Genomic DNA, 55,606 nt, shown 5'->3' on the forward strand with positions numbered 1-55,606 from the left:
TGCGCGCCCCGGTGCTGCGCGTCACCGGCCCGGACGCCCCGGCGCCCGCCAGCCCGCCGCTGGAACAGGCTTACGTGCCGCAACCCGCGGCAGTGGCCGCCGCCGCACAGCGCCTGATGGCCGGCGCGGAGACGGCCGCCTGCGTGTAGCCCTTACGCCTTGTAGGAGCGGCCTTGGCCGCGATCCGACCGCCGGGAGCACCACCGCCGCAATCGCGGGCAAGCCCGCTCCTACCGGGCACGGAGCGCGTGTAGGAGCGGGCTTGCCCGCGATGCTGCGTATATTTTGCGGCGGATCGCATCGCGGCCAAGGCCGCTCCTGCAGCGCTGCGCTTGACCGCTGGCGGTATCGCTTCGATGATCGGCACCAGGAGGTAGCCCATGACGGAAGCGATTTTTCAGCGCGACGCCTACGCGGCGGAGTGCGAGGCCACGGTGGTGGCGGTGGACGACGGCAAGGTGGTGCTGGACCGCACGGTGTTCTACCCGGCCGGTGGTGGCCAGCCCGGTGATCGCGGCGAACTGGAACTGGACGACGGCCGCCGCCTGGCGGTGGCCGATACCGCGAAAGGCGAGGGCGGCGCCGTGCTGCATCTGCTGGCCGAAGGCGAGGCGCCGCCTGCGACGGGTGCCCGGGTGCGCGCGCGCATCGACTGGGCGCGGCGCCATCGCCTGATGCGTCACCACACCTGTCTGCACCTGTTGTGCGCGGTGGTCGGTGCGCCGGTCACCGGCGGGCGCATGGCCGAGGACAAGGCGCATCTGGACTTCGACATCGAGATGGACAAGCTGGTGGCCGAGGACATCGAGACCCGCCTCAACGCCCTGGTTGCCGCCGATACCCCGGTGGTGGTGGGCGAGATCGACGACGCGGCGCTGGACGCCAACCCCGGGCTGGTCAAGACCATGTCGGTGCAGCCGCCGCGCGGCCAGGGCACGGTACGCACCATCGAGATTCCCGGCGTGGACCTGCAGCCCTGCGGCGGCACCCACCTGCGCCGCACCGGCGAGATCGGCCAGGTGCGGGTGGCGAAGATCCGCTCCGAGGGCAAGCGCAACAAGCGCGTGACCGTGGTGCTGGACTGAAGACGTCGCCCCGTAGGAGCGGCCTGGGCCGCGATTTCAGCGTACTTGCTATGCAGGCTGTGATCGCGGCCAAGGCCGCTCCTGCAGTTAACGGGGCAGGGTGAACTTGGCGGCTTCGACCGGCTTGCTGAAGTGGAAGCCTTGCGCCAGGTCGCAGCCGTGCTCGGCCAGGATGGCGAGCTGCTCGGCGGACTCCACGCCTTCGGCCACCACGCGCAGGCCGAGGCTGTGGGCGAGCTTGATGATGGCTTCGGCGATGGCTGCGTCGTCCGGGTTGCGGTCGATGTCGCGGATGAACAGGCGGTCGATCTTGAGTTCGTCGATCGGGAAGCGCTTGAGGTAGGCGAGCGAGGAATAGCCGGTGCCGAAGTCGTCCAGCGCCAGGCGCACGCCCAGCGCGCGCAGGCCCTCGAGCACGCCGATGATGCGCTCGCTGCCGTCCATCAGCATGGTCTCGGTGAGTTCCAGGGTGAGCTGGGCGGCGGGCATGCCGGTTTCGGCGATGACCCGGGCGACCATCGCGGTGAAGCCCTCGTCGCGGAACTGGCGCGCGGAGATGTTCACCAGCATGCGCAGTTCGCCGTGTCCGGCCTCGCGCCAGCGGGCGTGCTGCAGGCAGGCGGTGCGCAGCACCCATTCGCCTATGGGTACGATCAGGCCGGTTTCCTCGGCCAGCGGGATGAAGTCGGCCGGCGGCACCAGGCCGAGGTCGGGATGCATCCAGCGCAGCAGCGCTTCGGCCGCCACGGTGCGCCCGGCATCGACATGGACCAGCGGCTGGAAGTGCAGCACCAGCTCCTCGCGCGCCAGGGCGCGGTGCAGGGCGCTTTCCAGCGCCAGGTGTTCCAGCGAGCGGGCGTTCATCGCCGGCTGGTAGAGCTGGAAGGCGTTGCGCCCTTCGTCCTTGGCGCGGTACATGGCGGTGTCGGCGTTCTTGATCAGCGCCACCGGGTCGCGGCTGTCGTCGGGGAAGATGCTGATGCCGATGCTGGTGGTGACGGTGAGGTCGTGCCCGTCCACCTGCACCGGGCGGCGCAGCGATTCGATGATGCGGGTGGCGGTGTGCGCGGCGTCGTCCGGGTCGGTGAGGTCGCTGAGCACCGCGATGAACTCGTCGCCGCCCATGCGCGCGACGGTGTCGTCCTCGCGCAGGCAGGCGCACAGGCGGCGGGCGATCTCCATCAGCAGCTGGTCGCCGACCTCGTGGCCGAGGCTGTCGTTGATGCGCTTGAAGCGGTCGAGGTCGATGAACAGCACCGCGGCGCGGTTGCGGTTGCGGTGCGCGTGGGCCAGCGCGACCTGCAGGCGGTCTTCCAGCAGGCGGCGGTTGGGCAGGCCGGTGAGCGGGTCGAAGTAGGCGAGGTGGCGGATGTGCGCCTCGTTCTCCTTCAACTGGCTGATGTCGCTGAACACCGCGGCGTAGTTGGTCAGCTTGCCGTCGCGGTCCTTGATGGCGGTGATGGTGAGCAGCTCGGGGTAGAGCTCGCCGCTCTTGCGGCGGTTCCAGATCTCGCCCTGCCACTGGCCTTCGGCGGACAGCTGGGCCCACATCTCGCGGTAGAACTCGGGGCTCTGGCGGCCGGAGTTGAGCAGCGAGGGATTGCGTCCGATCACCTCTTCCGGGCGATAGCCGGTGAGCCGGGTGAAGGCCGGATTGACCGAGATGATGCGCGCCTTCTCGTCGGTGATCAGGATGCCTTCCAGCGAGCTTTCGATGACCTTCTCGGCCAGGTGCAGGTTGCGCTGCGAGGCGTTGAGCGCCATGTCGCGCTCGCGCAGCGCGTGCTGCAGTTCATGCACGTACACCAGCTCCATGCCGGAGAGGATGTCGGCGAAGCTGACCAGGTCGGCCAGGCTGCCGTCGCGGCGCAGCACGCCCACGTGGCGCACCCGGCGGTCGCTGAGCATGCAGCGCACGTGGTAGAGGCTGGCGTCCTCGCTCACCGTGATCAGCGGGCGGCTGGCCAGCTCGCCCACCGAACGGTTGCCGGCGCGCTCGGCGACCAGGCGGGTCAGGTCGCGCTCGGTGAGGATGCCGTAGCTGCCGTCGTCGTAGGCCACCACCACCGCGTCCTGCGCGGCGTTGCGCATCTGCCGCACCGCTTCGCCGAGCAGGGCGGATGCGGGCAAGGGCTGCAGGCTGCCCTTGACGATGGAGTCGAGCTTGCGCAGCTTCAGGTAATGCTCGATGCCCTGGTTGAGCACCACGTCGGTCTGGGTGACGATGCCGCAGCGGCGCCCGTGCTCATCGACCACCAGGTAGTGGCGCATGTGCTCGTCGCGGAAACGGACCGCCAGTTCCTGCAGGCTGAGGTCGCGGGTGACGGCGCGCACCGGGGCGCTCATGGCGTCGCTGATCGGGCGGTTGAAGCTGTCGGGGTGGTCGAAATCGATTGCCAGGGCGTCGCGTTCGGTCCAGATGCCGACCGGGACGTCGTCCTCCACCACCAGGATGGAGCTGACCCGCGCGATGCTCATGCGCCGGGCCGCTTCGTGCAGGGCCAGGTCCGGTGCGCACTCGAGGATGCTGCCGCGGACGATCTGGCCCACCGTCACCTCGGAAGAGATCAGAGCGCCGAGCACGGCGTCCTCGGCTGGTTCGGTGTAAGCGACTTTGTCATCCATCTCTGGGGTTCGCGATCGTTGCGGATACCTGCCGCGGCATCGCCTGCCTGCGGCGGAAGACTCCGGCGAATGGCCGGATTGGCCAGGTTCGGAGTGCGTGACACCATAGCATCGCCAGGAAAGTCCCGCCACCGGCCAGATCAAGCGGAGATTGCGTCACGCGGCGGGAGTGTTTCGGGGCATGCAAACCGCCATGCGGCTGGGGTAAGCTCTGCAGCATCGACTGCAGGAGGACCCACACGATGAAGCGCAACCCTTTGTCCGAGGACGGCCGCGAGTTCCTCGATCCGCTGATGATGCCGTACGACATGCTGACCGATGCCTGGATGAACGCCTGGATGCAGCCGTTGGCGACCTGGCAGCGCTTTGTCGGCGGCCAGTGGCAGCAGTGGCTGGATGCCATGGCCCATTTGCCCAGTCCCTGGCTGCCCGCGCTGGCCGCCGGGCGCGAGGGGCAGCCGCCGGCGATCGATTTCTTCCTGCCCTGGTTGCCGGTCGTTGCAGACACCGCACCGGCTGCCGTTGAGCCGCCGGTCGAGGCGGTCGAAGCCGCCGCGCCCAAGGAGGTCCAGCCCGCGAAGACGCCCGCTTCCGCCCGGGCACCGCGCAAGCCCGCTGCGCTGGAGAAGGCCGAAACCGCTCCGGCACGCAAGCCGGCTGCGGCGAAGAAGACGGAAGCCGCGCCGACACGCAAATCGGCAGCGGCGAAGAAGGCTGAAACCGCTCCGGCGGGCAAGCCCGCCAGCGCCAAGCGACCCGCGGCGGCCAACAAGGCGTCCGCCGCGCCGGCGCCGAAGCCGGCAGCAGGCGACGCGCCCGCGGACAAGCCGGCACCAGCCCGGCGCCGGGCCGCTGCCGGCAAGACAACCGCGCCGGCCAAACCCGCCCCGCGGGCGAAGAAGGAGGTGTAGGAGCGGCCTTGGCCGCGATTGCCGCGCCCTCACCTCGTCGGCGGAATCGCCTCTACGAGGGATGTGCGCCCCGGAGCGTGACGCGTTCTACGCGCCCCCGTGCGCCTCAGGCGCGCGCGTCACGCCGGCCAATGTGACATCGGAGCCGCGGCACCGCCTCAGGCAGCGAAGAAGCGCTGTGTGGCTTCGGCCGACAGCGCCATGCCGGTGAGGCGCGCGCGCTGCAGCAGTTCCCAGTAATAGCGGTAGGAGGCGCGGTCGTGCAGGCGGCCGCGATGCTGGATGGGACCCCAGTCGGCGTCCTGCGCGGCGGCGAGGATGTCCGTCGCGTCCTCGACTTCGGAGAAGTCGGGGCGCATGGCTTCGACGATGGGCTGGATCTGGTTGGGGTGGATGCTCCACATGCGCAGGTAGCCGAACTCACGCCGCGCACGCTCGGCGTCGCCGCGGATGACGGCGATGTCCTTCAGCTCGGTGGTGACATTGTGCGAGGGCACCACTCCGCAGCCCAGCGCGGCGGCGGCGATCTCCACCTTGGCGCGCACCACCAGCGGGTGTTCGAACTGTCCCGGGCTCTTCATCGCCGCGCCGGGAATCGCGCCATGGTGGGCGGAGACGAAATCCATGAGGCCGAAGTCGAGCGACTCCACGCCTTCCAGCGCGGCGATCTCCCACACTTCGCGCAAGGCCCCGTGCGTTTCGATGAGCACATGAACCGGCAGGTGGGTGCCGAGCCCGGCCGCGGCTTCGGCACGGCGCAGTTCGACGATCTGTGCCGCGGCGTCGGCGGCCGAACGGACCTTGGGCAGGGTGACGAAGGCCAGGCGCCGGCCCGCGCCGTGGATGAGAATGTCCAGGTCCGCCTGCCAGTGCGGGTGGGTGATGTCGTGAATGCGCACGCCGACCCGGCCGTGCCGGTTGTCGGCGCCGTTGACCACCTCGACCACCATCTGCGCGTGCTCGGCCTCGGCGCCGGTGCGGGCGCCGTCCTCGCAATCGCAGGTGATGTCGAAGACCGGGCCCATCTCGTTCTGCAGCGCAAGCGCCTTGCGCATCAGTTTCTCGGAGCCGGCGTAGTGGTCGACCGCGGGCAGAGCGGGGAAAGGCTTCTCGCCGGAGAAGAGCACGTTGCGGGGGTGTTGTCTGGCGTTCATGGCGGGGTCAGCGGTTGTTGGCTTGGCGGCGGGCAAGGATAGCAGCGGGCCGGTGAACGAAAAAGGCGCACGGCCTGGGCCGTGCGCCTTGCGATGCTGCGTTGCTGGCGAGGATCAGCCCAGCAGATCCTTCACGCCTTCGCGCTCTTCCAGCAGTTCGTTCAGGGTGACGGTCATGCGCTCACGCGAGAACTCGTCGATCTCCAGGCCCTGGACGATCTTGTACTCGCCGTTCTCGGTGGTCACCGGGAAGCCGTAGATGATGCCTTCCGGGATGCCGTAGGAGCCGTCGGACGGGATGCCCATGGTGACCCACTCGCCCTTGGAACCCAGCACCCAGTCGCGGATGTGGTCGATGGCGGCGTTGGCGGCGGAAGCGGCGGACGACAGGCCACGCGCTTCGATGATCGCGGCGCCGCGCTTGCCGACGGTGGGCAGGAAGACGTCCTTGTTCCAGGCAGCGTCGTTGATCAGGTCCTTGACGCCGTCGCCGTTGGAGGTGACGAAACGGTAGTCGGCGTACATGGTGGGGGAGTGGTTGCCCCACACCACCAGGTTCTTCAGGCTGGAGACTTCACGGCCGGCCTTGGTGGCCAACTGCGACAGCGCGCGGTTGTGGTCCAGGCGCAGCATGCCGGTGAAGTTCTTGGCCGGGACGCGGCCGAACTTCTGGGCCACTTCCTTGGCGATGTAGGCGTTGGTGTTGCAGGGGTTGCCGACCACCAGCACCTTGCAGTCCGGATCGGCGTACTGGCCGATGGCAGCGCCCTGCACGGTGAAGATCTTGGCGTTTTCGGTCAGCAGGTCCTTGCGCTCCATGCCGGGGCCGCGCGGACGGGCGCCGACCAGCAGGGCAACCTTGGCGTCCTTGAAGGCCACGTTGGGGTCGTCGGTGGCGATCATGCCGGCCAGCAGCGGGAAGGCGCAGTCTTCCAGTTCCATCATCACGCCCTTGACCGCCTTCTGGGCCTGGGGCAGATCGAGCAGTTGCAGGATGACGGGCTGGTCCTTGCCCAGCATTTCACCGGAGGCGATGCGGAACAGCAGGCTGTAGCCGATCTGGCCGGCGGCACCGGTCACGGCAACGCGGACGGGGGCTTTGCTCATGTGATTACTCCCTCAAATCAAGACGGTCTGGATGGTTTGATCGTGCGCCCGTTTGCTGCGTGCCTTGAACGGGAATCCGGCGGGGCGACGGTCAGAAGTCGGGGCGGAAGGATGGTAGAAGCAAGTGCCGGCGCTGTCAATTCATGTCATTTGTCTTATATAAGACATAAGAGTAACCATAGACGATTATTTTTTTTTGTGCTGAAATACGCGGATGACTCAGGAATCCCCCACCTTCAGCCCGCTGTACCGCCAGATCAAGACCCTGATCCTTCAGGCGCTTGAGGCGGGTGAATGGCTTCCTGGGCAAGTGATCCCCAGCGAACAGGAACTTGCTGCGCGTTTCAATGTTTCGCAGGGTACCGTGCGCAAGGCCATCGATGAAATGGCCGCCGACAACCTGCTGGTGCGCAAGCAGGGCAAGGGTACCTACGTCGCGTCGCACAACGACCCGCGCGCGCTGTTCCGCTTCCTGCGCCTGGTGCCGATGGACGGCGATCTGTCGCACCCGCAGAGTTTGCCTCTTGATTGCTGGCGTGCCAAGGCCGGTCAGGAGGCTTCGCGCATGCTCGGTATCGAACTGGGCGCGCCCATCATCATCCTGCGCCGTCTGCTCAAGTTCGGTGCGAAGCCGGTGGTGATCGACGAGATCTACCTGCCGGGCGAGATTTTCCAGGGTCTGTCGATGGAGGTGCTGCAGGGCTGGAGCGGTTCGCTCTACAGCCTCTTCGAGACCCGTTTCGGCCTGCGCATGATCCGTGCGCAGGAGCGTATCCGCGCGGTCGGGGCGGACCGTTCCACCAGCGATGCGCTGAAGGTGCCCGAGGGTACGCCGCTGCTGTCGGTGGAGCGGGTCACCTATACCTACGGGGATAAACCGGTGGAGTGGCGCCGAGGGCTGTATTCGACCGCGGAGCACTATTACCTGAACGAACTGAATTGAGTCGGATACCTTGCAGGCAGGGAGTCTCGACGGGTTAACCCGGATATAATCCGGTCCTTTTTGGGAGTAGCGGCGGAGTCCTCCGTCGCGCATGTAAGAGGGGAAACTTCATGTCAGAAGTGAGTGTGCGCAAACCGAGGCCGAAGCACTTGGCCCTGAACGAGATCCGGCTGCCGTTGCCGGGTTTCGTGTCGATCCTTCACCGGATCAGTGGAGCGGGCCTGTTCCTGCTCCTGCCGTTCCTGCTGTACCTGTTCGATCTGAGTCTTGCTCAGGACAGCTTCGCCACCTTCAGCGCGGTGGTGGGCAATCCGCTGGTGAAGCTGATTCTGTTCGGTCTGCTGTGGGCCTACCTGCACCACTTCTGTGCCGGCATCCGCTTCCTGCTGCTCGACATGCACAAGGGCGTCGACCTGCAGCCGGCGCGCAGCTCCGCGCGTCTCGTTCTGATCGTGAGCCTCGCGCTCACCGCTGTCATCGGGGTGGCACTATGGTGAAGCATCGTATCGTCGTCGGGGCGCACTACGGTCTGAAGGACTGGATCGCCCAACGCGCCACGGCCGTGTTCATGGCCGTCTATACCCTCATCTTCGCGGTCTGTGCGCTGACCCTGCCGGAGCTGAGCTTCGAAGCCTGGTCCGGCCTGTTCTCCGGCGGCCTCTTCAAGTTCCTCACCTTCCTGTTCTTCCTGGCGCTGTTCTTCCACGCCTGGATCGGGGTGCGTGACATCTGGATGGACTACGTGAAGCCGGTCGGCGTGCGCCTGACCCTGCACGTGGTAACGATCTTCCTGCTCGTCGGCTACGCCGGCTGGGCTGCCCAGATTCTGTGGAGGCTGTAAGCGTGAACGTCGCCAAGCGTACTTTTGATGCGGTCATCGTCGGTGCCGGTGGCGCCGGCCTGCGCGCCGCGCTGCAACTGTCCGAAGCCGGCCTGAAGACCGCCGTGCTCACCAAGGTCTTCCCGACCCGCTCGCACACCGTGGCGGCGCAGGGCGGGGTGGCCGCTTCCCTGGGCAACTCCACCGAGGACAACTGGCACTGGCACATGTACGACACCGTGAAGGGGTCGGACTGGCTGGGCGACCAGGATGCCATCGAGTTCATGTGCAAGAAGGCCAACGAAGTGGTCGTCGAGCTCGAACACTACGGCATGCCTTTCGACCGTACCGACAACGGCAAGATCTACCAGCGTCCGTTCGGCGGTCACTCGATGAACTACGGCCAGGCCCCGGTGATGCGCTCCTGCGCCGCTGCCGACCGTACCGGCCACGCCATGCTGCACGCGCTGTACCAGCGCAACGTGCGCGCCAACACCCAGTTCTTCGTCGAATGGATGGCGCTGGACCTGATCCGCGACGCCGACGGCGACGTGCTCGGCGTGACCGCGCTGGAAATGGAAACCGGTGAAGTCTCCATCTTCCACGCCAAGGCGACCATCTTCGCCACCGGCGGTTCGGGCCGCATCTACTACAGCTCCACCAACGCCTTCATCAACACCGGCGACGGCGTGGGCATGGCGGCGCGTGCCGGCATTCCGCTGGAAGACATGGAGTTCTGGCAGTTCCACCCGACCGGCGTGGCCGGCGCGGGCGTGCTGATCACCGAAGGGGTGCGCGGCGAAGGCGGCATCCTGCGCAACGCCTCCGGCGAGCGCTTCATGGAGCGCTATGCGCCGAACCTGAAGGATCTGGCCTCGCGCGACGTCGTTTCGCGCGCGATGACCACCGAGATCAACGAAGGTCGCGGCTGTGGTCCGGACAAGGATCACGTGCTGCTCGACATCACCCACCTGTCGCCCGAGAACATCATGAAGCGCCTGCCCGGCATTCGTGAGATCTCCATCCAGTTCGCCGGTGTGGACCCGATCAAGGCGCCGATCCCGGTGGTGCCGACCTGCCACTACCAGATGGGCGGTATTCCGACCAACTACAAGGGCCAGGTCGTGGTGCCGAAGGACGGCAACCCGAACGCTCCGGTGTCCGGCTTCTACGCCGCCGGCGAGTGTGCCTGCGCCTCGGTGCACGGTGCCAACCGCCTGGGCACCAACTCGCTGCTCGACCTGCTGGTGTTCGGCAAGTCCGCCGGCGAGACCGTGGTCGAGGACTTCCAGTCCGGCCAGCTCAAGCTCAAGCCGCTGCCGGCCGATGCTGCCGACGTGTCGCTGGCGCGCATCGCCCGCCTCGAAGGCCAGACCAATGGCGAGAGCGTGCATGAAGTCGGCCTGGAAATGCGCCGCACCATGCAGAAGCATGCCGGTGTGTTCCGCTTCGACAACCTGCTCAAGGAAGGCGTGCAGAAGATCGCCGAGGTGGCCGAGCGTGCCAAGAGCACCGAGATCAAGGACAAGTCAAAGGTGTGGAACACCGCGCGCATCGAGGCGCTGGAGCTGGACAACCTGATCGAAGTCGCGCGCGCCACCATGGTGTCCGCCGAAGCCCGCAAGGAGTCCCGTGGCGCCCACGTGCGCGACGACGCGCCGGATACCGCGGAGAACCCCAACGGCCGCGACGACGCCAACTGGCTCAAGCACACCCTGTGGTACAGCGAAGGCAACCGCCTGGACTACAAGCCGGTGAACCTGAAGCCGCTGTCCGACGACGTGGAACCCATCGCGCTCGCCAAGCGCACCTACTGAGCGCGGGAGTACAAGAGATATGAGCAAGCGTACCGTTCAATTCAAGATCTACCGCTACGATCCGGATCGCGACGAGAAGCCGTACATGCAGGACATCAGCGTTGAGCTGGAAGCTTCCGACAAGAAGCTGCTCGACGCCCTGGTGCGCCTCAAGTCGGTGGACGATTCCATGTCCTTCCGCCGCTCCTGCCGCGAAGGCGTGTGCGGTTCGGATGCGATGAACATCAACGGCAAGAACGGCCTGGCCTGCCTGACCGACATCGACAGCCTGCCGCAGCCCATCGTGCTGCGCCCGCTGCCGGGTCTGCCGGTGATCCGCGACCTGATCGTGGACATGACCCAGTTCTTCAAGCAGTACCACTCGATCAAGCCCTACCTGATCAACGAGGAACCGGCGCCGGAGCGTGAGCGTCTGCAATCGCCCGAAGACCGCGAGGAGCTCAACGGCCTGTACGAGTGCATCCTGTGCGCGTGCTGCTCGACCTCCTGCCCGTCGTTCTGGTGGAACCCGGACAAGTTCGTCGGCCCGGCCGGCCTGCTGGCGGCCTACCGCTTCATCGCCGACACCCGCGACCAGGCGACCAACGAGCGCCTCGACAACCTCGAGGACCCGTACCGCCTGTTCCGCTGCCACAGCATCATGAACTGCGTCGACGTCTGTCCGAAGGGTCTGAACCCGACCCGCGCCATCGGCAAGATCAAGGACGCCATGGTACGGCGGGCGGTATGACCATCAACCGGGGGCGCGTGCGCTGGCAGTGCAGGCGGGCTCTTCTGGAGCTCGACCTGGTGTTCACGCGCTTTCTGGAGCGGCATTTCGATCGTCTGACCGACGATCAACTTGCGGACCTCGACGACCTGCTGCGCTGCGACGACTACGACATCTGGGCGATGGTCAATGGCAGCAAGCCGTGCGAAGAGGACCGCTGGAAGGAAATGATCGCCCTGCTGCGCGAAACCTGAGGCAGCAGCGGCGATCATCGACAGGGAGTCAGGGCTTGCGGGCGGTCGTGCCGCAAGCGCTCAGAGTTAATCGGGCAAGGAAGAGAGACCATACCTATGAGTACTGAACGCACCGCAACCCTAAACGTCGATGGAAAGACCGTCGAGTTTCCGGTCATGTCCGGCACCCACGGCCAGGATGTCATCGACATCCGCACCCTGGGCGGCAAGACCGGCCTGTTTACCTACGACTCCGGTTTCCTGTCGACCGCGAGCTGCAAGTCGAAGATCACCTTCATCGACGGCGACAAGGGCGAGCTGCTGTACCGCGGCTACCCGATCGAGCAGCTGGCCGAGAAGTGCAACTTCCTGGAAGTGGCCTACCTGCTGAAGAACGGCGAGCTGCCCAACGCGGCGCAGAAGCTCGACTTCGAAAGCACGATCAAGAACCACACCATGGTTCATGATCAGCTGACCCGCTTCTACAACGGCTTCCGCCGCGATGCCCACCCGATGGCCATCATGGTCGGCGTGGTCGGTGCGCTGTCCGCCTTCTACCACGATGCGATGGACTTCTCCGACCAGGAGCATCGCAACATCTCCATGCACCGGCTGATCGCCAAGCTGCCCACCATCGTGGCCATGGCGTACAAGTACAACACCGGGCAGCCGTTCATGTACCCGCGCAACGACCTCGACTACACCGCCAACTTCATGCACATGATGTTCGGCACCCCGTGCGAGGAGTACAAGCCGAACCCGGTGCTGGTGCGCGCGCTCGACGTGATCTTCACGCTGCACGCCGACCATGAGCAGAACGCCTCCACCTCCACGGTGCGTCTGGCCGGTTCCTCCGGCGCCAACCCGTTTGCCTGCATCTCGGCCGGTATCGCCTGCCTGTGGGGCCCGGCGCACGGCGGCGCGAACGAAGCCTGCCTGAACATGCTGGAAGAGATCGGCGACGTGTCGCGCGTCGGCGAGTACATCAAGCGCGCCAAGGACAAGAGCGACAGCTTCAAGCTGATGGGCTTCGGCCACCGCGTGTACAAGAACTTCGACCCGCGCGCCAAGCTCATGGGCAAGGTCTGCGCCGAGGTGCTGGGCGAGCTGGGCCTGGAGAACGACCGCCTGTTCAAGCTGGCCAAGGAACTCGAGAAGATCGCGCTGGAAGACGAGTACTTCGTCGAGAAGAAGCTCTACCCCAACGTCGACTTCTACTCCGGCATCGTGCAGAAGGCCCTGGGCATCCCGACCTCCATGTTCACCTGCATCTTCGCGCTGGCGCGCACGGTGGGCTGGATCACCCAGTGGGAAGAGATGATCACCGATCCGGAATACAAGATCGGCCGCCCGCGCCAGCTGTACATCGGCGCCGCGCGACGCGACGTTCCGGAACTCGCGCAGCGTCCGTAAGAGACGAGAGACGATGGAGAGGGAAGGGGGGAACCCCCGGCGATAGTCGCCGATTCCGCGGGGTGGCCGTGCGTGCGCGGCCATCCCGTTTTCACATCGGCAGCAGCGGCCGGGCCCGCCTTGGCGACCTCAGGCAGGGAAACAAAACATAACGGGTGGCTTTCATCATGATGAAGCAACATTTTTCCACTTCGCATCTGTTCGGTGCCAACGCACCGTTCATCGAAGAGCTGTACGAGAATTACCTGGCCGATCCGGCCTCCGTGCCTGAGAACTGGCGCGCCTATTTCGACCAGCTGCAGGCGCAGGCCGGTGCGGCCGTGCGCGACGTGGCCCATGGCCCGGTGATCGCCGCCTTCGAGCAGATGGCCAAGCGCGGTCCGGTGCGCACCGTCGTCGCCGAGGGCGGTGACGACAAGCGCCAGGTCAGCACCCTGCAACTGATCAACGCCTACCGCTTCCTCGGCAACCGCTGGGCCAACCTCGATCCGCTCAAGCGCACCGAGCGCCCGCAGATCGCCGAGCTGGAGCCGAGCTACTACGGCTTTACCGAAGCCGACCTGAACAAGCAGTTCAACGTCGGCTCCTTCCACGGTTTCTCCACCGAGCACGCCACGCTGCGCGAGATCCTCGAAGCGCTGCGCCAGACCTATTGCGGTTCGATCGGCTCGGAGTACATGTACATCTCCGACATCCAGCAGAAGCGCTGGATCCAGAGCCGGCTGGAAAGCGTGCGCGGCACGCCCAGGTTCTCCCTGGAGATGAAGAAGCGCATCCTCGAGCGCGCCACCGCCGCCGAGACCCTGGAGCGCTACCTGCACACCAAGTACGTCGGCCAGAAGCGCTTCTCGCTCGAGGGCGGCGAATCGGCCATCGTGGCGATGGACGAGATCATCCGCGTCGGCGGCAGCCTGGGCGTGGCCGAGACCGTGATCGGCATGGCCCACCGCGGCCGCCTCAACGTGCTGGTCAACACCCTGGGCAAGTCGCCCTCGATGCTGTTCTCCGAGTTCGAGGGCAAGGCCGCTGCCGACCTGACCGCCGGCGACGTGAAGTACCACATGGGCTTCTCGTCCGATGTCATGACCCCGGGCGGCCCGATGCACCTGACGCTCGCCTTCAACCCCTCTCACCTGGAGATCATCAACCCGGTGGTCGAAGGTTCGGTGTATGCGCGCCAGGTGCGTCGCGGCGACACCGCCAAGAGCCAGGTGCTGCCGGTGCTCATCCACGGCGACTCGGCGGTGGCCGGCCAGGGCGTGAACCAGGAGATGCTCAACTTCTCCCAGACCCGCGGCTACGGCACCGGCGGCACGGTGCACATCGTCATCAACAACCAGATCGGCTTCACCACCTCCGATCCGCGCGACTACCGCTCCTCGCTCTACTGCACCGACATCTTCAAGATGGTCGAGGCGCCGATCTTCCACGTCAATGGCGACGACCCGGAGGCGGTGGCCTTCGTGACCGCGCTGGCCGTGGAATTCCGCCAGCAGTTCAAGAAGGACGTGGTGGTCGACATCATCTGCTTCCGCAAGCTCGGCCACAACGAGCAGGACGAGCCGATGGTGACCCAGCCGCTGATGTACCGCACCATCCAGAAGCACCCGGGTACCCGCAAGCTCTACGCCGACCGTCTGGTGGCCGAAGGCACGCTGTCCAGCGACGAGCCGGACAAGATGATCGCCGAGTACCGCGAGCACCTCGACAAGGGCGAGCTGCTCTACAACCCGGTGCTGTCCGGCCACAACCGCCAGTTCGCGGTGGACTGGACCCCCTTCCTGAACCAGCCCTACACCGACGAGGCGGACACCGCCATCCCGGTGCAGGAGATCAAGCGTCTGGCCGAGCGCCTGACCACGCTGCCGGAAGGCTTCACCCTGCATTCGCGGGTCAAGAAGATCATCGACGACCGTTCCGCGATGGGCAAGGGCGAGCTGCCGCTGGACTGGGGCATGGGCGAGAACCTGGCCTACGCCAGCCTGCTGGCCCAGGGCTACGCGGTGCGCATCTCCGGTGAGGACGTCGGTCGCGGCACCTTCTTCCACCGCCACGCGGTACTGCACGACCAGAAGCGCGAGCGCTGGGACGAAGGCAGCTTCAAGCCGCTGGAGCACATCCAGGACGGCCAGGCCCGCTTCCAGTGCTTCGACTCGGTGCTGTCCGAAGAGGGTGTGCTGGCCTTCGAATACGGCTATGCGACCACCGAGCCGAACGAGCTGGTGGTGTGGGAAGCCCAGTTCGGCGACTTCGTGAACGGTGCCCAGGTGGTGCTCGACCAGTTCATCTGCTCGGGCGAGGCCAAGTGGGGCCGTCTGACCGGCCTCACCATCATGCTGCCGCACGGCTACGAAGGGCAGGGGCCGGAGCACTCCTCGGCACGTCTGGAGCGCTTCATGAACAACGCCGCGGAGAACAACTGGCAGGTCTGCGTGCCCACCACGCCCAGCCAGATCTTCCACCTGCTGCGCCGTCAGATGCTGCGCAAGCTGCGCAAGCCGCTGATCATCATCACGCCCAAGTCGCTGCTGCGCCATAAGGAAGCCATCTCCTCGATGGACGAACTGGCGCACGGCCGCTTCCGCACGGTGATCGGCGAGACCGAGAAGCTGGACCCGAAGAAGGTCAAGCGCGTGGTGCTGTGCCAGGGCAAGATCTACTACGAACTGCTGGCGCACCGCCGCGAGCAGGGCATCAAGGACACTGCGCTGGTCCGCATCGAGCAGCTCTATCCCTTCCCGTCGGACGAGTTCGCCAAGGCGATCAACGAGTTCCCGAACGCCAAGGAAATCGTCTGGTGCCAGGAAGAGCCGCGCAACCAGGGTGCCTGGTACTGGCTGGCTTCGCGCCAGCACCTGGTCAACGTGCTGGGCCCCAAGCGCAAGCTGCTGCTGGTCAGCCGGCCGGCCGCCGCGTCGCCCGCGGTGGGCTACTACGCCAAGCACAACGCGCAGCAGAAGGCGGTCATCGAGCACGCCTTCGGTCCCATCCAGGATGCAACGCCGCAGAACCCCAATCAATAACGACACACACCGGGAGAGAATTCCATGCTGATCGAAGTCAAGGTGCCGCAGCTGTCCGAATCCGTGTCCGAAGCCACGCTGGTTTCCTGGCACAAGAAGGAAGGCGAGGCCGTCTCGCGCGACGAGAACCTGATCGACATCGAGACCGACAAGGTCGTGCTCGAGACCCCCGCGCCGGCAGACGGCGTGCTGGTGAAGATCATCAAGGCCGACGGCGACACCGTCACCTCGGGCGAGCTGATTGCCCAGATCGACACCGAAGCCAAGGCTGCAGCCGGTGCCGCCAAGGCCGCCGAGCCGGTCCAGGCAGTCACCCCGCCGCCGGCCGCTGCTGCCGCGCCGGCCGCCGCCGCGGGCACCGCCAGCCCGGCCGCGCGCAAGATCCTCGACGAGAAGGGTATTGCCGCTGCCGACGTGGCCGGCTCCGGCCGCGGTGGCCGCGTCACCAAGGAAGACGCGGTGGCCGCACAGCCCAAGGCTGCCGCAGCTGCTGCCGCGCCGGCCGTGGTGCTGGCCGGCGAGCGTCCGGAAGAGCGCGTGCCGATGACCCGCCTGCGCGCGCGCATCGCCGAGCGCCTGATCCAGTCGAAGAACGAAAACGCCATCCTGACCACGTTCAACGAAGTGAACATGGCGCCGATCATGGCCCTGCGCAAGCAGTACGGCGACAAGTTCGAGAAAGCGCATGGCGTGCGCCTGGGCTTCATGGGCTTCTTCGTCAAGGCCGCCGTGGCCGCGCTGAAGAAGTTCCCGATCCTGAACGCTTCGGTCGACGGTAACGACATCGTCTACCACGGCTACATCGACATCGGCATCGCCGTTGGCAGCCCGCGCGGCCTGGTCGTGCCCATCATCCGTGACGCCGATCAGATGTCGATCGCCGACATCGAGAAGAAGATCGCCGAGTTCGGCCAGAAGGCCAAGGACGGCAAGCTGTCGCTGGAAGAGCTCTCCGGCGGTACCTTCTCGATCTCCAACGGCGGCGTGTTCGGCTCCATGCTGTCCACCCCGATCATCAACCCGCCGCAGTCGGCGATCCTCGGCATCCATGCCACCAAGGATCGTCCGGTGGTCGAGAACGGCCAGATCGTCATCCGCCCGATCAACTACCTGGCGATGTCCTACGATCACCGCATCATCGACGGCCGCGAGGCGGTGCTCGGCCTGGTGACCATGAAGGAAGCGCTGGAAGATCCGGCTCGCCTGATCCTCGACGTCTGATCACGATCGACCGGGGCGCGCGTCGCGCGGAAGCTCCTGCTTCCGCCGCGGGTGCGCCCCGTGTGCCAAGAAAGGGAGAATTCAATGTCCAAGCAATTCGACGTCCTCGTCATCGGCGGCGGTCCCGGCGGCTATGTTGCGGCCATCCGAGCCGCTCAGCTCGGCTTCAAGACCGCCTGCTGCGAATCCAATCCGTATGCCGACCCCAAGGGCGAACCGCGCCTGGGCGGCACCTGCCTGAACGTGGGCTGCATTCCGTCCAAGGCCCTGCTGCACACCTCGCACGTGTTCGAGGAAGCCGCGCACGGCTTCGAAGCCCAGGGCATCAGCGTGGGTACGCCGAAGATCGACGTGGCCAAGATGATGACCCGCAAGAACGGCATCGTCGACCAGCTCACCGGCGGCATCAAGGGTCTGTTCAAGAAGAACAAGGTCACCCTGATCAACGGCCACGGTTCCTTCGTCAAGCAGGTCGCGGACGGCTGGGAGCTCAAGGTCGGCGAGGAGACCGTGGTCGCCAAGCAGGTCATCGTCGCCACCGGCTCCAAGGCCCGCCACCTGCCGAACATCCCGGTCGATAACAAGATCGTCTGCGACAACGTCGGCGCGCTGGACATCAACGCGGTGCCCAAGAAGCTGGCGATCATCGGTGCCGGCGTCATCGGCCTGGAAATGGGTTCGGTGTGGCGCCGCCTGGGTTCGGAAGTCACCGTGCTCGAAGCCATGCCCGACTTCCTCGCCGCCGCCGACCAGGACATCGCCAAGGAAGCGCTCAAGCTCCTCACCAAGCAGGGTCTGAAGATCAACCTCGGCGTCAAGATCGGCGACGTCAAGGTCACCAAGAAGGGCGTGTCGCTGGCCTATACCGACAAGGACGGCGCCGAGCAGAAGCTGGATGCCGACCGCCTGATCGTCTCGGTGGGCCGCGTGCCCAACACCGATGGCCTGAACGCCGAAGCCGTGGGCCTGAAGCTCAACGAACGCGGCATGATCGAGGTGGATGAACACTGCCGCAGCAACCTGCCCGGCGTGTGGGCGGTGGGCGACGTGGTGCGTGGCCCGATGCTGGCGCACAAGGCCATGGAAGAGGCGGTGATGGTCGCCGAGGTGATGGCGGGCCAGGCCGGCCACTGCAACTTCGACACCGTGCCCTGGATCATCTACACCGCGCCGGAAATCGCCTGGGTCGGCAAGACCGAGCAGCAGCTCAAGGCCGAAGGCGTGGCCTACAAGGCCGGCAAGATCCCGTTCGCCTTCAACGGCCGCGCCATGGGCATGGCCGCGCCGGAAGGCTTCGTCAAGATGCTGGCCTGCGCCAAGACTGACCGTATCCTGGGCGTACACATCATCGGCGCGTCGGCCTCCGAACTGATCGCCGAGGCGGTTGTGACGATGGAGTTCGGCGGTGCGTCCGAAGACCTCGCGCGCATCTGCCACGGCCATCCGACCATGTCGGAAGCGGTGCACGAAGCCGCGCTGGCCTGCGACAAGCGCCCGCTGCACGCCTGACGCAGGGCGCAACGCAACAGGGGAGGGAGAAGGCCGGGGTGCCGCGAGGTACCCGGGGTCTTCTCCCTTTTTCGTCCGGCTGAGTTCATCGACCCGCAACCATGCCTCATCGCATTCTCAACGTCGCCGAAAACGGCATGCTCGACGCCTACGAGGCGCAACTCAAGGCGCGCGGCTACAAGTCCGACCCCGCCCAACGTGCGGCCGCACAGCGCCTGCAGCAGCTGTATACCGAGCTGGTCACCTTCAAGGCCGCGCGCCGCACCGCGCTGCGCAAGGTCTTCGCCCGCCCGCGCATGCCGCGCAGCGTCTATTTCTGGGGCGGGGTGGGGCGCGGCAAGAGCTTCCTGATGGACTGCTTCTTCGACGCGGTGCCCTACCAGCGCAAGCGCCGGGTGCACTTCCACGCCTTCATGCAGGAAGTGCAGAACGACCTCAAGGACCACAACAACGAAGCCGATCCGCTGCAGAAGGTGGCCGACCGCATCGCCCGCCAGACCCGCCTGCTGTGCTTCGACGAGTTCCACGTCTCGGACATCGCCGACGCGATGATCCTCGGCCGCCTGCTGGACGCGCTGTTCGCCCGCGGGGTCATCTTCGTGATGACCTCCAACTATCCGCCGGACGGTCTTTACCCCAACGGCCTGATGCGGGTGAACTTCCTGCCCACCATCGAGATGATCAAGCGCCGCTTCGACGTCTTCGAGGTCGACCACGGCACCGACTACCGCCTGCGCACGCTGGAGCGGATCGAGATCTACCTCGTGCCGCACGACGATGCCGCCGAAGCCAAGATGCGCGACGACTTTCGCAGGCTGGCCGGCAACGACGGCGAGGGCGGCGAACTGGAAGTGCTGGAGCGCAGCCTGCCGGTGCTGCGCAAGGCCCCGGGGGTGATCTGGTTCGACTTCGCGACGCTATGCGGCGGGCCGCGGTCGCAGAACGACTACCTGGAGATCGCGCGCGAGCATCACACGCTGCTGCTGTCGGACGTGCCGAAGATGGGGGTGGGGCAGGCTTCCGAGGCGCGCCGCTTCACCTGGCTGATCGACGTGCTGTACGACCACCGGGTCAAGCTGATCATGAGCGCCGAAGTCGAGGCGCCGGAACTCTATACTGAGGGGCACAATGCGCACGAATTCGTGCGCACGGTGAGCCGGCTGATCGAGATGCGCACCCGGGACTATCTCGCCGAGGCGCACCGGGTGGAGTAAGGCGGCCTCAGGCGCGGACGTCGATGTTCTGGCCGAGGTGCGCGGGATTGGACGGGGCGGCCTGAGGCAGTGCGGCGACCAGCTGGGCGGCATTCTGCGCCTGCAGGTCGATGGCCTTCTTCAGCACCAGCGTGCTGACCGCGTCGCCCACTCGCGCCTGGCTCAGGCTTGAGGCAATGCTGGCTGCGGAGCTGACATCCATGGCGGTTCTCCAACTTTACTCGACTGGCCACCGCCCGAGCGGCGACGGTTGCTGCCATTCTAACCCCGGAACGTCCGCGCTGCCTGCATGGATGTGCGGCGGGTGGCTGCGCTTGCTTCGCGCACTCCTGCTGCTCTGCCTGCTGGCGCCGTTGCCGTCGCCGGCCGTGGAGCTTCCGCTGGAGATCATAGAGTTGCGCCACCGCCAGGCCGAGGACGTGCTGCCGGTGCTGCGCCCCTTGGTCGCACCGGGCGGGAGCGTTTCCGGTTTGAGGCACAAGTTGTTCATCCGCAGTACCGCGGAGAATCTCGCCCAGTTGCGCGCCGTCCTGTCGGAACTGGATCAGCCCGCGGCGCGCCTGCTGATCTCGGTGCGCCAGTCCTCGGAGAGTCTGGACGATCGTTTCCGCGCGGACGTCCATGGGCGCATCGGCAACGAGCGCGTGCGCATCGAACGTCCGCCACCCGTGGGGGTGCCGCGCAGTCCGGGGGCCACGGTGAGCATCGGCGACGGGCGCCGCGAGGAGGCTAGGCAGGCGGTGCAGCAGGTGCAGACCATCGACGGCGGACAGGCCTACATCCATGCGGGGGTATCCCTGCCGGTGCCCTTGCGCCGGCTCTGGTTGACGGCCGATGGCGTGGTGCTCTCCGACACCGTGATCTGGCGCGACCTGGGTACGGGCTTCAACGCCGTGCCGCGGATCGCGGGCGACCGGGTCAGCATCGAGATCAGTCCGTACGACGAGCGGCCGCTGTCCGCGGACGGCACGGCCGAGACCCGCCGCCTGAGCACGACCGTGGAGGGTCGCCTGGGTGAATGGATCGCGCTCGGCGCCAGTGCGCAGGATGCCGCCGACGCACGGCAGGGCATCCTGTCTCGCGAATCGCGCGAAACGAGCCGGCGGAACGAGGTCTGGCTGAAGGTCGAACGCCTGGACTGATCGTCGCGCGGGAGCGTTCAGCGCGCCAGCTGGAAACGCGCGAGGCTGTTTTCCAGCGCATCCGCCAGTTGCTGCAGCTCGTCGGCGCGCCCGAGCGAATCGCGGGTCGCGGCGTGGTTCTGTTCGCTCATCTGCGCGATCTGTTCGATGCTGCGGGCGATGTCGGTGCTGGCCGAGCGCTGCTCGCGCAGCGCGGCGTTGATCGACGCGACCGCTTCGCGCACCTGGCCGGAGCCTTCTTCCAGCGCGGCCACCGCCTCGCGGGCCTGATCGGCGCTCCGGGCGCCGTGGTCGGCGAGCTGGCGGCCGTCTTCCATGCTGCGCACCGCCTGATGGGTGTTGGCCTGCACGCGCTGGATCATGCCGGTGATCTCGTGGGTCGACTGCGCGGTACGTTCGGCCAACTTGCGCACTTCGTCGGCCACCACCGCAAATCCGCGGCCCTGTTCGCCGGCGCGGGCGGCCTCGATGGCGGCGTTGAGCGCCAGCAGATTGGTCTGCTCGGCCACTTCCTGGATGACCTTCACCACGCCGGAGATGCCGTCGGCGCTGGCGCCCAGATCGGCCATCACCTCGGCGGAGGCGGACATGCGTTCCGCGATCCGGGCGATGGTCGCGGTGGCCTCGTTGATGACCGTCACGCTGGTCTGCATCTGGCCGGCGGCGTCCTCGGTAAGGCGGTCGGCGTCGTCGGCATGCTCGGACACCTGGGAGATGCTCACGGTCATTTCCTCGACTGCCGCGGCGATCGAGCTGCCGGCTTCGCTCTGTTGCAGCGAGGCGTCGGCGATCTTCGCCTCGTTGTTGCGCAGCACGCCGATGGAAGCGGCCACCTGGTCGGCGAGGCGGCGGATGTCGGCGATCGTGCCGGTCAGGCCGGCCTGCATGTCGCGCATCGCCGCGAGCAGGCTGTCGCGGTCTTCGCGGCCGACGGACACCGGTTCGTCGAGACGGCCGGCAGCGATGCGCCGGGCGACTTCCGCCGCGTAGGCGGGTTCACCGCCCAGTTGGCGGAACAGGTCGCGGACGACGTAGAGCGACACGCCGATACAGGCGATCAGTGCGGCGAGCGCGAGCACCACGGCAATGGTGTTGGCGCGCTCGATACCCTCGACCATTTCGCCCTTGACCGCGCCGGACAAGCCTTCGAGATAGGCGATCTGATCCATCAGCAGGGCCCGCATCTCGCGCCAGGCCGGTGTTTCGCTGCTCACCAGCAGCTCGCGCGCGCCGAAGGTGTCGCCCGCCCGCACGCGCTCGATCACGGTGCGCTGCAGGGGCGGCCAGCGGCGGTGGATGTCGGCAATGGCCGCAGTGCTCGCGGCGCCGCCCTTTAGAATGTCGGGGCGTGCGAGCACCCGCTCGATCACGCCGTCGAACTCGGCACGGGCCTTGTCGAAGTTCTCGTAGGCCTTCGGGTTGTCGGGGTCGAGCAGGATGTTGCGCAAGGCCTGTCCCATCTGCAGCCCCTGCGCATAGGCCTTGGTGACGTCGCGCTCGGTGGCGAGCTCCTCGTCGATGAAGCTCATCAGCTTCTCTTCATTGCTCATGGTCTGCCACAGCGAACCGGCAATCGCCGCGATGAACAGCCCGCAGGTGAGGGCAACGAGAACGAACAACTGCGTGCGGACGGAGGGGCGCTTCCTGGACATGTGTCGTCTCCGGGACGTATCTGTAGTGATGGTCGATCGGGTGAGTCGCGCTGCGTCTGCGACAGACCCCAATGATATATCGGCATATTCAGGAGTACTTGAGCGTAATTTTTTCGATTGCGCTGGCAGACCCGGCCCGGGCGTGCCGGCGCGCTTCCGGCAGCGGTGGTGGTAGCATTGCGGCTCCGCGTTAATCCTGTGCATGCCAGATGAGTGCTGTCGACCAGGCCTTCTCGCCGGATGGCCCGCTGGCAAAGGCCATCCCGGCCTTTCGCGCGCGCCCGCAACAGATCGAGATGGCCGGGCTGATCGCACAGGCCTTGCACGAGCACCGCGTGCTGGTGGCCGAAGCCGGTACCGGCACCGGCAAGACCTTCGCCTACCTGGTGCCGGCGCTGCTCTCAGGTGGCAAGGTGATCATCTCCACTGGCACCAAGACCCTGCAGGATCAGCTCTTCAACCGCGACCTGCCGGTGGTGCGCGCCGCACTCAAGGTGCCGGTGAGCATCGCGCTGCTCAAGGGGCGGGCCAACTACGTCTGCCCCTATCACCTGGCGCGCAACGCCGCCGACGGGCGCTTCAACAGCCCCCAGGACGCGGCCGATCTGCGCGCCATCGCGCGTTTCGCGCAGACCACGCACACCGGCGACAAGGCCGAATGCACCGCGGTGCGCGAGGACTCGCCGGCCTGGTTCGCCGCTACCTCGACGCGCGACAACTGCCTCGGGCAGGAGTGTCCGGACGTCAAGGAGTGCTTCGTGCTCGCCGCCCGCCGTGCGGCGATGGAAGCCGACGTGGTGGTGGTAAACCATCATCTGTTCTTCGCCGACGTGATGCTGCGCGACGAGGGCATGGGCGAGCTGCTGCCGGCCTGCAATGCGGTGATCTTCGACGAGGCCCACCAGCTGCCGGAGACCGCCAGCCTGTTCTTCGGCGAGAGTGTGTCCACCGGTCAGGTGCTGGACCTGGCGCGCGACACGCGCTCGGAGACCATCGCCGCGGCGCCCGATTGCCGCGACCTGATCGACGCCACGCGCGCGCTGGAGAAGGCCGCGCGCGACCTGCGTCTGGCCTTCGGCAACGACCCTGCGCGCCTCTCTGCCGCCCAGGCCGAGGCCCTGCCGGAGTTCGGGGCAAAGGTGCAGGCGCTGGCCGACGAACTCGCTCGCATCGAGGCCGTGCTCGAAACCCAGGCCGAACGCTCCGAAGGTCTGGCCAACTGCCTGCGGCGCACCCAGGAGATGGGCGAACGCCTCACCCACTGGCGCCAGCCCGAGGATGCCGAGCTGATCCGCTGGGTCGAGGTGTTCTCGCAGTCGGTGGCGCTCAACGCCACGCCGCTGCACGTCTCGACCGTCTTCCGTCGCCAGCTCGAAGGCCATCTGCGTGCCTGGATCTTCACCTCGGCCACGCTCGCGGTGGGCCAGGACTTCGGCCATTACTGCCGCGAGCTGGGGCTGGCCTGGCTGGAACCGCCGCCGCTCACCGCGGTTTGGGGCAGCCCCTTCGACTACGGCGAACAGGCCCTGCTGTATGCCCCGCAGGGCATGCCGGACCCGAACGCGCCGGACTACATCGAAGCCGTCGCGCGCAAGGCCTTGCCGCTGATCCGCGCCGCGCGCGGGCGTGCCTTCGTGCTGTGCACCTCGCTGCGCGCGATGCGCCGGGTGCACGAGCTGATCGCCGACGGCCTCGCCGCTGCGGGCGACGAACTGCCGCTGCTGCTGCAGGGCGAAGGCTCGCGTACCGAATTGCTGGAGCGCTTCCGCCGCCTGGGCAACGCGGTGCTGGTGGCCAGCCAGAGCTTCTGGGAAGGCGTGGACGTGCCGGGTGACGCGCTCTCGCTGGTGGTCATCGACAAGCTGCCCTTTGCGCCGCCGGACGACCCGGTACTCGCCGCGCGCGTCGAACACCTGCAGAAGAGCGGGCGCAATCCCTTCATGCACTACCAGCTGCCGCGCACCGTGATCAACATGAAGCAGGGCGCCGGGCGGCTCATCCGCAGCGAGCGCGACCGCGGCGTGCTGTGCATCTGCGATCCGCGCATGATCGACAAGCCCTACGGCAAGGTGGTATGGCGCAGCCTGCCGCCGATGCGCCGCAGCCGGGTGGAGGCCGAGGCGGTAGCGTTCCTGGAGCAATTGCCACCACCGGCCGCCCGCTGACCTTGTGGCGCTGGCGAACCTCGCGGTTTGCGGGCACTCTCAGCTGAAACCGACAACAAGGATTTCAGCCCCGATGGATCACCTCGTCTTCGACAACCGCTTCGTCCGCGAACTGCCGGCCGACCCCAACGACGCCCCCCATGTGCGCCAGGTGCAGGGTGCGTGCTACTCGCGTGTGCAGCCCACCCCGGTGAGGGCCCCGGAACTCGTCGCCTGGTCGCGCGAAGTGGCGGCGATGCTGGACCTGGAGGAGGGCGACGTGCGTTCTCCGCGCTTTGCCCAAGTGTTTGCCGGCAATGCCGTGCTGCCCGGCATGGCGCCTTACGCCGCGTGTTACGGCGGCCACCAGTTCGGCAACTGGGCAGGCCAGCTTGGCGACGGGCGGGCGATCAACCTGGGCGAGGTTGTCAGCACGCGCGGTGAGCGCCTGGAACTGCAGCTCAAGGGTGCCGGACCCACGCCCTACGCGCGCCGCGCCGACGGGCGCGCGGTGCTGCGTTCGTCGGTGCGCGAGTTCCTGTGCAGCGAGGCCATGCACCACCTGGGCGTGCCCACCACGCGCGCGCTGTCGTTGATCGCCACCGGCGAGGAGGTGGTGCGCGACATGTTCTACGACGGCTATCCGGAGCCCGAGCCCGGCGCGGTGGTGTGCCGCGTGGCGCCGTCCTTCATCCGCTTCGGCAACTTCGAGATCTTCGCCGCGCGTGGCGAGCTGGACGTGCTGGAGAAGCTGGCCGAGTTCACCATCGCGCGCGACTTCCCATGGATAGAAGGGAGTCCGGCGGAGCGCCGCGCCGCGTGGTTCCGCGAAGTGTGCGAGCGCACCGCGCGGCTGATGGCGCACTGGATGCGGGTGGGCTTCGTGCATGGGGTGATGAACACCGACAACATGTCCATCCTCGGGCTGACCATCGATTACGGCCCCTACGGCTGGATCGACAACTTCGACCGCGACTGGACGCCCAACACCACCGACGAAGGCACGCGGCGCTACCGCTTCGGCTACCAGCCGCGCATCGCGCACTGGAACCTGCTGCAGCTCGCCAACGCGCTCTATCCGCTGTTCGGCGCCACCGAGCCGCTGCAGGCCGGGCTGGACCGCTACGTCGCGGTGTACGACACGGAGAGCCGGCGCATGCAGGCGGACAAGCTGGGGCTGGCGAGCTTCTCCGATGATGACCAGCAGCGGGTCGATGCGCTGCACAAGCTGATGACCAAGGCCGAGGTCGACATGACGATCTTCTTCCGCGAGCTGGCGCGCATCGACGTGGATGCGCCGACCCTGGCGCCGCTGGACGAGGCCTTCTACTCGCCCGACAAGCGCGCGGTGCATGGTGCCGAACTGCAGGCCTGGCTGGACGACTACGCCGCACGCCTGCGCGCCGAAGGGCGCCCGGCCGCGGAGCGGCGCGCGCAGATGGACGCCGCCAACCCGTGCTACGTGCTGCGCAACTGGCTGGCGCAAGAGGCGATCGACGCGGCGGAGAAGGGCGACTACAGCCTGGTGACGGAGACCCTGGAAGTGATGCGTCGGCCCTACGCGGAGCAGCCGGGGCGGGAGCACTTCGCCGGGCGCCGCCCGGAGTGGGCGCGCAACCGCCCGGGTTGCTCGATGTTGTCCTGCAGTTCCTGAAACTGCCGGGAGCCGGTATTTCTGTAGGAGCGGCCTTGGCCGCGATCGCGGCGGTGGTTTCTTCGACGGCCGTATCGCGGGCAAGCCCGCTCCTACGCCACCCCAGACCGGTTTCCGCCCGATGGGAGCGGGTGATGCGCTTTCAGCCGAACGGGGTCACTCCGAACAGCGGCGCATGCAGGTAGCGCGCGAAGGCGAACCAGGCGAGCAGGCCGATCGCCACGGCCGCCGCGTCGTTGCGCAGCGCGGCGGGCGGGCGGCGACGATGCGCCGCGCGGTCACGGCGTCGGCAGGCGACGAAGTCCGCGATTGCCCAGGCGAGAAAACCACCGAACAGCAGCAAATCGGCCAGGGTGCCGTTGGCGATCAGGTGCGCGAAGGCCCACAGCTTGACCCCGGCCAGCATCGGATGGCCGATGCGCGCCTTGATGTGGGTGCCGGGCAGGTAGGTGGCCACCAGCAGGACGAAGGCGGGCAGGGTCAGCAGCGCGGCGAGGTGGCGGGTCCATACCGGCGCCTGCCACAGCCAGACGGGGTCCAGGCGTGCCTGGCCATAGCCGAGCACGATCATGAGCAGTCCGACGGCGGACAGCGCCGAGTAGCCGATCTTCCAGGTGAGTTCGCCCCGCAGGGCGATCTGCCGGCTGCGCCAACCGTCGGCGAACATACGCAGCGAGTGGGTGCCGAGGAACAGCAGCAGGCCGAGAATCAACAGCAACATGCGGCATTCTCCTTGCAGTGCGCGCCGAACACCGGCGCCTTGGGTCAGACCTTCACGCGCATCATGCGTTGCTTCTCGCGCTCCCAGTCGCGCTTCTTCTCGTCCTCGCGCTTGTCGTACTGCTTCTTGCCCTTGGCCAGGCCGATGGTCGCCTTGATGCGTCCCTTGCTGTAGTGCAGGTCCAACGGCACCAGCGCGTAACCGGCGCGCTCGACCTTGCCGATCAGCTTGTCGATCTCGTGGGCGTGCAGCAGCAGCTTGCGGGTGCGGGTGGGGTCGGCGTGAACATGCGTGGACGCGCTGGTCAGCGGCGTGATGTGCATGCCGAAGAGGAAGATCTCGCCGTCGCGGATGACGACGTAGGACTCCTTGATGTTGGCACGTCCGGCGCGGATGGCCTTGACCTCCCAGCCTTCGAGGACCATGCCGGCCTCGTGCTTTTCCTCGATGAAGTAGTCGTGGAAGGCCTTGCGGTTGTCGATGATGCTCATAGGGTCTGGGTCGGTCCGGGCGTGCGGGCGAAGCGCGGCGGCTTTGCGGTAGAATCGCGCATTCTAGCAGTTCGCCCACGCCCCGAAGCTCTCGCACAATGGCCGAAGTCAACAAGCTTGTCCTGATCGAATTCACTCCGGCACAGATGTTCGAGCTGGTCGACCGTTGCGAAGACTATCCGGGCTTCCTGCCCTGGTGCGGTGGCGCCGAGGTTCATGCACGTACCGATACGCTGACTGCGGCGACCATCCATATCAATTACCACGGCATCAAGGCGCACTTCAGCACCGAGAACGACAAGCAGCCGCCGCGCGAGATGCTCATCCGTCTGAAGGAAGGTCCGTTCCGTCACCTGAACGGCCACTGGCGCTTCACCCCGCTGGGCGATACCGCGTGCAAGATCGAGTTCGGCCTGCATTACGAGTTCTCCAGCAAGCTGCTGGAAAAGGCGCTGGGGCCGGTGTTCAGCCATATCGCCAATACCTTCGTCGATTCCTTCGTCAAGCGTGCGGCGCAGGTTTATCCAAAGGACTGAGAAAGTGGCCGACAGCATCAACGTGGAAGTGAGCTACGCATTGCCGCATCGCCAGGAGCTGGTGCGCGTGAGGCTGCCGTCCGGGGCGACCGTGCGTGAGGCGGTGGAGGCCTCGGGTCTGCTGCAGAAATACCCCGAGATCGAGCTCGACGGCAAGAACAAGCTGGGGGTCTATGCCAAGCTGGCAAAGGCCGACGCGGTCTTGCGCGACCGTGACCGTGTGGAGATCTATCGTCCGCTGATCGCCGACCCCAAGGCGGTGCGCAAGAAGCGCGCAGATGAGGGCAAGGTGATGAAGAAGGGGGGCGGCTCGGGCGAGGAGGGCTGAGCCCGGCTTACCCGCGGAGCGGTTCGGTTCGCCGGGCCAGCGGCCAGCACAGTCGAGTCCGGGTTTCAGCCTGTACTGACGACCGTCTGGCGCCGGCCCTGCATTCGGTGCCCCGGGCCGGCAGCCCGGTCCCGTTCACTGGCCTACTGGCATTCCCGATCAAGAAAGGCCTGAATCTGTGCAGCCTGTTGTTCGCGGGCTGCGTCATCGAGGAACTCCCTGCTGCCGTCCTCGTTGAAGCGGGCGACCCGCTGTCCACCCTGTAGTGCGGCGAGCTGCGCACGTGCCTGGCTGCAGGCACGCTGTCGCTCCTCCTCGCGTTTGGCGTCCGCCTCGGCTTTTGCCTGGGCCTCGGCCTCTTCCGCGCGGCGCTTGCGGAACTCCAGCTCGCGTTCGGCAAGGGTGGGCGGACTCTGCGGCTGAGCGGCACCCTGGGCGGCCTCCGTCGCGGCTCCGCCTTCTTCCGGTTCTGCCTGTGGAGGCGGAGGCGGGCGGCGCGCCGGACCAATGACCTTGACGTCCCCGGTCTTTGGCGGGGTGTCCGCGTAATGCGTGCGGCCATCCTTGTCGGTCCAGGTGTAGATCTGCGCCGCGGCGGAGAATGCGGCGAACAGCGCGCCCAGCAGGACGGCGGCGCGGGCGGAGGTGGCAAACGGGGCTCTGTGGATGGCCATGGCTGCGGATTTCCCTGATGTTGCACTGCTTACATGACGCGGGGGCGGTCTGTATAATACGGATTTGGTCGAAAGGATAGAAGCCATGCGAGTGATCCAGAAGGCGCTGACGTTCGATGACGTCCTTCTCATCCCCGCCCATTCCAGCGTCCTGCCCAGGGACGTCAGTCTCCAGACCCGCCTGACCCGCCGCATCACCATCAACCTGCCGCTCGTCTCCGCGGCCATGGATACCGTGACCGAAGCCCGTCTGGCCATTGCACTGGCGCAGGAAGGCGGGATCGGTATCGTGCACAAGAACCTCACCGCCAAGGAACAGGCGGCCGAGGTGCTCAAGGTCAAGCGTTTCGAGTCGGGTGTGCTGAAGGACCCGATGACCATTCCGCCGACGATGAGCGTGCGCGAGGTGATGGCGCTGACCCGGCAGAACAAGTTCTCCGGCCTGCCGGTGGTCGAAGGGCGGAAGGTGGTGGGCATCGTCACCAACCGCGACCTGCGTTTCGAGACCAATCTCGATCAGTCGGTGTCCGCCATCATGACCCCGCAGGACCGCCTGGTGACGGTGCGCGAGGGCACCAGCCTGGACGAGGCGCGCGCGCTGCTGCACAAGCACCGCCTGGAACGTGTGCTGGTGGTCAATGACGCGGGCGATCTCTGCGGCCTGATCACCGTGAAGGACATGATGAAGGCCACCGAGCACCCGAGCGCGGCCAAGGACGAGCAGGGCCGCCTGCGCGTCGGCGCGGCGATCGGCGTGGGTGCCGGCACCGAGGAACGTGCCGAGCTGCTGGCCGAAGCCGGTGTGGATGTGATCGTGGTCGATACCGCCCACGGCCATTCCCAGGGCGTGCTCGACCGGGTGAACTGGGTCAAGAAGCGTTTCCCGCATGTGGACGTGATCGGCGGCAACATCGCCACCGGCGACGCCGCCCGTGCGCTGGTCGATGCCGGCGCGGACGCGGTCAAGGTCGGCATCGGCCCGGGCTCCATCTGCACCACCCGCATCATCGCCGGCGTGGGCGTGCCGCAGATCACCGCCATCGACAACGTCTCCAGCGCGCTGGCTGCGGCCGGCGTTCCGCTGATCGCCGACGGCGGCATCCGCTTCTCCGGCGACATCGCCAAGGCCATGGCGGCCGGTGCCAGCGCGGTGATGCTTGGCGGCCTGTTCGCCGGCACTGAAGAGGCGCCGGGCGAGACGGTGCTCTACCAGGGACGGTCCTACAAGTCCTACCGCGGCATGGGGTCGCTCGGCGCGATGCAGCAGGGCGCGGCCGACCGCTACTTCCAGGACAGTACCGCCAACGTGGACAAGCTGGTGCCGGAAGGCATCGAAGGCCGCGTGCCCTACAAGGGGCCGGTCACCGCGGTGATCCACCAGCTGGTCGGCGGCCTGCGCGCCTCCATGGGCTATCTCGGCTGCGCGAGCATCGCCGCCATGCACGAGCGTGCGCAGTTCGTCGAGATCACTTCGGCGGGTGTGCGCGAGTCGCATGTGCACGACGTGCAGATCACCAAGGAAGCACCCAACTACCACGTCGATTGATCGACGCGATCCTGATCCGAGGCGGCCGCGGCCGCCTCTCTTCTTTTCCGGAAGACGATTCCATGTCCCACCAGAAGATCCTCATCCTCGATTTCGGCTCCCAGGTCTCGCAACTCATCGCCCGCCGCGTGCGCGAGCAGCAGGTGTACTGCGAACTCCATCCCTTCGATGTGTCGGACGCCTTCGTACGCGAGTACGCGCCCAGCGGCATCATCCTGTCCGGCGGTCCGAACTCGGTTTACGAGGCGGTGGACTGGAAGGCGCCGCAGGTGGTGTTCGAACTCGGCGTGCCGGTGCTGGGCATCTGCTACGGCATGCAGACCATGGCCGAACAGCTCGGCGGCAAGGTGGAGAGCTCCAGCAAGCGCGAGTTCGGTTATGCCGAGATGCGCGCGCGCGGCCATTCGAAGCTCTTCAACGGCATCCAGGACCGCAGCAACGACGAAGGCCACGGCCTGCTCGACGTGTGGATGAGCCATGGCGACAAGGTCACCGAACTGCCGGCCGGCTTCAAGGTCATCGGCAGCAGCGAGTCCTGCCCGGTCGCCGCGATGGCCGACGAGGACCGCGGCTTCTATGCGGTGCAGTTCCACCCGGAAGTCACCCACACCATCAAGGGCAAGGAGATCATCGCGCGCTTCGTGCACGAGATCTGCGGTTGCGGCCATGACTGGAACATGCCGGATTACGTCGCCGAGGCGGTGGAGAAGATCCGCGCCCAGGTGGGCGACGAGGAGGTCATCCTCGGCCTGTCTGGCGGGGTGGATTCCTCCGTGGCAGCCGCCTTGATCCACCGTGCGATCGGCGACCAACTCACCTGCGTGTTCGTGGACAACGGCCTGCTGCGCCTGAACGAGGCCGAGCAGGTGATGCAGACCTTTGCGCGCTCGCTGGGCGTGAAGGTCATCCACGTGGATGCCACCGATCAGTTCATGGGCCACCTCAAGGGGGTGTCCGACCCGGAACAGAAGCGCAAGATCATCGGCCGCGAGTTCGTCGAAGTCTTCCAGGCCGAGGCGGCGAAGCTGCCCAAGGCAAAATGGCTCGCCCAGGGCACCATCTACCCGGACGTGATCGAATCGGCCGGCGCCAAGACCGGCAAGGCGCACGCCATCAAGAGCCACCACAACGTCGGCGGCCTGCCCGAGACGCTCAACCTCAAGCTGCTCGAACCGCTCCGTGACCTGTTCAAGGACGAGGTGCGCGAGCTCGGCGTGGCGCTCGGCCTGCCGCATGACATGGTCTATCGCCATCCTTTCCCGGGTCCGGGCCTGGGCGTGCGCATCCTCGGCGAGGTCAAGAAAGAGTTCGCCGACCTGCTGCGCCGTGCCGACGCCATCTTCATCGACGAGCTGCGCGCGGCCGACTGGTACGACAAGACCAGCCAGGCCTTCGCCGTGTTCCTGCCGGTGAAGAGCGTGGGTGTGATGGGCGACGGGCGCACCTACGAATACGTGGTAGCGCTGCGCGCGGTGCAGACCCAGGACTTCATGACCGCGCACTGGGCGGAACTGCCGCACAGCCTGCTCGGCAAGGTCAGCAACCGCATCATCAACGAGGTGCGCGGCATCAACCGGGTGGTGTACGACATCTCCGGCAAGCCGCCGGCGACCATCGAGTGGGAGTGATCCGCATCTAGCGCCACACGCCGCCGGGCCGCCAACGCGCCCGCGGCGGCGGACTCGGGACGGCGCATGTGCGGCCGCACAGGATCGCCATAGAGCTTGTCTGACTGGCGCCTGCGCCTTGCACCGCGATGGTGCGCAGCTTGATTGACGTTTACGTTAACGTCAGAATGCGCGTCTTCGTCCGGCGCCCAGCCGCCGGCGGTACGGATTTCCCGCACAGCGGGCCGCATTGACCCAAGGAGACGCCATGACCGCCCTCGAGCAGTTCCTGCAGGCGCGCGACTTTCTGCTCGCGCATCGCACCGACTACGCCACCGCCTACGCCGGTTTCCGCTGGCCGCAGCTCACCGAGTTCAACTGGGCGCTGGATTACTTCGACGTCATGGCCAGGGGCAACGACGCGCCCGCGCTGTGGATCGTCGAGGAGGACGGTCGGGAGGCGCGCCTGAGCTTTGCCGAGATGTCGCGGCGCTCCAACCAGGTGGCCAACTGGCTGCGCGCGCAGGGCGTCAAGCGCGGCGAGCGCATCCTGCTGATGCTGGGCAACGAAGTGCCGCTGTGGGAAACCATGCTGGCGGCGATCAAGCTGGGCGCGGTGGTGATTCCCGCCACCACGCTGCTCACCGCCGACGACCTGGCCGACCGCCTGGAGCGCGGCCAGGTGGCGCACGTGGTGATCGGCGCCGCCCACGCGGACAAGTTCGCGGATCTCTCCGGCAGCTACACCCGCATCGTGGTCGGCGGCGCCCGCGAGGGCTGGCTGGACTTCGCCGACAGCCATGGCGCACCGGTCGAGTTCGCGCCCGATGGCGTGACCCGCGCCACCGATCCGCTGCTGCTGTACTTCACCTCCGGCACCACCTCGCGGCCCAAGCTGGTGCAGCACACCCACCAGTCCTATCCGGTGGGCCACCTGTCCACCATGTACTGGATCGGCCTGCAGCCGGGCGACCGCCACATGAACATCAGCTCGCCGGGCTGGGCCAAGCACGCCTGGAGCTGCTTCTTCGCGCCGTGGAACGCGGGTGCCTGCGTGTTCCTCTACAACTACTCGCGTTTCGACGCCAAGGCGCTGCTCGACGTGCTGGTGAAGTACGAGATCAGCACCCTGTGCGCGCCGCCCACCGTGTGGCGCATGCTGATCCAGCAGGACCTGGCCGCGGTGAAGACCCAGCTGCGCGAGCTGATCGGCGCGGGCGAGCCGCTCAACCCCGAGGTCATCGAGCAGGTCAAGCGCGCCTGGGGCATCACCATCCGCGACGGTTTCGGCCAGACCGAGACCACCGCCCAGGTCGGCAACACCCCGGGCCAGGTGCTCAAGCCGGGTTCGATGGGCCGCCCGCTGCCGGGCTACCGCATCGCGCTGCTCGACACCGAAGGCCGCGCGTCGACCGAAGGCGAGATCTCGCTGCCGCTGGACGCGCGTCCGCTCGGCCTGATGGCGGGCTACGCCGGTGATGAGGACAAGACCGCCGAGGTGATGCGCGACGGTCACTACCACACCGGTGACGTGGCCAGTATCGACGAGGACGGCTACATCACCTACGTCGGCCGTGCGGACGACGTGTTCAAGGCCTCCGACTACCGCATCAGCCCCTTCGAGCTGGAAAGCGTGCTGATCGAGCACCCCGCAGTGGCCGAAGCCGCGGTGGTGCCCAGCCCGGACCCGGTGCGCCTGGCCGTGCCCAAGGCCTGCGTGATCCTCGCCCCCGGCCATCAGCCGAGCGCCGAGCTGGCGCGCGACATCCTGGCCTTCGCGCGTGGCAAGCTCGCGCCTTACAAGCGCATCCGTCGGCTCGCCTTCGTCGATCTGCCCAAGACCATCTCCGGCAAGATCCGCCGCGTGGAGTTGCGCAAGGCCGAGGAAGGGCGTGACGCGACGGTACGCGCCGAGCATGAGTTCTTCGAGGAAGACTTCCCCGACCTCAAGGGCTGACGCGCTGCTTGCAGCCGGTTTCCTGCGAGAACAGCGACAGCGCCAGCGACAGCGCGATGCATGCTGCGATCAGCAGGAAGCCGGCCTGGAAGGCTTCGGGCGGATAGATCCGCACGCCGCCTTCCAGCACGCCGGTCCAGTGGCGGTCCAGCACCCAGCCGACCGCCGGCTGCAGCAGCATGCCGCCCATCAGCGGGCCCATGTTGCACACTCCGGACGCCGTGCCTGCGAGGTGCGGCGGCACCGATTCCTTGTTGAACGCGAAGCCGATGATCAGGTTGCCGGCGGCGAAACCGGCCACCAACAGCACCGCGACCAGTGCCGGCAGCGGCAGGTGCACCAGCCCGAGCAGCCCCCAGCACACCAGCGCCACCGCGCAACCGGCCACATGCAGCGGCTTGCGCCGGCCGATACGTTGCGACCAGGTCCCCATCAGCGGCCCGCCCAGCGCCCAGGCCACCAGCAGGGCGGAGGTGATGGCCGCCGCGCTGCCCGCGTCCAGACCGTAGGCCTGGCGCAGGTAGGGCACGCCCCACAGGCCGCCGAAGGTGAGCACCGCGCCGGCCACGCCGATGGGTGAGATCAGCAGGATCCACACGTTGCGGTAACTCAACACCTGCAGCACGCCCTGCAGCACCGAACCGTGGTGGCCGCCGCCTTCCGCCACCGGGTGATGGCTTGCATAGCCGCGGTCGGCCGGATCGTTGCGCACCCGCAGCCAGATGGCCACCGCCAGCAGCGCGGTGACCCCCGCCGAGACCAGCATCACCGGCCGCCAGCCGAAGGCCTCCACCAGCATGCGCAGCGGCACGCCGCCGAACACCCCGCCGCAGATGCCGACGAACAGCGCCATGCCCGAGGCCAGCGCGAACTGCTGCGGCGCAAACCAGTGGGTGGCGAGCTTGAGCATGGAGACGAAGGCCACCGCCACCGAGCCGCCGATCAGCAGGCGGCCGAAGCTCGCCCAGCCCACGTCCGCGCTGAAGGCGAACAGCACGGTGCCGGCGGCGGCCAGCGCGGCGCCGGCGGTGAGCAGCTTGCGCGCGCCCCAGCGGTCGGCGAGCACACCGGTGGGGATCTGCATGACCACGTAGGAATAGAAGTAGAAGGCCGACAGGTTGCCCAGCGCGGCGCCGCTGATGGCGAACTCGGCCATCAGCCGGTCGGCCATCACCGCGGGGGCGACGCGTTGGTAGAAACCGATCAGGTAGAGCAGGGCGCCGAGACCCCAGACGCTCCAGGCCAGGGCGGCGGGCGGAAAACTTTTCTTGTCGGGCACGGGGGTAAGGTCCGTCGAGCGGACTTCTTGATGTGATGCGCCCGACGATACCGCGCGGCCGGTGCACGGGGCAAGCCGCGCGCTCAGCTGTCGGCTTGTGGCTCTCCGTTGCCGCCGGACGAGGGCAGGCTGTCGCCGTTGCGCCCGAGGGTGAAGCAGAAGCGTGCGCCCTTGTCCGGCTCGCCGTGCGCCCAGATGTGCCCGCCGTGGCGCTGGACGATGCGCGCCACGGTTGCCAGGCCGACGCCGGTGCCCTGATAGTCGCGCTCGTGGTGCAGGCGCTGGAAGGCGCCGAACAGCTTGTCGGCGTAGCGCATGTCGAAGCCGGCGCCGTTGTCGTGCACGCAGTAGCTGCACTCGCCCGATTCGTCGCGCGAATGAATGACGCGGATCTGCGCTTCGTCACGCCGGCTGGTGAACTTCCAGGCATTGCCGAGCAGGTTCTCCAGCGCGATGCGCAGCAGGCTGGGGTCGGCATCGACATGCAGGCCGGGCTCGATCTCGAAGCTGACCTTGCGCTGCGGCTCGCTCTGCCTGAGTTCCTGGGCGATCTCCGCCACCATTGCGGAAAGATCGACCTCCTGGCGCTCGAGGTTCTGGCGCGACACGCGGGCGAGGTTGAGGAGGTCGTCGATCAGCATGCCCATGCGCTGCACCGCCGCGCGCATGCGCTGGAACAGCATGCGGGCTTCGTCGTCGAAGGCCTGGTCGTAGTCGGTGGCGAGGATCACGCTGTAGCCGTCGATGGCGCGCAAGGGCGCGCGCAGGTCGTGAGACACCGAGTAACTGAAGGCCTCCAGTTCCTTGAGCGCGGCAGTGAGTTGCGCGGTGCGTTCGGCGACGCGCGATTCGAGCTCGCGGTTCATGTCGCGCATGCTGGCTTCGGTGGCCAGCCGCTCCGAGATGTCAGAGGCGATGCACAGCAGCCGGTTCTCGCCGTCCAGTTCGATGTTGCGGGCGAAGAAATCGAAGGGCAGGTGCTGGCCGTCGCGAGTGATGAGTTCGGCCCGTGCGGTCGCCTCGCCGTCCCGCAGGGCGCGCTCCATGCGTTGCTTCAGCAGGGCCTTGTCCTTGGGCGCCACCAGGCGCATCGCCAGCATGTCGGCGATCTCCGCGTCGTCGTAACCCAAGGTCTGGGCGAAGAAGCGGTTCCACAGCGAGATGGTGCCGTTCGGGCGCACCACCAGCAGGGCGATCGGCAGGCTGTCGACCAGTGTGCGCGTGAACACGAGCTCGCTTTGCAGCCGCGCCTCGGCACGCTTGCGCTCGGTGATGTCGCCGATCGAGCCGACCATGCGGTAGGCCTGGCCATGCTCATTGCGCTGGGCCAGTCCGCGGGCCAGCACCCAGCGGAACTCGCCGCCGCGGTCGAGCACGCGGTACTCGCATTCGAAGTGCGGTGTCTGGCCCTTGAGGTGGGCGATGAGCGCGGACTGGAAGCGCGCGCGGTCCTGCACGTGGATGAGCTTGAGCCATTCGTCGCTGGTAGTGCGCAGGTGCTCGCCCTCCGTGCCCAGCAGGCTGAGCAGGCGGCTGGAGAGGAACAGCGAGTGGCTGACCGGGTTCCAGTCCCACAGGCCCTCGTTGGTGCCGCGCATGGCCAGCGCGTAGCGGGTCTCGCTCTCGTTCAGCATGCTCTCGGCCTCGTGCTGGGCCGAGATGTCCTCGACGATGCCGACGCCGCCGCTTACATTGCCGTGAGTGTCGAACACCGGCGTGGCGCGCAACCTGACGCGGATATGGCGCCCCGACAGGGTGGTGGCGTATTCGCCCGTGTAACGTCCTGGCTGGCCACTCAGGGTGACGCGCAGCGGATCGAGGATGCGCGGATCGCGCAGCGTGCTCATGTCCAGGCGGTACAGGGCAGCGGCCGGCGCCTGCAGGATTTCCGCGAAACGGTCGTTGAACTCGGTGATGCGCAGGTCGCGGTCGTAGTGGAAGATGCCGACCGGCAGGTTATTCACCAACGAACGGTAGCGCGACTCTTCGGCCTCGAGGCGGCGCAAGGTTTCCGCACCGGGGTCGGCGGCCTGCTCGGCGTCCGCGGCGGGCGGGTCGGACAGCACGCCGCTGGCGAGCAGGGCGGCCAGCGGGGCGAGCAGCACGAAACCCCAGAATCTGAGCTCGCCGGCAGCTTCCTGCAGGCCGATGGTTGCGGCCAGCGGGTCGGCAAACAGCACCACGACGATTGCCGTGGCGAGGTAGCCGGAGAGGCCGCGAATCAAGGGAGCATAGTCACGCCGTGCTGCCTCGTCGCGGGCGGACGCGGGGCAGTTCATGAGTTCCGGATAATACGATGGTGGTAGAGGTCGGCTATTCGGGGAATCCGCAGTCGGGTATACCCGTCGTGCTGCCGCAGGGCAATACCGGGGACTCCCATGAAGATCGGCTCGGGTACACTGATGCCCTGATCGACAATGCGGTCCAGGACATGACGGACGAGGAATACATGCGCGCCGCGCTGGAGCAGGCGCGGCTGGCGGGCAGTTGCGGCGAGGTGCCGGTGGGCGCGGTGGTGGTGCTCGACGGCGAGATCGTCGGGCGCGGCTTCAACCAGCCCATCGGTCGCCACGACCCCACCGCTCACGCCGAGGTGATGGCCCTGCGCGACGCCGGCGAACGTCTGGGCAACTACCGTCTGCCGGGTTGCGAGCTCTACGTCACCCTGGAGCCCTGCGCCATGTGTTCCGGCGCGATCATGCATGCGCGCGTGAGTCGCGTGGTGTTCGGCGCGCGCGACCCCAAGACCGGTGTGGCCGGCAGCGTCATCGACCTGTTCCAGGAAAAGCGGCTAAACCACCACGCCACCATCGTCGGCGGCGTGCTGGCCGAAGAGTGCGGCGCCTTGCTGTCGAGCTTCTTTGCCGCCCGCCGCGGACGGACGCTGACCGCCTGAGGCGAGCCGTCGCGATGCGCATAGAAGTGAGTCTCTCGCGTCAGGAACTGGCCCTCGTCGGCGACGACGGGGCCTGCATCCGCCGCTATCCGGTATCGACCGCCGCGCGCGGTGCCGGCGAACTGCAGGACAGCGGCTGCACCCCGCGCGGGCGCCATGTGGTGCGTGCGCGCATCGGCGCCGGGGCGCCGGCAGGCACGGTTTTCCGTGGACGGCGGCCTACCGGCGAGTGCTGGAGTGCCGAGCTGGCGGCAGCCAACCCGGCGCGCGACTGGATCCTGTCGCGCATCCTGTGGCTCTCGGGCTGCGAGCCCGGGCGCAACCGCTTGGGCGCGGTCGACAGCATGCGGCGCTACATCTACATCCACGGTACCGGCGACGACCAGCCGATGGGTGAGCCGCGTTCGCACGGCTGTATCCGCATGCGCAACCGCGACGTGGTGGAACTGTTCGACCTGGTGGCCGCAGGCACCGAGGTCGTCATCGGGGAGTAAGGCGATGGAAGATGCTCTGAGCTTGCGCATTGTGGACTGGCCGGAGGCCGAAGCGCTGGTGATGCCGCTGCGCGAGGCGGTGTTCGTGGTCGAGCAGGGGGTGCCGGCGGAGCTCGAACGCGACGAATTCGACGCGGTGAGCCGGCACGCGGTGGCACAGGACACCAACGGGGCGGTGATCGCCACCGGCCGCCTGCTGCCGGACGGACATGTCGGCCGCATGGCGGTGGCGGCGAACGCTCGTGGTCGCGGCGTCGGTGGCCGGGTGCTGGAAGCGCTGGTGGCGGAAGCGGGTGTGCGCGGGCTGGCCGAGGTGGTGCTCAATGCACAGTTGCAGGCGGAGGCCTTCTATCGCCGTCACGGCTTCGTGCCCGAAGGCGGGGTATTCCTGGACGCCGGTATCGAGCATCGCTGCATGCGGCGCCCCTGCCGGGGGTAGGGTGCCGGGCTGTGCCGCGCTAACCGCGGTTCAGCCGTCAGCCGATGCTTCGATGGTGAAGCCGTGGGTCGCCTCGCCGGCCAGTTCGCCGTCTTCCGCCCAGGTCCATTCGCGCAGCCTGACCTGACCGTCGCGCCGGATCGACAGGAAGGTCGAGCAGCGGGTGCCGTAGCCGGGCGCGCGGATGAAGGCGGGCGACAGCCAGCGCTCCCACTCCCGGCTGACCCCGGTCTGCGGCAGGTGTTCGTCGGTGGCCGGCTCGCCGTCGCGCAGCAGTGCCAGCATGGCGGCTTCGTCCGGTTCGTCGGCCAGGACTGCGGCGAAGCGTTCGCGGGCGAGGCGGACCTTGGGCCAGGGGGTGTCGAGCAAGTGGTTGGACAGGCCGTAGATGCCCGGCTCCAGCATGCGCACCTCACCCGTGGTGCTGGCGTAGATGCCGAGCCGTTCGCCATCGCCCACCAGCAGGTTGAAGGCGGCGTAATGCGCGGCGTGTGCGGCGATGCGCGCCAGCGTCTGCGAGGCGTCGTCGTCCGTATCCAGGCAGTCGCGCACCAGCAGGCCGCGCGAGGGCGCGCCTTCGCGGCGCAGCGTGGGATCGCGGAAATTGGTCAGCGCGGCGAAGCGGCCGTTGCGGCTGACGCCCATCCACGTGCCGCCGCCTTCCAGGTCGCGCCCGGCGAGCACCTGCGGGCGGTCGGGCCACCAGTGCGCCGCGGACGCGGGGCGGGCGAGGAACTCGTCGCGGTTGGCGGCCACCACCAGCGGATAGTCGTGATGCGCCCGCCAGGCCAGCACGATCAGGCACATTCGACGAACTGCTCCAGATGGCGGGCGCTGCCGGTTTCCACCATGTCGGTGAGCTTGTGCTCGGCCACCGCTTCGGTCAGCGCGTGCTCGAAGCTCGCCGGGCTGGTGACCGCCTCATACACTTCCATCCAGGTGCGGTCGTCGCCGCGACGGTGCATGAGGCGGCCGCTCACCCCGGTGCGCCGCGCCAGCGCGGCCTGCATGGCGAGGATGCTGGCCGCGGCTTCCGCGTCGTCGATGTCCTCGCGCACGCGGAAGTACACGTAGTAGCTGATCGGCTCGGTGGCTTGGTCCATGGTTCAGCCCAGGGAGTAGGGAAGGTCGAGGAAGGCGAGGCGCGGGCCGTCGGGGCTGCCCAGATGCACCTCGCCGGTTTCGTGGCTGCTGGTCTGCAGCACGGCCAGCGCCTCGAAGCCGCCGCCCGGGGCCGGCGCAGCATTGACGATCTGCCCGGCCGACTGTTCGCCGAAGTCCGGTGCGTAGAGATCGGCAGCCGGTGCGGGCGCGGTGTCGCCGTCGATGCGTACGCGGTACATGCGCTTCTTGAGCTTGCCCAGGTACTGGGTGCGGGCGACGATCTCCTGGCCGGGATAGCAGCCCTTGTTGAAGCTCACTCCACCGATGAGCTCGAAGTTGAGCATCTGCGCGACGAAGAGCTCCTGCGTGGCGGCGGTGATCAGCGGCAGGCCGGCGCGGATCATCGCCAGCGTCCAGGCGTCGGTGCCGGCTGCCTCGGCGCCGGCTTCGCGCAGTGCGGCGAAGCGGGTCGGGGCTGCGTCGATCGGGACGGCCACCATGTAGCTGTCCGCGGTCAGGCGGATCACGCGGGTGTCGCCCGCGGCCTGATGGCGCATGGCGGCCGCCGGGCGCTGCAGGCCGGCGGCTTCCAGCACCGCTTCGGCCCGCGGGCCGCTCACGCCGATTAGCGCCAGTTCCTCGTTGGCATCGGTGAGCTTCGCCTTGCTGCGCAGGATGTACATCGACAGCTTCTTGAGCATCGCCGGCTGGATGTCCGCGGCCAGCGCGATCAGATGGCCGTCGGCCTCGCGCCACATCAGCAGGCTGGCCAGCATCCGCCCCTTGGGGGTGTTGAAGCTGTTCAGCGTGGCGACGTCCTCGGCAAGCTTGTTGACCTCGTTGGACAACAGGTTGTGCAGGAAGGGCGCGGAATCCTCGCCGCGGCTGCGGAGCAGGCCGAGATGCAGCAAAGGCACCACGATGGTGGCGCCTTCCGCGGGAGCGGGGTCGAAGTGGACATGACCGGCGTCGATGCGGGCGCCGGCCTTGGCAAGGTAGTCGGTCCAGGTCGTGTTCATGGTTCGGGTCTTGCGAAGTCGGATGGTCGGGGCGGGCGGAATGGTCCGGGCGTCGGGCGCAGAACGTGCAGTATTATAGAGCCCCCTTGCCCGGGGGCTGCCGCGATGTTTGCGGGGCGTCCGGTGCGCTTTCGGTCATCCGTCACGCATGAAGCTTCTGCTGCGCCTCGTCCTCCTGCTCGTCGTGCTCGCCGGCCTGGCTGCGGCCGCGGTGTGGTGGATTGCCGCCCGCCCGCTGGTGCTGCCCGCGCCGGTGGTCGACTTCACCGTGCAGCGCGGGCACAACATGCGCCAGGCGGCCAACGCGATCGCGGCAGCCGGCGTGCCGGTGGAGCCGCGCCTGCTCTACTGGACCGCGCGCCTGGCAGGCAAGGCCCAGCATATCAAGGCCGGCAGCTACGAGGTGCATGCGGGCCTGACCATCTGGCAGCTGATCCTCAAGCTGTCCAGCGGCGATGTCTCGCAGGCGGACCTGACCCTGGTCGAAGGCTGGAACTTCCGCCAGATGCGTGCGGCGGTCGAGGCCCATCCCTTTCTCGAACAGGACGCCACGGCTCTCTCGGATGCGGAGATCCTGCAGCGCATCGGCGCCGCCGAGACGCACCCCGAGGGGCTGTTCTTCCCCGACACCTATCTGTTCGACAAGTACTCCAGTGCGCTGGCGCTCTACCGGCGCGCCTATCAGGCCATGCAGCAGCGCCTGCAGCGCGAGTGGGAGACGCGCCAGGCCGGCCTGCCGCTGGCTTCGCCCTACGAGGCGCTGATCCTCGCTTCCATCGTCGAGAAGGAAACCGGGCGGCCGGAGGACCGCGGCCTGGTCGCCTCGGTGTTCGTGAACCGCCTGCGCATCGGCATGCGCCTGCAGACCGACCCGACGGTGATCTACGGCTACGGCGAAGCCTTCGAAGGCCGGCTGCGCCGCCGCCATCTCGACACCGACCACCCCTGGAACACCTACACCCGCGCCGGCCTGCCGCCCACACCGATTGCGCTGCCGGGCATGGACTCGCTGCGCGCCGCGCTGCAGCCGCCGGCGTCGGAGTACTTCTACTTCGTGTCCCGGGGCGACGGCAGCAGCCAGTTCTCGCGCAACCTCGCCGAGCACAACCGGGCGGTCAACCGCTATCAGCGCGGAGGCAAGGGCAGTTGAATCACACTGGATCGAGAGCACGTTTCATCACCTTCGAAGGCATCGACGGCGCGGGCAAGAGCAGCCAGATCGCGGCCGTGGTCGAGTTGCTGCGCGCGCGCGGCATCGAGGTGGAGCAGACCCGGGAGCCCGGCGGTACGCCGCTCGGCGAACGCCTGCGCGAGCTGCTGCTGCATGAAGCCATGCATCTGGAGACCGAGGCCATGCTGATGTTCGCCGCGCGCCGCGAGCACCTGGCCGCACGCATCCTGCCGGCACTGGCCGCCGGACGCTGGGTGGTCTCCGACCGCTTCACCGATGCGACCTACGCCTACCAGGTGGGCGGGCGCGGGCTGGACGAGGCGCGCTTCGACGCCCTCGAGCGCTGGGTGCACCCGGACTTCCAGCCCGACCTCACGCTGGTCTTCGACCTGCCGCCGGCGGTGGCAGCGGCCCGCGTGGCCAATACCGGCGCGGCGCCCGACCGCTTCGAGCGCGAGCAGCGCGACTTCTTCGAGCGCGTGCGCGAGGCCTATCTGCTGCGCGCGCGCCGCGACTCGGGCCGGATGCGGGTGGTCGATGCGAACCGGCCGCCCGAGGAGATCCGGGCGGAAGTCGAAGCCATCGTGAACGAGCGCTGTCTCGCATGATCCACCCCTGGCTTGCGCCCACCTGGCAACGCCTGCTCGACCTGGGTGAGCGTCTGCCGCATGCGCTGCTCTTCGTCGGTCCGCCGGGCCTGGGCAAGCGCGATCTTGCCGAAGCACTGGCCGCCCGGCTGCTGTGCGACGCACCGGGCGCCGACGGCCACGCCTGCGGGCACTGCCCGGCCTGCCAGTGGCGGCTCTCCGGCAACCACCCGGACCTGATGCGCATCGTGCCTGCGGCCGATGCCGTTGCCGAGGCGGGCGAAGGGGAGGGCGCGGCCGAGCCCGGTGCCGGCAAGGCCAAGTCCTCGCAGATCCTGATCGAGCAGATCCGCGCGCTGCAGGAGTCGCTGACGGTGACCGGGCACCACGGCAGCCGCCGCGTGGTGGTGTTGGACCCGGCCGAGGCGATGAACGTGTTTACCGCCAACGCGCTGCTCAAGCTGCTCGAAGAACCGCCGGCCGGCTGCGTGTTCCTGCTGGTGTCCTCCGCCCCGCGCCGCCTGCTGCCCACCATCCGCAGCCGCTGCCAGCAATGGTCGTTCTCCCGGCCGCCGGCCGAGGCGCTCACCACTTGGCTGGCCGCGCACGACGACGAGGCCGCCGGCCTGCTGGCGCTCACCGGCGGCTTGCCGCTGGCCGCCGAGCGCATGGCGGAGCAGGGTGCCGGCAGCCTGCTGGCCCGCTTCGTACGAGACATCGAACAGTTGCCCGCGGGCGACCCGCTGCGCCTGGCGGCTCAATGGGAGAGCTGGCTGAAGTCCAAGGAGGCACTGGCTGCCGGCTTCGGCATGGCGACGCTGGTCGACTGGATGCAGCGCTGGGTGGTGGACGTCGCCGCGCTGCGCCTGGGAGGGCGGGTGCGTTTCTTCCCGGCCCGCCAGGGCGCGCTCGAAGCGCTCGCGGCGCGCACCAGCATCGCCAGCGCGAGCAACTGCTACAATGAATTCGCCCAGATCCGCCGGGTCGCCCAGCATCCGCTCAATGCCAGGTTGATGCTGGAGGACATGCTGATGCGCTATGCGCGCGCCCTATCGGGATCCAGAACATGAGTGAGCAGGCCAAGCCCCAGGTGGCGCGCCCCAGCGTGCTGTCGCTGAACATCAACTCCAAGTCGGCCCTCTACGCCGCCTACATGCCTTTCCTGGTGAACGGGGGGATCTTCGTACCCACCCCCAAGAGCCACACCTTGGGCGACGAGGTGTTCATGCTGCTGCAGCTGATGGACGACCCGACCAAGCATCCGGTGGCCGGCACCGTGGTATGGGTCACCCCGCACGGTGCGCAGGGCGGCAAGACCCAGGGCGTGGGCGTGCACTTCAGCGAGGACGAATCCGGCAAGGCGGTCAAGCACCGCATCGAGCAGATCCTCGCCGGGCATCTCGGGTCCAATCGCCCCACCCACACCATCTGAGCGCATCAACCACCCGCGACGCAGCCCGCGCCGGCGAACCGGCCGTCGGGTGCGCTGTCCCATCGGGACGCGTCCGCCAGCCAGATTTCCCATGTACGTAGATTCCCACTGCCATCTCGATTTTCCCGACCTGATCGCGCGCGAGGACGAAGTGCTCGCAGCGATGGCCGCCAGCGCCGTCACCCATGCCTTGTGCATTTCGGTGACGCTGGAGGACTTTCCCGCCGTCCGTGGTCTGGCCGAGCGCCACGGCAACCTGTACGCATCGGTCGGCGTGCATCCGGACAATGCCGACTGCGAGGAGCCCGACGAGGCCCGCCTGCTGGCGCTGGCCGATCATCCGCGGGTGGTGGCGATCGGCGAGACCGGGCTGGATTACTACTGGCACAAGGACGAGCCCGAGTGGCAGCGCGCGCGCTTCCGCACCCACATCCGCGCCGCGCGCCGTGCTGGGAAGCCGCTGATCATCCACACCCGCAATGCCGCGGCCGACACCCTGCGCCTGATGCGCGAGGAAGCGGCCGGCGAGGCGGGCGGGGTGATGCACTGCTTCACCGAGAGCCAGGAGGTGGCCGACGCCGCGCTCGACCTCGGCTTCTACATCTCCTTCTCCGGCATCGTCACCTTCAAGAATGCCAAGGCGCTCAAGGAAGTCGCCACCCGGGTGCCGCTCGACCGCCTGCTGATCGAGACCGATGCGCCCTATCTTGCCCCCACGCCCCACCGCGGCAAGACTAACGAACCGGCCTACGTGGTGCATGTGGCCGAAGAGATCGCCCGCCTGCGCAAGGAACCGCTGGAACGCATCGCGCAGGCCACTACCGACAACTTCTTCAGGCTGTTCCGCCATGCATCCCGTCATTGATCGCCTTCGTCACCTGGCCTTCGGCCTGTGTCTCGCGCTGACCGCCGGCCTTGCCCTCGCGCAGGGCAGCAGCTACGAGGATTCGCTCAGTTCCGCTCGCTTGGGCGATACCCGCCAGCTGGCGGCGCTGCTGGCGCGCGGCATCGATCCGGACACGGTGGATGCGCAGGGCAACAGCCTGTTGATCCTCGCGGCGCGCGAAGGGCACACGGACACAGTCGCCAGCCTGCTGCAGTACCGTGCGAAGCTGGGATGGCGCAATCTGGCGGGCGACAGCGCGCTGATGCTGGCGGTGCTCAAGGGCCACGAGGCCGTGGTGGACCTGCTGCTCGAGGCCGGCGCACCGGTCGAGCACGACGGCTGGGCGCCTCTGCACTATGCGGCCTTCGAGGGGCGGCTGGCGATCCTGGACAAGCTGCTCGCCCGCGGGGCGAAGATTGACGCGCTCACCCCCAACCGCGCTACCGCCTTGATGCTCGCCGCACGCAACGGTCATGTCGACGCGGTGCGTCGCCTGCTGCGCGCCGGTGCGGACACTGCGCTCAAGAACGACCGGGGACTGACCGCGGCGGAGTGGGCACGCACCCAGGGCAACACCGACATCGCCGACCTCATCGAGCAAGCCGGACGGGGACGCCGCTGACCGTCCGCCGCACGCGTTTTCCTCTGCACGCCTGCAAGCCCCGGAAAGGGGCTTTCTTTTCGCCCTGATGATCCGTTTGGGATACGATGAACGGGTTTTTCAGCGTTTGTGGCCTTTGGAAGGAGGATCGTCGATGCACAAAGGGGTCGTTGCCACCATGTTCCTTGTCGCCAGTGGGCTGTCACCGGCCCTGGCGGCGCAGGACGACGCCAAGGCCGTCGGCTGGGCGGCCGGCTGTTTTGCCTGTCACGGCCCGGACGGCCGCTCCGAAGGGGGCATGCCCACGCTCGCCGGCCAGTCGGCCGACGGCATCTACCAGGCCCTGGTCGAGTTCAAGAGCGGCAAGCGCACGGCCACGGTGATGGACCGGCACGCCAAGGGCTATTCCAACGATCAGTTGCGCCGCATCGCCGACGTGCTCGGCGCGGCGAAGGAGTGAGGGGCGCCATGGAACGCAGGAATTTCCTTCGCGGCCTCGCCGCATCGGCACTGGCCGGCAGCCTGCCGCTGAAGGCCCTTGCGCAGAACGGCGCCGGCGCGCGCGTCGTGGTGGTCGGCGGCGGCTTTGCCGGTGCGACCTGCGCACGCTACCTCAAGCGCTGGGCGCCCGCCGCTGAGGTCGTATTGATCGAAGCGGCCGAGGCCTTCGTGGCCTGCCCGATGAGCAACAGGGTGATCGGCGGGACGATGAGCATCCGCGATCTCACCCGTTCGCACGCCACGCTGTCCGCCGCCCACGGCGTGCAGGTGGTGCGCGACACGGTGACCGCAATCGATGCCGGTGCCCGGCGCGTGAGCCTCGCGCGCGGCGGCGCGATGAGCTACGACCGGCTGGTGGTCGCACCCGGTATCGATTTCGCCTACGACAGCCTGCCGGGGCTGGAGAGCGCGGCCGCCCAGGAGCAGGTGCTGCACGCCTGGAAGGCCGGGCCGCAGACCCAGGAACTGCGCCGCCGCCTGGTGGCCTTGCCGCAGGGCGGGGTGTTCGCCATCCACATTCCGGCCATGTCCTACCGCTGTCCGCCGGGGCCGTATGAGCGCGCCTGCCTGGTGGCACGCTCGCTCCAGCGCAGCAACCCGCGTGCAAAGGTGCTGGTGTTCGATGCCAACCCGGATGTGGTCGCCAAGAAGAGCCTGTTCCTCGATGCCTTCCGCAACCGCTACAAGGGCATGATCGAGTACGTGCCCAACGCCGGTTACGAGGAGATGGACGCGGCCGGCGGCGAGCTGCGTTTCGACGTGCAGGCGGGCATCAAGGCCGACCTGTGGAACGTGATCCCGCCACAGCGCGCCGGCATCATTGCTCGCAAGGCGGGGCTGGCCAACGTGGGCGGTCGCTGGTGCGAGGTCGACTTCCTGAGCTACGAGTCGAAGGTCGCGCCGGGGGTGCATGTGATCGGCGACTCGATCGCTTCGGCGCCGGGCCTGCCCAAGTCCGCGCACATGGCCAACCAGCAGGCCAAGGTGTGCGCCGCCGCGATCGCCGCCTTGCTCGCGGGCAAGCCGGTGAGCGACGAGCCCATCGTCACCAACACCTGCTACAGCTTCGTGAACGAGAAAGAAGCGATCCACGTCGCCGGCGTGTACCGCTACGACGCCGACAAGCGGACGATGGCCGCGGTGCCGGGCGCCGGCGGTTTGTCCTCGGCGGCCACCAGCGAGGAAGGTTTCATGGCGCTGGCCTGGGCCTTCAACATCCTCAACGACACCCTGGGCTGAGCCCCGGAAACGCTGCGATGGCGGGTGACGCACGGGCCTGCGCCGCCCGCCGAGTGCGACTCGAATCGTTTTCACTCCGAAGCGCACCAAAACAGGGCTATCGACGCACAAAAAAAGTGCATCAACGTTCCTTTTCCTCCAGAATGCATGGTTTTGGTGCGTTTTGGCCCGAATGTGGCCGGGAGTGGAAGGAAACGATGAAGTATCAGAGTCTTGAAGAGTTCCTCGCCTACGTGGAGGAACGCAACCCCGGCCAGCCGGAATTCCAGCAGGCGGTAGTCGAGGTGATGGAGAGCATCTGGCCCTATATCGCCGAGCATCCGCGTTACGCGGAGCACGGCTTGCTCGACCGCCTTATCGAACCTGAGCGGGCGATCGTTTTCCGTGTCTCCTGGGTGGACGACAAGGGCGAGGTCAAGGTCAATCGCGGCTACCGCATCCAGCACAGTTCGGCGATCGGCCCCTACAAGGGCGGCCTGCGCTTCCATCCCTCGGTGAATCTCTCCATCCTGAAGTTCCTCGCCTTCGAGCAGACCTTCAAGAACGCGCTCACCACCCTGCCGATGGGCGGCGGCAAGGGCGGCTCCGACTTCGACCCGAAGGGCAAGAGCCCCGGCGAAGTGATGCGCTTCTGCCAGGCCTTCGTCACCGAGCTGTATCGCCACGTCGGTTCGGACACCGACGTGCCGGCCGGCGACATCGGCGTGGGCGGGCGTGAAGTCGGCTTCATGGCCGGCATGATGAAGAAACTCTCCAACCGCGCCGACTGCGTGTTCACCGGCAAGGGCCTGTCCTTCGGCGGTTCGCTGATCCGCCCCGAGGCCACCGGCTACGGCACGGTGTACTTTGCCGAGGAAATGCTGCGCCACGCCGGTCGCAGCATGGAAGGCCTGCGCGTGTCGGTGTCCGGCTCCGGCAACGTCGCCCAGTATGCGGTGGAGAAGGCGATGGCCTTCGGCGCCAGGGTCATCACCGTATCCGATTCCAGCGGCACGGTGATCGACGAGGAAGGCTTCACCGCCGAGAAGCTCGCCGAGCTGATGGAAGTGAAGAACCACCTCTACGGCCGCGTCAGCGACTACGCCGAGCGCGTCGGCGCCAGGTTCGAAGCCGGCGTGCGCCCCTGGCACGTGCCGGTGGACATCGCGCTGCCGTGCGCCACCCAGAACGAGCTGGACGCCAACGACGCCGCCACCCTGGTGAAGAACGGCGTGATCTGCGTGGCCGAAGGCGCCAACATGCCCTCGACCGCCGAGGCGGTGAAGGTGTTCGAGCACAACGGCGTGCTCTACGCGCCGGGCAAGGCTTCCAATGCCGGCGGCGTGGCCACCTCGGGTCTGGAAATGAGCCAGAACGCGATGCGCATCTCGTGGACCCGCGAAGAGGTCGACGGCCGTCTGCAGGAAATCATGCGCGGCATCCACAACGCCTGCCTGCAGTACGGCAAGCGCGCGGATGGCTTGGTGAGCTATGTGGACGGCGCCAACGTGGCCGGTTTCGTCAAGGTGGCGGACGCGATGCTGGCGCAGGGCGTGATCTGAGCGCTGGTATCACAAGACAAGACGCCCTCCTGAACTCCAGGAGGGCGTCTTGTTCGAGCCGCAGAAGAGCCGGCTTGTCGGGTCGCGCTGCGCTTGAGATGACAGAACCTTGTAGGGACGACTCTACAGTGACGGCCAGCGGCCACCGGAGACACGGACGATCTCGCCGGTGACGTAGCTCGACTCTTCGCTGGCCAGGAAGAGCGCGACATGCGCAATCTCCTCCGCCCTGCCGAGACGGCGCAGGGCGCATGCCTCTCGGTAGCCGTCCACGACCTTCGGATCCATGCGTTCGAGCACGCTGGTCTCTATCAGACCGGGGGCAACGCAGTTTACATTCACGTGCGGGGCCAATTCGAGCGCCATGCTCCGGGTCAACGAAGCAACCGCCGCCTTGGCTGCGCCATACGCGCTCTGGCCTTGCTCGCCGCCATACGCTATCGAACAGAAGTTGACGATGCGGCCGTAACCGCGCTCGAGCATGCCGGCCGCGAAGCATTGTGACAGTAGCAGAGTGCCCTTCAGATTCAGATCCATGGTCTCGTCCCAGCGAGACGGGTCTATGCTGAACATGGACTGGTAGAGTTCGCCGCGCAGACCGCCGACCACGTTGACCAGGATATCCACCGGCGGCAACTCGGCGTCGGCCGTCCGACGGATTGCGTCGATCTCTTCCGGAAGACGTACGTCGGCGCGTCGGCTCGCCACGCGTACCTCGGGGTATCGCGCCAAGGTCTCCTTCACCGCGGCTTCCAGGCGGGCAGACGAGATGTCGGTCAGCATCAGGCTGGCACCCTCGGCGGCGAAGCGCAGGGCTATTGCCCGTCCCATCGGGCCGCCGGCGCCGGTGACCAGAGCACACCGTCCAGCCAGGCGACCTTTTTTCGTTGGAGTGGGGTGCGAACTGGGGTTCATGGCTGCAGGTTCCTGAGTGATCAGCGGTGGGTGAAACGCGGAGGGCGTTTCTCGGCAAAGGCCGCCATACCTTCCTTCTGGTCGGCCAACGCGAAAGCGGCATGCAGGGTGCGCCGCTCGAACAGCAGACCTTCGGATAAGGGGCCCTCGAAGGCGCGGTTGATCGACTCCTTGATCATCATCAGCACTGGCAGCGAGTATGCGGCGATGCTTTGCGCAAGTGTCAGGGCTTCCTCGAGCAGGCGTTCGTCCGGCACGATGCGTGACACCAAGCCGCTGCGCTCGGCTTCCTCGGCATTCATGAAGCGACCGCTGAGACATAGTTCCATGGCCTTGGCCTTGCCGACTGCACGCGGCAGGCGCTGCGTTCCGCCAGCGCCTGGCAGGGCGCCGATTTTGACTTCGGGCAGACCGAAGCGGGCGCTCTCGGCAGCGAGGATGACGTCGCACATCAGAGCCAGTTCGCAGCCGCCGCCGAGGGCGACGCCGCTCACCGCGGCGATGACCGGCTTGCGGAAGGTCTTCAGGCGCTCCCAGTTGCGGGTGATGAGGTTGCCGCAATAGGCGTCCACATAGTCGAGCTGGCGGATCTGGGCGATGTCCGCGCCGGCTGCGAAAGCGCGCGGGGAGCCGGTAATGACGACGCAGCCGATGTCGGCGTCGATATCGAAGCGGTCCAGGGCGGCGCTCAGAGCGTCCATTAGCGTGTCATTGAGCGCGTTCAGTACTTCGGGGCGATTCAGGGTGATGAGGCCGACACGATCACGGGTGTCGACCAGGATGGGAGAGTTCATCGTGACCTCTGCTGTGTGACGTAGCGCGTACAAGCGCAAGCCGGCACACGGCGGCGCGGCCGTAGACGCGCTGCCGTGCGGGTTTCGGAAGGGAACGAGTTCAGCAGTTCGCGTCGACGGCGAACTGCTGAGCCATCTGGCGAAGCTTGAACTTCTGCAGCTTGCCGCTGGGAGTGGCGGGGAGACTCTCAAGGATCTCCAATCGCTCCGGCACGTACTGTATGGCGATCTTCTGCTCGGCCAGGTACCGGCTCATTTCCTCGAAGCTGAAGCACGCTCCCGGCTTGAGCGTGACGAAGGCGCAGGCCCGTTCGCCAAGACGCTTGTCGGGATAGCCGACGATGGCGCAGGTGAGGATCGCGGGGTGCTTGTACAGCAGGTTCTCGACTTCCATCACCGGGATGTTCTCACCGCCGCGAATGACAATATCCTTGCTGCGACCGTTGATGCGCAGATAGCCCTCGGCATCGATGAAGGCAAGGTCGCCGGTGTGGAACCAACCTTCGTCGTTGGTTGCGTTGAGTTGCGGACGCTTGAGGTAACCGGCGAACAGCGAGGCGCCGCGGATGTACAACTCGCCGGTTTCACCAGCCGGCAAGGGGTTGCCGTTGGCATCCACGACCCGTAGTTCGATCCCGGGCACCAGGCGCCCGTCGGACACGCCGGATTTTTCCAGTGCGCGCGTCGGTTCGGTGATGGTGATCGCGCCACACTCGGTCATCCCCCAGGCCGAGCTGATGCGCAGGCCCATCAGTCGGTGCGCACGCTCGATCACCACAGGCGGAATCGGTGCGCCCGCGCAGTTGAACTTGGTGAACGTTGGCGCCGGTTGCTCACCGTTCTCGACCGCCAGGCACATGTCGCTGACGAAGGCGGCCGAGGCCATGCTGAAGGTGACGCCCTCGTCGCGGGCGATCTGCAAGGCACGTTTCGGATCCCAGATGTCCATCAGGACCGTGGTGGAGTTCAGGATCAGCGGCAGCATGGCCAGATAGCCAAAACCTGTCAGATGGGCCATCGGCGATGCACCCAGTACGATGTCTGCCTCGCTGAGTTGCATGACCTGAATGTATGCATGCAGATTGGAGAACAGCGTATTGGAGGTGTGCATCACTGCCTTGGGCTCTCCGGTCGTGCCGGAGGTGTACATCAGCAGCAGCACGTCGTCGGGGGCAAGTGCTTCGGTGGCCAGAGGGGGTGTGTCGTCGCGCAGCAGGGCACGCTCGAAGTTGTCCTCGCCGTCGCCACCGAGTACCACCAGTCGCCTCAGGTCGGGTAGTTCGGACATGAGATCGCGCCCCATCACTTCGTGGTCAAACCCGCGGAAGGTCTTCGGGACGATGAAGACTTTGGATTCTGCGAGCCTGAGCATGAACTTCAGCTCATGCTGGCGGAAGATCGGCATTACCGGGTTGGCCGCGGCGCCGATGCGAGCGCAGGCAAGCGCTATTGCGAGGAACTCCCAGGTATTTGGCAACTGGAAGGACACCACGTCGGAGTTGCCCACGCCCAGGTCGACCAGTCCGCGGGCAATCAAGTCGGCACGGCGATCCAGTTCGCGATAGCTCAGGCGCACCGGTTCGGCCTCGCCTTGCCGATAGGACACGATGGCGATCTTCTCCGGGAATCGCTCGAGTGCGCGCTGGAAGTAGGGGTTGATGGTCTCGTCGCGCCAGAAGCCGGCCGACTTCATGGACGGCATGCGCGCTGCCAGCAGCACGGGATCGAAATTCATGGTGATTCTCCTGTCGGCGAGCGAGTTACTGCGTCACCAGCGGGCATTTGGACTGTGAAAGCGGAAGGGCTGCATCCTCAGCAGGAATCACCGCGCGAACATGGTAGTAGTCCCACGGCTCCTTCGATTCGGAGGGCTTCTTCACCTCGAGCAACAACATGTCATGGGCGAACTTGCCGTCGGCACGGATCCGGCCCTTGAACAGCCCATCGTCGATTGCGGTGGACTTGAGATGCTTCATCACCGCACCGGCTTCATCGGTGCCGGTGGCCTGGACTGCCCTCAGGTAATTGAGTACCGAGGAGTACACGCCCGCCTGCGCCATGCTCGGCATTTTCTTCACTTGGTCATAGAAACGGCGAGCAAAGGCGCGGGTGCCCTCATCGCGGTTCCAGTAGAAACCTTCGGTTAGGGTCAGCCCCTGGGCGGTCTCAAGACCGAGTGCGTGGACATCATTGATGAACAGCACAATGGGTACCAGGGTCTGTCCGGCGGCGGTGATACCGAATTCAGATGCTTGCTTGATCGCGGTGATCGTGTCCTGACCACCGTTGGCCAATGCGATGACGTCAGCGCGCGAGGCCTGGGCACTGAGCAGGAAGGAGGAGAAATCGGCGTTCGGGAATGGATGCTTGGTCGAGCCGACCACCTTTCCACCGCTGGCGGTCACCACCTGAGCGGCGCCGTCCATCATCGCCTGACCGGCCGCGTAGTCGGCCGCGATGAAGTACCAGTTTTTCTTGCCGGCTCCGACCACCGCCTTGGCGGTACCAGCAGCCAGACCGTAGGAGTCATACACCCAGTGCACTGTGTTGGCGTTGCAGCGCTCGTTGGTGATCGGCAGCGAGGCAGCACCCGACACCAGGGCAATCTTGTCCTTCTGTGCCACTACGTCCATCACCGACAGGGCGACACTGGTGGTGACCAGTTCGGTAATGACGTCCACCTTGTCGCGATCAATCCAGCTACGGGCGCGTTCTGCGCCGATGTCTGCCTTGTTCTGGTGATCGGCACTGACGATTTCGATCTTCTTTCCAAACACCGTGCCATCGGCCGAGAAGTCCTTGATTGCCATCTGTGCGGCGACGACTGCGCCCTGCCCAGTGAAGTCGGCATAGGTGCCGCCCATATCCGTCAGTACACCGATCTTGACCACATCGTCACTGATGCCGGCGTGTGCGTTGGCTGAGGCGAAGCACATCAGGGCAAGCGAAGCGGCGATGGTCTTGCGCTTGGGGCTCTTGTAGCAGGTCTCGGTGCTGCGCGTAGCTGCGTTCATGTCTCGCTCCTTGTTTGTGTGTGGTCACGACATCAATTGCGTGTGGTGACACGCTAACTTTTCGGTCTCTGTAAGTCAATAGATTGACGCAAAAAATGGATTAAAGTGATATTTGTCTTGCTGCAGCGCACGATATCTACGCTACAGCATGCGACTACCAAAGCATTTTAGAGTCACATCTGGAGTTTTGCTGTTCACGCAGCTCTTGCTATTTGTGTAAATAGATTGACAGATAAAGTTGCCTGTTCCTAGAATGAGCTCACTTGTGAAGGAGGTGTCACGATGGAGTTCAGTCTTAGTCCGGAGCAGCAGGCGTTGGTCGAAACTGCTGCCAGGTTTGCCCGAAGCCGTTTGGCGCCAGGCTACAAAGCGCGTGAGCAGGCCGAGTGTGTCGAGCGTGAAGTGATCGAAGAAATGGGCGCCCTCGGTTTGCTTGGTCCCGAGCTGTCGGAAGAGGCCGGCGGGCTAGGTGTCGACTGCGTAACCAGTGGTCTTTTGCTCGAACAGATCGCCTACGGAGACTTCAACGTTTCGTATGTCAATCTGCTGGTCTCCTTGTGCGGGCAGATCGTTGCCACGCATGGACGCTCAACCGAGGCGCAGGAGTGGCTGGCCGAAGTGGTTGCCGGCCGCAAGACGATTGCCATTGCGCTCACTGAGCCGAGTGCGGGGTCGGATGCTGCGCGCCTCAAGCTGAAGGCGGTACGTGACGGCGATGACTACGTGCTTTCGGGCGAGAAAACCTCGATCTCGATGGCGACTCAAGCCGACGCGGCTGTGGTCTTTGCGCGCTCAGGGAGCGAAGCCGATGGTGCGCGCGGCATCTCCGCTTTCTTGGTACCGATGGACCTGCCGGGTGTTACACGCACAACGTTTGACGACATCGGCACCCGGCCGGTCGGGCGCGGCTCCATCTTTTTCGATGGCGTGCGAATCGGCAAGCACATGATGCTCGGCGACGAAGGTCAGGGATTCGTTCAGGTGATGCAGGGCTTTGACTACAGCCGGGCGCTCATCGGTCTGCAGTGCATGGGTGTGGCCCGCGCGTCGCTGGATGAAACCTGGCGCTACGTACAGGAGCGCGAAGCCTTCGGCAAACCGATTGGCGACTTCCAGGGCGTGAGTTTCCCGCTGGCCGAAGCCGAGACCATGTACGAGGCCTGCCGTCTGCTGTGCCTGCGCACCCTATGGCTGAAGGACAACGATCTGCCGCATACCGCCGAGGCGGCGATGTGCAAGTGGTGGGGTCCGAAGCTGGCCTGCGAAATCATCCATCAGTGCCTGCTGACGCACGGCCATGGCGGCTACGGGGGCGATTACCACTTCGGTCAGCGATATCGCGATGTTATGGGTCTGCAGATCGGTGACGGTACGGCGAACATCATGAAGATGATCATCGGCCGCCAGAAGATTGCGCAGTACAGGGTCTAGCGCACCAGGGAAAGCCCCCTACAGCCG

Annotated in this window: 53 protein-coding genes (2 of these 53 only partly in view); 35 read left to right on the forward strand and 18 right to left on the reverse strand. The window is 66.8% G+C overall.

Annotation, left to right across the window (positions count from 1 at the left end):
* Nucleotides 1-149: the 3' portion of an alpha-ketoacid dehydrogenase subunit beta gene (locus IAI53_RS05365; RefSeq protein ID WP_187717093.1), read on the forward strand. It extends 832 nt beyond the left edge of the window; only the last 149 of its 981 coding nucleotides appear in the window; the start codon falls outside the window, past its left edge; it ends in the stop codon at nt 147-149.
* Nucleotides 150-380: 231 nt separating this feature from the next.
* Nucleotides 381-1,085, forward strand: coding sequence for an alanyl-tRNA editing protein (locus IAI53_RS05370; RefSeq protein ID WP_187717094.1), 705 nt, complete (start codon nt 381-383; stop codon nt 1,083-1,085).
* A gap of 87 nt (nt 1,086-1,172) precedes the next feature.
* On the opposite strand, the gene IAI53_RS05375 is transcribed toward IAI53_RS05370, so the two are convergent.
* A complete protein-coding gene (locus IAI53_RS05375) occupies nt 1,173-3,710 on the reverse strand; it encodes an EAL domain-containing protein (protein ID WP_187717095.1) in 2,538 nt (845 codons plus the stop codon).
* Between the two features lie 242 nt (nt 3,711-3,952).
* Here IAI53_RS05375 and IAI53_RS05380 point away from each other — a divergent pair, with 242 nt between their 5' ends.
* A complete protein-coding gene (locus IAI53_RS05380; protein WP_187717096.1) occupies nt 3,953-4,621 on the forward strand; it encodes a hypothetical protein in 669 nt (222 codons plus the stop codon).
* A gap of 158 nt (nt 4,622-4,779) precedes the next feature.
* On the opposite strand, the gene IAI53_RS05385 is transcribed toward IAI53_RS05380, so the two are convergent.
* Nucleotides 4,780-5,775 carry an HpcH/HpaI aldolase/citrate lyase family protein gene (locus IAI53_RS05385; protein WP_187717097.1) on the reverse strand — a complete coding sequence of 332 codons (996 nt, stop codon included), beginning with the start codon at nt 5,773-5,775 and terminating at the stop codon, nt 4,780-4,782.
* A 114-nt stretch (nt 5,776-5,889) separates the two neighbouring features.
* Nucleotides 5,890-6,882, reverse strand: coding sequence for a malate dehydrogenase (locus tag IAI53_RS05390; RefSeq protein ID WP_187717098.1), 993 nt, complete (start codon nt 6,880-6,882; stop codon nt 5,890-5,892).
* A gap of 214 nt (nt 6,883-7,096) precedes the next feature.
* Between IAI53_RS05390 and IAI53_RS05395 the strand changes: the two genes are divergently transcribed.
* From IAI53_RS05395 to zapE, 11 genes are all read left to right on the forward strand, one after another.
* Nucleotides 7,097-7,825: a GntR family transcriptional regulator gene (locus IAI53_RS05395; RefSeq protein WP_187717099.1), complete on the forward strand. Its 729-nt coding sequence runs from the start codon at nt 7,097-7,099 to the stop codon at nt 7,823-7,825.
* 110 nt (nt 7,826-7,935) lie between these two features.
* On the forward strand, nt 7,936-8,322 hold the full coding sequence (sdhC, locus tag IAI53_RS05400) for a succinate dehydrogenase, cytochrome b556 subunit (protein ID WP_187717100.1): 387 nt from the start codon (nt 7,936-7,938) through the stop codon (nt 8,320-8,322).
* Entirely contained in the window at nt 8,316-8,666 is a 351-nt protein-coding gene (gene sdhD / locus IAI53_RS05405; protein ID WP_187717101.1) for a succinate dehydrogenase, hydrophobic membrane anchor protein, read from the forward strand. Before sdhC ends, sdhD begins: the two co-directional genes overlap by 7 nt.
* Nucleotides 8,667-8,668: 2 nt before the next feature.
* The gene (gene sdhA / locus IAI53_RS05410) at nt 8,669-10,462 is read left to right on the forward strand and encodes a succinate dehydrogenase flavoprotein subunit (RefSeq protein WP_187717102.1); all 1,794 of its coding nucleotides are present in this window, start codon (nt 8,669-8,671) and stop codon (nt 10,460-10,462) included.
* A 19-nt stretch (nt 10,463-10,481) separates the two neighbouring features.
* Nucleotides 10,482-11,192 carry a succinate dehydrogenase iron-sulfur subunit gene (locus IAI53_RS05415; protein ID WP_187717103.1) on the forward strand — a complete coding sequence of 237 codons (711 nt, stop codon included), beginning with the start codon at nt 10,482-10,484 and terminating at the stop codon, nt 11,190-11,192.
* Nucleotides 11,189-11,425 carry an FAD assembly factor SdhE gene (locus IAI53_RS05420; RefSeq protein WP_187717104.1) on the forward strand — a complete coding sequence of 79 codons (237 nt, stop codon included), beginning with the start codon at nt 11,189-11,191 and terminating at the stop codon, nt 11,423-11,425. Before IAI53_RS05415 ends, IAI53_RS05420 begins: the two co-directional genes overlap by 4 nt.
* Before the next feature lie 96 nt (nt 11,426-11,521).
* The gene (gene gltA / locus IAI53_RS05425) at nt 11,522-12,817 is read left to right on the forward strand and encodes a citrate synthase (protein ID WP_187717105.1); all 1,296 of its coding nucleotides are present in this window, start codon (nt 11,522-11,524) and stop codon (nt 12,815-12,817) included.
* A gap of 167 nt (nt 12,818-12,984) precedes the next feature.
* Nucleotides 12,985-15,840, forward strand: a complete 2,856-nt coding sequence (locus tag IAI53_RS05430; protein WP_187717106.1) for a 2-oxoglutarate dehydrogenase E1 component — start codon at nt 12,985-12,987, stop codon at nt 15,838-15,840.
* 24 nt (nt 15,841-15,864) lie between these two features.
* A complete protein-coding gene (odhB, locus tag IAI53_RS05435; protein ID WP_187717107.1) occupies nt 15,865-17,061 on the forward strand; it encodes a 2-oxoglutarate dehydrogenase complex dihydrolipoyllysine-residue succinyltransferase in 1,197 nt (398 codons plus the stop codon).
* An 84-nt stretch (nt 17,062-17,145) separates the two neighbouring features.
* Nucleotides 17,146-18,570 carry a dihydrolipoyl dehydrogenase gene (lpdA, locus tag IAI53_RS05440; RefSeq protein WP_187717108.1) on the forward strand — a complete coding sequence of 475 codons (1,425 nt, stop codon included), beginning with the start codon at nt 17,146-17,148 and terminating at the stop codon, nt 18,568-18,570.
* 101 nt (nt 18,571-18,671) lie between these two features.
* Complete coding sequence (gene zapE / locus IAI53_RS05445) at nt 18,672-19,784, forward strand: cell division protein ZapE (RefSeq protein ID WP_187717109.1); 1,113 nt, start codon at nt 18,672-18,674, stop codon at nt 19,782-19,784.
* Nucleotides 19,785-19,791: 7 nt separating this feature from the next.
* Here zapE and IAI53_RS05450 read toward each other — a convergent pair whose 3' ends face one another.
* Nucleotides 19,792-19,986: a YjfB family protein gene (locus IAI53_RS05450; RefSeq protein WP_187717110.1), complete on the reverse strand. Its 195-nt coding sequence runs from the start codon at nt 19,984-19,986 to the stop codon at nt 19,792-19,794.
* Between the two features lie 112 nt (nt 19,987-20,098).
* On the opposite strand from IAI53_RS05450, the gene IAI53_RS05455 reads away from it, so the two are divergent.
* The gene (locus tag IAI53_RS05455; protein ID WP_187717111.1) at nt 20,099-20,926 is read left to right on the forward strand and encodes a secretin N-terminal domain-containing protein; all 828 of its coding nucleotides are present in this window, start codon (nt 20,099-20,101) and stop codon (nt 20,924-20,926) included.
* 17 nt (nt 20,927-20,943) lie between these two features.
* Here IAI53_RS05455 and IAI53_RS05460 read toward each other — a convergent pair whose 3' ends face one another.
* Complete coding sequence (locus tag IAI53_RS05460) at nt 20,944-22,578, reverse strand: methyl-accepting chemotaxis protein (RefSeq protein ID WP_187717112.1); 1,635 nt, start codon at nt 22,576-22,578, stop codon at nt 20,944-20,946.
* Nucleotides 22,579-22,787: 209 nt separating this feature from the next.
* On the opposite strand from IAI53_RS05460, the gene yoaA reads away from it, so the two are divergent.
* Both yoaA and IAI53_RS05470 read left to right on the forward strand, forming a co-directional pair.
* A complete protein-coding gene (gene yoaA / locus IAI53_RS05465) occupies nt 22,788-24,743 on the forward strand; it encodes a DNA repair helicase YoaA (protein WP_187717113.1) in 1,956 nt (651 codons plus the stop codon).
* Nucleotides 24,744-24,816: 73 nt separating this feature from the next.
* Nucleotides 24,817-26,376: a protein adenylyltransferase SelO gene (locus tag IAI53_RS05470; RefSeq protein WP_187717114.1), complete on the forward strand. Its 1,560-nt coding sequence runs from the start codon at nt 24,817-24,819 to the stop codon at nt 26,374-26,376.
* A 142-nt stretch (nt 26,377-26,518) separates the two neighbouring features.
* Here IAI53_RS05470 and IAI53_RS05475 read toward each other — a convergent pair whose 3' ends face one another.
* The gene (locus IAI53_RS05475; protein ID WP_187717115.1) at nt 26,519-27,097 is read right to left on the reverse strand and encodes an NnrU family protein; all 579 of its coding nucleotides are present in this window, start codon (nt 27,095-27,097) and stop codon (nt 26,519-26,521) included.
* A 44-nt stretch (nt 27,098-27,141) separates the two neighbouring features.
* Complete coding sequence (smpB, locus tag IAI53_RS05480) at nt 27,142-27,588, reverse strand: SsrA-binding protein SmpB (protein WP_187717116.1); 447 nt, start codon at nt 27,586-27,588, stop codon at nt 27,142-27,144.
* A 98-nt stretch (nt 27,589-27,686) separates the two neighbouring features.
* Between smpB and IAI53_RS05485 the strand changes: the two genes are divergently transcribed.
* Nucleotides 27,687-28,124 carry a type II toxin-antitoxin system RatA family toxin gene (locus tag IAI53_RS05485; RefSeq protein WP_187717117.1) on the forward strand — a complete coding sequence of 146 codons (438 nt, stop codon included), beginning with the start codon at nt 27,687-27,689 and terminating at the stop codon, nt 28,122-28,124.
* A gap of 4 nt (nt 28,125-28,128) precedes the next feature.
* The gene (locus IAI53_RS05490) at nt 28,129-28,452 is read left to right on the forward strand and encodes an RnfH family protein (protein WP_187717118.1); all 324 of its coding nucleotides are present in this window, start codon (nt 28,129-28,131) and stop codon (nt 28,450-28,452) included.
* 143 nt (nt 28,453-28,595) lie between these two features.
* Here the strand turns inward: IAI53_RS05490 and IAI53_RS05495 are convergent, their stop codons facing one another.
* Nucleotides 28,596-29,126, reverse strand: a complete 531-nt coding sequence (locus tag IAI53_RS05495) for a DUF4124 domain-containing protein (RefSeq protein ID WP_187717119.1) — start codon at nt 29,124-29,126, stop codon at nt 28,596-28,598.
* A gap of 85 nt (nt 29,127-29,211) precedes the next feature.
* Here IAI53_RS05495 and guaB point away from each other — a divergent pair, with 85 nt between their 5' ends.
* The 3 genes from guaB (at nt 29,212) to IAI53_RS05510 (ending at nt 34,236) form a co-directional block, all read left to right on the forward strand.
* A complete protein-coding gene (gene guaB / locus IAI53_RS05500; protein WP_187717120.1) occupies nt 29,212-30,672 on the forward strand; it encodes an IMP dehydrogenase in 1,461 nt (486 codons plus the stop codon).
* A 62-nt stretch (nt 30,673-30,734) separates the two neighbouring features.
* Nucleotides 30,735-32,300: a glutamine-hydrolyzing GMP synthase gene (gene guaA, locus IAI53_RS05505; RefSeq protein WP_187717121.1), complete on the forward strand. Its 1,566-nt coding sequence runs from the start codon at nt 30,735-30,737 to the stop codon at nt 32,298-32,300.
* Between the two features lie 247 nt (nt 32,301-32,547).
* A complete protein-coding gene (locus tag IAI53_RS05510; protein ID WP_187717122.1) occupies nt 32,548-34,236 on the forward strand; it encodes an AMP-binding protein in 1,689 nt (562 codons plus the stop codon).
* Here IAI53_RS05510 and IAI53_RS05515 read toward each other — a convergent pair.
* Both IAI53_RS05515 and IAI53_RS05520 read right to left on the reverse strand, forming a co-directional pair.
* A complete protein-coding gene (locus IAI53_RS05515; RefSeq protein ID WP_222948169.1) occupies nt 34,226-35,515 on the reverse strand; it encodes an MFS transporter in 1,290 nt (429 codons plus the stop codon). The genes IAI53_RS05510 and IAI53_RS05515 overlap by 11 nt on opposite strands.
* 83 nt (nt 35,516-35,598) lie before the next feature.
* Nucleotides 35,599-37,794: a PAS domain-containing sensor histidine kinase gene (locus tag IAI53_RS05520; RefSeq protein ID WP_187717123.1), complete on the reverse strand. Its 2,196-nt coding sequence runs from the start codon at nt 37,792-37,794 to the stop codon at nt 35,599-35,601.
* Between the two features lie 152 nt (nt 37,795-37,946).
* Here IAI53_RS05520 and tadA point away from each other — a divergent pair, with 152 nt between their 5' ends.
* From tadA to IAI53_RS05535, 3 genes are read left to right on the forward strand one after another with little or no spacing between them, the layout of a single operon-like run.
* On the forward strand, nt 37,947-38,411 hold the full coding sequence (gene tadA, locus IAI53_RS05525; protein WP_187717124.1) for a tRNA adenosine(34) deaminase TadA: 465 nt from the start codon (nt 37,947-37,949) through the stop codon (nt 38,409-38,411).
* 14 nt (nt 38,412-38,425) lie between these two features.
* Nucleotides 38,426-38,905, forward strand: coding sequence for a L,D-transpeptidase (locus tag IAI53_RS05530; RefSeq protein WP_187717125.1), 480 nt, complete (start codon nt 38,426-38,428; stop codon nt 38,903-38,905).
* A 4-nt stretch (nt 38,906-38,909) separates the two neighbouring features.
* On the forward strand, nt 38,910-39,344 hold the full coding sequence (locus IAI53_RS05535; RefSeq protein ID WP_187717126.1) for a GNAT family N-acetyltransferase: 435 nt from the start codon (nt 38,910-38,912) through the stop codon (nt 39,342-39,344).
* A gap of 30 nt (nt 39,345-39,374) precedes the next feature.
* On the opposite strand, the gene IAI53_RS05540 is transcribed toward IAI53_RS05535, so the two are convergent.
* The 3 genes from IAI53_RS05540 to ygfZ are packed head-to-tail and all read right to left on the reverse strand — an operon-like array spanning nt 39,375 to nt 41,467.
* Nucleotides 39,375-40,151: an NRDE family protein gene (locus IAI53_RS05540; protein ID WP_187717127.1), complete on the reverse strand. Its 777-nt coding sequence runs from the start codon at nt 40,149-40,151 to the stop codon at nt 39,375-39,377.
* A complete protein-coding gene (locus IAI53_RS05545; protein ID WP_187717128.1) occupies nt 40,142-40,447 on the reverse strand; it encodes a DUF4936 family protein in 306 nt (101 codons plus the stop codon). The genes IAI53_RS05540 and IAI53_RS05545 overlap by 10 nt, the downstream gene beginning before the upstream one ends.
* A gap of 3 nt (nt 40,448-40,450) precedes the next feature.
* The gene (ygfZ, locus tag IAI53_RS05550; RefSeq protein WP_187717129.1) at nt 40,451-41,467 is read right to left on the reverse strand and encodes a CAF17-like 4Fe-4S cluster assembly/insertion protein YgfZ; all 1,017 of its coding nucleotides are present in this window, start codon (nt 41,465-41,467) and stop codon (nt 40,451-40,453) included.
* A 148-nt stretch (nt 41,468-41,615) separates the two neighbouring features.
* Here ygfZ and mltG point away from each other — a divergent pair, with 148 nt between their 5' ends.
* The 9 genes from mltG (at nt 41,616) to gdhA (ending at nt 49,425) form a co-directional block, all read left to right on the forward strand.
* A complete protein-coding gene (gene mltG, locus IAI53_RS05555; RefSeq protein ID WP_187717130.1) occupies nt 41,616-42,617 on the forward strand; it encodes an endolytic transglycosylase MltG in 1,002 nt (333 codons plus the stop codon).
* Nucleotides 42,614-43,246, forward strand: a complete 633-nt coding sequence (gene tmk / locus IAI53_RS05560; protein ID WP_187717131.1) for a dTMP kinase — start codon at nt 42,614-42,616, stop codon at nt 43,244-43,246. Before mltG ends, tmk begins: the two co-directional genes overlap by 4 nt.
* Nucleotides 43,243-44,295 (forward strand): DNA polymerase III subunit delta', encoded by a 1,053-nt coding sequence (holB, locus tag IAI53_RS05565; RefSeq protein WP_187717132.1) that lies wholly within the window; start codon nt 43,243-43,245, stop codon nt 44,293-44,295. The genes tmk and holB overlap by 4 nt, the downstream gene beginning before the upstream one ends.
* On the forward strand, nt 44,292-44,657 hold the full coding sequence (locus IAI53_RS05570) for a PilZ domain-containing protein (protein WP_187717133.1): 366 nt from the start codon (nt 44,292-44,294) through the stop codon (nt 44,655-44,657). The genes holB and IAI53_RS05570 overlap by 4 nt, the downstream gene beginning before the upstream one ends.
* 91 nt (nt 44,658-44,748) lie before the next feature.
* Nucleotides 44,749-45,522, forward strand: a complete 774-nt coding sequence (locus IAI53_RS05575; protein ID WP_187717134.1) for a TatD family hydrolase — start codon at nt 44,749-44,751, stop codon at nt 45,520-45,522.
* Nucleotides 45,506-46,165 carry an ankyrin repeat domain-containing protein gene (locus tag IAI53_RS05580; protein ID WP_187717135.1) on the forward strand — a complete coding sequence of 220 codons (660 nt, stop codon included), beginning with the start codon at nt 45,506-45,508 and terminating at the stop codon, nt 46,163-46,165. Before IAI53_RS05575 ends, IAI53_RS05580 begins: the two co-directional genes overlap by 17 nt.
* Nucleotides 46,166-46,298: 133 nt before the next feature.
* Nucleotides 46,299-46,604, forward strand: a complete 306-nt coding sequence (locus IAI53_RS05585; protein ID WP_187717136.1) for a c-type cytochrome — start codon at nt 46,299-46,301, stop codon at nt 46,602-46,604.
* 8 nt (nt 46,605-46,612) lie between these two features.
* Complete coding sequence (locus tag IAI53_RS05590; RefSeq protein WP_187717137.1) at nt 46,613-47,884, forward strand: NAD(P)/FAD-dependent oxidoreductase; 1,272 nt, start codon at nt 46,613-46,615, stop codon at nt 47,882-47,884.
* Nucleotides 47,885-48,081: 197 nt separating this feature from the next.
* The gene (gene gdhA / locus IAI53_RS05595; RefSeq protein WP_187717138.1) at nt 48,082-49,425 is read left to right on the forward strand and encodes an NADP-specific glutamate dehydrogenase; all 1,344 of its coding nucleotides are present in this window, start codon (nt 48,082-48,084) and stop codon (nt 49,423-49,425) included.
* Between the two features lie 123 nt (nt 49,426-49,548).
* Here the strand turns inward: gdhA and IAI53_RS05600 are convergent, their stop codons facing one another.
* From IAI53_RS05600 to IAI53_RS05615, 4 genes are all read right to left on the reverse strand, one after another.
* Nucleotides 49,549-50,340: an SDR family NAD(P)-dependent oxidoreductase gene (locus IAI53_RS05600; RefSeq protein WP_187717139.1), complete on the reverse strand. Its 792-nt coding sequence runs from the start codon at nt 50,338-50,340 to the stop codon at nt 49,549-49,551.
* Nucleotides 50,341-50,360: 20 nt separating this feature from the next.
* Nucleotides 50,361-51,134, reverse strand: coding sequence for an enoyl-CoA hydratase (locus IAI53_RS05605; RefSeq protein WP_187717140.1), 774 nt, complete (start codon nt 51,132-51,134; stop codon nt 50,361-50,363).
* Between the two features lie 100 nt (nt 51,135-51,234).
* Nucleotides 51,235-52,854 carry a cyclohexanecarboxylate-CoA ligase gene (gene aliA / locus IAI53_RS05610; RefSeq protein ID WP_349771892.1) on the reverse strand — a complete coding sequence of 540 codons (1,620 nt, stop codon included), beginning with the start codon at nt 52,852-52,854 and terminating at the stop codon, nt 51,235-51,237.
* 40 nt (nt 52,855-52,894) lie between these two features.
* Nucleotides 52,895-54,148: an ABC transporter substrate-binding protein gene (locus IAI53_RS05615; RefSeq protein ID WP_225433137.1), complete on the reverse strand. Its 1,254-nt coding sequence runs from the start codon at nt 54,146-54,148 to the stop codon at nt 52,895-52,897.
* Between the two features lie 282 nt (nt 54,149-54,430).
* Here IAI53_RS05615 and aliB point away from each other — a divergent pair, with 282 nt between their 5' ends.
* Nucleotides 54,431-55,579, forward strand: a complete 1,149-nt coding sequence (gene aliB, locus IAI53_RS05620; protein WP_187717142.1) for a cyclohexanecarboxyl-CoA dehydrogenase — start codon at nt 54,431-54,433, stop codon at nt 55,577-55,579.
* 18 nt (nt 55,580-55,597) lie between these two features.
* Here the strand turns inward: aliB and IAI53_RS05625 are convergent, their stop codons facing one another.
* On the reverse strand, nt 55,598-55,606 hold the final stretch of the coding sequence (locus IAI53_RS05625) for a MarR family winged helix-turn-helix transcriptional regulator (RefSeq protein ID WP_187717143.1). 462 nt of this gene lie beyond the right edge of the window; only the last 9 of its 471 coding nucleotides appear in the window; its start codon lies off the right edge, out of view; it ends in the stop codon at nt 55,598-55,600.

It is taken from the genome of Thauera sedimentorum (genome assembly GCF_014489115.1).
Lineage (GTDB): Bacteria > Pseudomonadota > Gammaproteobacteria > Burkholderiales > Rhodocyclaceae > Pseudothauera > Pseudothauera sedimentorum.

What these genes read in the sequence shown, in the direction of transcription:
- IAI53_RS05370 (WP_187717094.1), top strand. Translation starts at nt 381, where the DNA reads ATGACGGAAGCGATTTTTCAGCGCGACGCCTACGCGGCGGAGTGCGAG.
- IAI53_RS05375 (WP_187717095.1), bottom strand. Translation starts at nt 3,710, where the DNA reads ATGGATGACAAAGTCGCTTACACCGAACCAGCCGAGGACGCCGTGCTC.
- IAI53_RS05380 (WP_187717096.1), top strand. Translation starts at nt 3,953, where the DNA reads ATGAAGCGCAACCCTTTGTCCGAGGACGGCCGCGAGTTCCTCGATCCG.
- IAI53_RS05385 (WP_187717097.1), bottom strand. Translation starts at nt 5,775, where the DNA reads ATGAACGCCAGACAACACCCCCGCAACGTGCTCTTCTCCGGCGAGAAG.
- IAI53_RS05390 (WP_187717098.1), bottom strand. Translation starts at nt 6,882, where the DNA reads ATGAGCAAAGCCCCCGTCCGCGTTGCCGTGACCGGTGCCGCCGGCCAG.
- IAI53_RS05395 (WP_187717099.1), top strand. Translation starts at nt 7,097, where the DNA reads ATGACTCAGGAATCCCCCACCTTCAGCCCGCTGTACCGCCAGATCAAG.
- sdhC (WP_187717100.1), top strand. Translation starts at nt 7,936, where the DNA reads ATGTCAGAAGTGAGTGTGCGCAAACCGAGGCCGAAGCACTTGGCCCTG.
- sdhD (WP_187717101.1), top strand. Translation starts at nt 8,316, where the DNA reads ATGGTGAAGCATCGTATCGTCGTCGGGGCGCACTACGGTCTGAAGGAC.
- IAI53_RS05415 (WP_187717103.1), top strand. Translation starts at nt 10,482, where the DNA reads ATGAGCAAGCGTACCGTTCAATTCAAGATCTACCGCTACGATCCGGAT.
- IAI53_RS05420 (WP_187717104.1), top strand. Translation starts at nt 11,189, where the DNA reads ATGACCATCAACCGGGGGCGCGTGCGCTGGCAGTGCAGGCGGGCTCTT.
- gltA (WP_187717105.1), top strand. Translation starts at nt 11,522, where the DNA reads ATGAGTACTGAACGCACCGCAACCCTAAACGTCGATGGAAAGACCGTC.
- IAI53_RS05430 (WP_187717106.1), top strand. Translation starts at nt 12,985, where the DNA reads ATGATGAAGCAACATTTTTCCACTTCGCATCTGTTCGGTGCCAACGCA.
- odhB (WP_187717107.1), top strand. Translation starts at nt 15,865, where the DNA reads ATGCTGATCGAAGTCAAGGTGCCGCAGCTGTCCGAATCCGTGTCCGAA.
- lpdA (WP_187717108.1), top strand. Translation starts at nt 17,146, where the DNA reads ATGTCCAAGCAATTCGACGTCCTCGTCATCGGCGGCGGTCCCGGCGGC.
- zapE (WP_187717109.1), top strand. Translation starts at nt 18,672, where the DNA reads ATGCCTCATCGCATTCTCAACGTCGCCGAAAACGGCATGCTCGACGCC.
- IAI53_RS05450 (WP_187717110.1), bottom strand. Translation starts at nt 19,986, where the DNA reads ATGGATGTCAGCTCCGCAGCCAGCATTGCCTCAAGCCTGAGCCAGGCG.
- IAI53_RS05460 (WP_187717112.1), bottom strand. Translation starts at nt 22,578, where the DNA reads ATGTCCAGGAAGCGCCCCTCCGTCCGCACGCAGTTGTTCGTTCTCGTT.
- yoaA (WP_187717113.1), top strand. Translation starts at nt 22,788, where the DNA reads ATGAGTGCTGTCGACCAGGCCTTCTCGCCGGATGGCCCGCTGGCAAAG.
- IAI53_RS05470 (WP_187717114.1), top strand. Translation starts at nt 24,817, where the DNA reads ATGGATCACCTCGTCTTCGACAACCGCTTCGTCCGCGAACTGCCGGCC.
- IAI53_RS05475 (WP_187717115.1), bottom strand. Translation starts at nt 27,097, where the DNA reads ATGTTGCTGTTGATTCTCGGCCTGCTGCTGTTCCTCGGCACCCACTCG.
- smpB (WP_187717116.1), bottom strand. Translation starts at nt 27,588, where the DNA reads ATGAGCATCATCGACAACCGCAAGGCCTTCCACGACTACTTCATCGAG.
- IAI53_RS05485 (WP_187717117.1), top strand. Translation starts at nt 27,687, where the DNA reads ATGGCCGAAGTCAACAAGCTTGTCCTGATCGAATTCACTCCGGCACAG.
- IAI53_RS05495 (WP_187717119.1), bottom strand. Translation starts at nt 29,126, where the DNA reads ATGGCCATCCACAGAGCCCCGTTTGCCACCTCCGCCCGCGCCGCCGTC.
- guaB (WP_187717120.1), top strand. Translation starts at nt 29,212, where the DNA reads ATGCGAGTGATCCAGAAGGCGCTGACGTTCGATGACGTCCTTCTCATC.
- guaA (WP_187717121.1), top strand. Translation starts at nt 30,735, where the DNA reads ATGTCCCACCAGAAGATCCTCATCCTCGATTTCGGCTCCCAGGTCTCG.
- IAI53_RS05510 (WP_187717122.1), top strand. Translation starts at nt 32,548, where the DNA reads ATGACCGCCCTCGAGCAGTTCCTGCAGGCGCGCGACTTTCTGCTCGCG.
- IAI53_RS05520 (WP_187717123.1), bottom strand. Translation starts at nt 37,794, where the DNA reads ATGAACTGCCCCGCGTCCGCCCGCGACGAGGCAGCACGGCGTGACTAT.
- tadA (WP_187717124.1), top strand. Translation starts at nt 37,947, where the DNA reads ATGACGGACGAGGAATACATGCGCGCCGCGCTGGAGCAGGCGCGGCTG.
- IAI53_RS05530 (WP_187717125.1), top strand. Translation starts at nt 38,426, where the DNA reads ATGCGCATAGAAGTGAGTCTCTCGCGTCAGGAACTGGCCCTCGTCGGC.
- IAI53_RS05535 (WP_187717126.1), top strand. Translation starts at nt 38,910, where the DNA reads ATGGAAGATGCTCTGAGCTTGCGCATTGTGGACTGGCCGGAGGCCGAA.
- IAI53_RS05540 (WP_187717127.1), bottom strand. Translation starts at nt 40,151, where the DNA reads ATGTGCCTGATCGTGCTGGCCTGGCGGGCGCATCACGACTATCCGCTG.
- IAI53_RS05545 (WP_187717128.1), bottom strand. Translation starts at nt 40,447, where the DNA reads ATGGACCAAGCCACCGAGCCGATCAGCTACTACGTGTACTTCCGCGTG.
- ygfZ (WP_187717129.1), bottom strand. Translation starts at nt 41,467, where the DNA reads ATGAACACGACCTGGACCGACTACCTTGCCAAGGCCGGCGCCCGCATC.
- mltG (WP_187717130.1), top strand. Translation starts at nt 41,616, where the DNA reads ATGAAGCTTCTGCTGCGCCTCGTCCTCCTGCTCGTCGTGCTCGCCGGC.
- holB (WP_187717132.1), top strand. Translation starts at nt 43,243, where the DNA reads ATGATCCACCCCTGGCTTGCGCCCACCTGGCAACGCCTGCTCGACCTG.
- IAI53_RS05570 (WP_187717133.1), top strand. Translation starts at nt 44,292, where the DNA reads ATGAGTGAGCAGGCCAAGCCCCAGGTGGCGCGCCCCAGCGTGCTGTCG.
- IAI53_RS05575 (WP_187717134.1), top strand. Translation starts at nt 44,749, where the DNA reads ATGTACGTAGATTCCCACTGCCATCTCGATTTTCCCGACCTGATCGCG.
- IAI53_RS05580 (WP_187717135.1), top strand. Translation starts at nt 45,506, where the DNA reads ATGCATCCCGTCATTGATCGCCTTCGTCACCTGGCCTTCGGCCTGTGT.
- IAI53_RS05585 (WP_187717136.1), top strand. Translation starts at nt 46,299, where the DNA reads ATGCACAAAGGGGTCGTTGCCACCATGTTCCTTGTCGCCAGTGGGCTG.
- IAI53_RS05590 (WP_187717137.1), top strand. Translation starts at nt 46,613, where the DNA reads ATGGAACGCAGGAATTTCCTTCGCGGCCTCGCCGCATCGGCACTGGCC.
- gdhA (WP_187717138.1), top strand. Translation starts at nt 48,082, where the DNA reads ATGAAGTATCAGAGTCTTGAAGAGTTCCTCGCCTACGTGGAGGAACGC.
- IAI53_RS05600 (WP_187717139.1), bottom strand. Translation starts at nt 50,340, where the DNA reads ATGAACCCCAGTTCGCACCCCACTCCAACGAAAAAAGGTCGCCTGGCT.
- IAI53_RS05605 (WP_187717140.1), bottom strand. Translation starts at nt 51,134, where the DNA reads ATGAACTCTCCCATCCTGGTCGACACCCGTGATCGTGTCGGCCTCATC.
- IAI53_RS05615 (WP_225433137.1), bottom strand. Translation starts at nt 54,148, where the DNA reads ATGAACGCAGCTACGCGCAGCACCGAGACCTGCTACAAGAGCCCCAAG.
- aliB (WP_187717142.1), top strand. Translation starts at nt 54,431, where the DNA reads ATGGAGTTCAGTCTTAGTCCGGAGCAGCAGGCGTTGGTCGAAACTGCT.